Annotated in this window: 38 protein-coding genes (1 of these 38 running past the window's edge); 28 read left to right on the forward strand and 10 right to left on the reverse strand. The window is 60.5% G+C overall.

Annotated elements, in window-relative coordinates; translation table 11 throughout:
• From ACQ4V8_RS02030 to ACQ4V8_RS02040, 3 genes are all read right to left on the reverse strand, one after another.
• Nucleotides 1-102 carry the 5' end (the start) of a TorF family putative porin gene (locus ACQ4V8_RS02030; protein ID WP_043462389.1) on the reverse strand. 699 nt of this gene lie to the left of the window's left edge, so 102 of the gene's 801 nt are visible here — the first part of the coding sequence; its start codon is at nucleotides 100-102; the stop codon falls past the left edge of the window.
• A 240-nt stretch (nucleotides 103-342) separates the two neighbouring features.
• The gene (locus ACQ4V8_RS02035) at nucleotides 343-756 is read right to left on the reverse strand and encodes a hypothetical protein (RefSeq protein WP_010399931.1); all 414 of its coding nucleotides are present in this window, start codon (nucleotides 754-756) and stop codon (nucleotides 343-345) included.
• Nucleotides 757-1,166: 410 nt separating this feature from the next.
• Nucleotides 1,167-1,400, reverse strand: coding sequence for a DUF3563 family protein (locus ACQ4V8_RS02040; protein WP_010399930.1), 234 nt, complete (start codon nucleotides 1,398-1,400; stop codon nucleotides 1,167-1,169).
• 447 nt (nucleotides 1,401-1,847) lie between these two features.
• Between ACQ4V8_RS02040 and fucP the strand changes: the two genes are divergently transcribed.
• Entirely contained in the window at nucleotides 1,848-3,152 is a 1,305-nt protein-coding gene (gene fucP / locus ACQ4V8_RS02045) for an L-fucose:H+ symporter permease (protein ID WP_010399929.1), read from the forward strand.
• Nucleotides 3,153-3,198: 46 nt separating this feature from the next.
• On the opposite strand, the gene ACQ4V8_RS02050 is transcribed toward fucP, so the two are convergent.
• Nucleotides 3,199-4,092, reverse strand: coding sequence for a LysR substrate-binding domain-containing protein (locus ACQ4V8_RS02050; protein WP_010399928.1), 894 nt, complete (start codon nucleotides 4,090-4,092; stop codon nucleotides 3,199-3,201).
• 159 nt (nucleotides 4,093-4,251) lie between these two features.
• Between ACQ4V8_RS02050 and scpC the strand changes: the two genes are divergently transcribed.
• Nucleotides 4,252-5,748, forward strand: coding sequence for a succinyl-CoA:acetate CoA-transferase ScpC (scpC, locus tag ACQ4V8_RS02055; RefSeq protein ID WP_010399926.1), 1,497 nt, complete (start codon nucleotides 4,252-4,254; stop codon nucleotides 5,746-5,748).
• Nucleotides 5,749-5,842: 94 nt separating this feature from the next.
• Here scpC and ACQ4V8_RS02060 read toward each other — a convergent pair whose 3' ends face one another.
• Nucleotides 5,843-6,505 carry a TetR/AcrR family transcriptional regulator gene (locus ACQ4V8_RS02060; RefSeq protein ID WP_010399924.1) on the reverse strand — a complete coding sequence of 221 codons (663 nt, stop codon included), beginning with the start codon at nucleotides 6,503-6,505 and terminating at the stop codon, nucleotides 5,843-5,845.
• A gap of 312 nt (nucleotides 6,506-6,817) precedes the next feature.
• Here ACQ4V8_RS02060 and ACQ4V8_RS02065 point away from each other — a divergent pair, with 312 nt between their 5' ends.
• Complete coding sequence (locus ACQ4V8_RS02065; protein WP_010399923.1) at nucleotides 6,818-7,939, forward strand: M14 family metallopeptidase; 1,122 nt, start codon at nucleotides 6,818-6,820, stop codon at nucleotides 7,937-7,939.
• A 12-nt stretch (nucleotides 7,940-7,951) separates the two neighbouring features.
• Nucleotides 7,952-8,416, forward strand: coding sequence for a CYTH domain-containing protein (locus ACQ4V8_RS02070; RefSeq protein ID WP_010399922.1), 465 nt, complete (start codon nucleotides 7,952-7,954; stop codon nucleotides 8,414-8,416).
• A gap of 176 nt (nucleotides 8,417-8,592) precedes the next feature.
• Here ACQ4V8_RS02070 and ACQ4V8_RS02075 read toward each other — a convergent pair whose 3' ends face one another.
• The 5 genes from ACQ4V8_RS02075 to ACQ4V8_RS02095 all read right to left on the reverse strand — a co-directional run bounded on the left by ACQ4V8_RS02075 (nucleotide 8,593) and on the right by ACQ4V8_RS02095 (nucleotide 15,535).
• Entirely contained in the window at nucleotides 8,593-9,846 is a 1,254-nt protein-coding gene (locus tag ACQ4V8_RS02075; protein WP_010399921.1) for a DUF2863 family protein, read from the reverse strand.
• Between the two features lie 213 nt (nucleotides 9,847-10,059).
• A complete protein-coding gene (acnA, locus tag ACQ4V8_RS02080; protein ID WP_010399920.1) occupies nucleotides 10,060-12,780 on the reverse strand; it encodes an aconitate hydratase AcnA in 2,721 nt (906 codons plus the stop codon).
• An 88-nt stretch (nucleotides 12,781-12,868) separates the two neighbouring features.
• Nucleotides 12,869-13,420, reverse strand: coding sequence for a hypothetical protein (locus ACQ4V8_RS02085; protein ID WP_010399919.1), 552 nt, complete (start codon nucleotides 13,418-13,420; stop codon nucleotides 12,869-12,871).
• A gap of 13 nt (nucleotides 13,421-13,433) precedes the next feature.
• A complete protein-coding gene (locus ACQ4V8_RS02090; RefSeq protein ID WP_196855890.1) occupies nucleotides 13,434-14,432 on the reverse strand; it encodes an HpcH/HpaI aldolase/citrate lyase family protein in 999 nt (332 codons plus the stop codon).
• A gap of 113 nt (nucleotides 14,433-14,545) precedes the next feature.
• The gene (locus tag ACQ4V8_RS02095; protein WP_010399917.1) at nucleotides 14,546-15,535 is read right to left on the reverse strand and encodes a malate dehydrogenase; all 990 of its coding nucleotides are present in this window, start codon (nucleotides 15,533-15,535) and stop codon (nucleotides 14,546-14,548) included.
• A gap of 305 nt (nucleotides 15,536-15,840) precedes the next feature.
• Here ACQ4V8_RS02095 and ACQ4V8_RS02100 point away from each other — a divergent pair, with 305 nt between their 5' ends.
• From ACQ4V8_RS02100 to ACQ4V8_RS02215, 24 genes are all read left to right on the forward strand, one after another.
• Complete coding sequence (locus ACQ4V8_RS02100; protein ID WP_436570810.1) at nucleotides 15,841-16,734, forward strand: UTRA domain-containing protein; 894 nt, start codon at nucleotides 15,841-15,843, stop codon at nucleotides 16,732-16,734.
• Between the two features lie 306 nt (nucleotides 16,735-17,040).
• A complete protein-coding gene (sdhC, locus tag ACQ4V8_RS02105; RefSeq protein WP_436570811.1) occupies nucleotides 17,041-17,463 on the forward strand; it encodes a succinate dehydrogenase, cytochrome b556 subunit in 423 nt (140 codons plus the stop codon).
• A 2-nt stretch (nucleotides 17,464-17,465) separates the two neighbouring features.
• Nucleotides 17,466-17,831 (forward strand): succinate dehydrogenase, hydrophobic membrane anchor protein, encoded by a 366-nt coding sequence (sdhD, locus tag ACQ4V8_RS02110; RefSeq protein WP_010399913.1) that lies wholly within the window; start codon nucleotides 17,466-17,468, stop codon nucleotides 17,829-17,831.
• A 2-nt stretch (nucleotides 17,832-17,833) separates the two neighbouring features.
• Nucleotides 17,834-19,615 (forward strand): succinate dehydrogenase flavoprotein subunit, encoded by a 1,782-nt coding sequence (sdhA, locus tag ACQ4V8_RS02115; RefSeq protein ID WP_010399912.1) that lies wholly within the window; start codon nucleotides 17,834-17,836, stop codon nucleotides 19,613-19,615.
• 9 nt (nucleotides 19,616-19,624) lie between these two features.
• Nucleotides 19,625-20,335: a succinate dehydrogenase iron-sulfur subunit gene (locus tag ACQ4V8_RS02120; protein ID WP_010399911.1), complete on the forward strand. Its 711-nt coding sequence runs from the start codon at nucleotides 19,625-19,627 to the stop codon at nucleotides 20,333-20,335.
• 117 nt (nucleotides 20,336-20,452) lie between these two features.
• A complete protein-coding gene (locus ACQ4V8_RS02125) occupies nucleotides 20,453-20,734 on the forward strand; it encodes an FAD assembly factor SdhE (RefSeq protein WP_070346490.1) in 282 nt (93 codons plus the stop codon).
• Nucleotides 20,735-20,856: 122 nt separating this feature from the next.
• On the forward strand, nucleotides 20,857-22,161 hold the full coding sequence (gene gltA, locus ACQ4V8_RS02130) for a citrate synthase (protein WP_010399909.1): 1,305 nt from the start codon (nucleotides 20,857-20,859) through the stop codon (nucleotides 22,159-22,161).
• Between the two features lie 375 nt (nucleotides 22,162-22,536).
• On the forward strand, nucleotides 22,537-23,511 hold the full coding sequence (locus tag ACQ4V8_RS02135; RefSeq protein WP_070346491.1) for a LysR family transcriptional regulator: 975 nt from the start codon (nucleotides 22,537-22,539) through the stop codon (nucleotides 23,509-23,511).
• A gap of 254 nt (nucleotides 23,512-23,765) precedes the next feature.
• On the forward strand, nucleotides 23,766-26,621 hold the full coding sequence (locus tag ACQ4V8_RS02140; protein ID WP_043462383.1) for a 2-oxoglutarate dehydrogenase E1 component: 2,856 nt from the start codon (nucleotides 23,766-23,768) through the stop codon (nucleotides 26,619-26,621).
• Between the two features lie 118 nt (nucleotides 26,622-26,739).
• The gene (gene odhB / locus ACQ4V8_RS02145; RefSeq protein ID WP_010399905.1) at nucleotides 26,740-27,996 is read left to right on the forward strand and encodes a 2-oxoglutarate dehydrogenase complex dihydrolipoyllysine-residue succinyltransferase; all 1,257 of its coding nucleotides are present in this window, start codon (nucleotides 26,740-26,742) and stop codon (nucleotides 27,994-27,996) included.
• A gap of 94 nt (nucleotides 27,997-28,090) precedes the next feature.
• Nucleotides 28,091-28,474 (forward strand): PspC domain-containing protein, encoded by a 384-nt coding sequence (locus tag ACQ4V8_RS02150; RefSeq protein WP_010399903.1) that lies wholly within the window; start codon nucleotides 28,091-28,093, stop codon nucleotides 28,472-28,474.
• On the forward strand, nucleotides 28,464-29,894 hold the full coding sequence (lpdA, locus tag ACQ4V8_RS02155) for a dihydrolipoyl dehydrogenase (RefSeq protein WP_010399900.1): 1,431 nt from the start codon (nucleotides 28,464-28,466) through the stop codon (nucleotides 29,892-29,894). The genes ACQ4V8_RS02150 and lpdA overlap by 11 nt, the downstream gene beginning before the upstream one ends.
• Before the next feature lie 92 nt (nucleotides 29,895-29,986).
• Nucleotides 29,987-31,084 carry a cell division protein ZapE gene (gene zapE, locus ACQ4V8_RS02160; protein WP_010399899.1) on the forward strand — a complete coding sequence of 366 codons (1,098 nt, stop codon included), beginning with the start codon at nucleotides 29,987-29,989 and terminating at the stop codon, nucleotides 31,082-31,084.
• A 16-nt stretch (nucleotides 31,085-31,100) separates the two neighbouring features.
• Nucleotides 31,101-31,817, forward strand: coding sequence for a hypothetical protein (locus ACQ4V8_RS02165; protein ID WP_070346642.1), 717 nt, complete (start codon nucleotides 31,101-31,103; stop codon nucleotides 31,815-31,817).
• A 144-nt stretch (nucleotides 31,818-31,961) separates the two neighbouring features.
• Nucleotides 31,962-32,162: a YdcH family protein gene (locus tag ACQ4V8_RS02170; RefSeq protein WP_010399897.1), complete on the forward strand. Its 201-nt coding sequence runs from the start codon at nucleotides 31,962-31,964 to the stop codon at nucleotides 32,160-32,162.
• Nucleotides 32,163-32,223: 61 nt separating this feature from the next.
• A complete protein-coding gene (yoaA, locus tag ACQ4V8_RS02175; protein ID WP_334686011.1) occupies nucleotides 32,224-34,248 on the forward strand; it encodes a DNA repair helicase YoaA in 2,025 nt (674 codons plus the stop codon).
• Nucleotides 34,249-34,517: 269 nt separating this feature from the next.
• Nucleotides 34,518-35,123 (forward strand): toll/interleukin-1 receptor domain-containing protein, encoded by a 606-nt coding sequence (locus ACQ4V8_RS02180; protein ID WP_010399895.1) that lies wholly within the window; start codon nucleotides 34,518-34,520, stop codon nucleotides 35,121-35,123.
• Nucleotides 35,124-35,142: 19 nt separating this feature from the next.
• On the forward strand, nucleotides 35,143-37,188 hold the full coding sequence (locus ACQ4V8_RS02185; RefSeq protein ID WP_070346492.1) for a KGGVGR-motif variant AAA ATPase: 2,046 nt from the start codon (nucleotides 35,143-35,145) through the stop codon (nucleotides 37,186-37,188).
• A gap of 93 nt (nucleotides 37,189-37,281) precedes the next feature.
• Entirely contained in the window at nucleotides 37,282-38,019 is a 738-nt protein-coding gene (surE, locus tag ACQ4V8_RS02190) for a 5'/3'-nucleotidase SurE (protein WP_010399892.1), read from the forward strand.
• A gap of 9 nt (nucleotides 38,020-38,028) precedes the next feature.
• Nucleotides 38,029-38,919, forward strand: a complete 891-nt coding sequence (locus tag ACQ4V8_RS02195) for a protein-L-isoaspartate(D-aspartate) O-methyltransferase (protein WP_010399891.1) — start codon at nucleotides 38,029-38,031, stop codon at nucleotides 38,917-38,919.
• A gap of 42 nt (nucleotides 38,920-38,961) precedes the next feature.
• The gene (locus ACQ4V8_RS02200; protein WP_070346494.1) at nucleotides 38,962-39,864 is read left to right on the forward strand and encodes a peptidoglycan DD-metalloendopeptidase family protein; all 903 of its coding nucleotides are present in this window, start codon (nucleotides 38,962-38,964) and stop codon (nucleotides 39,862-39,864) included.
• 8 nt (nucleotides 39,865-39,872) lie between these two features.
• On the forward strand, nucleotides 39,873-40,889 hold the full coding sequence (rpoS, locus tag ACQ4V8_RS02205; RefSeq protein ID WP_010399888.1) for an RNA polymerase sigma factor RpoS: 1,017 nt from the start codon (nucleotides 39,873-39,875) through the stop codon (nucleotides 40,887-40,889).
• Between the two features lie 237 nt (nucleotides 40,890-41,126).
• Nucleotides 41,127-42,470 carry a 23S rRNA (uracil(1939)-C(5))-methyltransferase RlmD gene (gene rlmD, locus ACQ4V8_RS02210; protein ID WP_010399887.1) on the forward strand — a complete coding sequence of 448 codons (1,344 nt, stop codon included), beginning with the start codon at nucleotides 41,127-41,129 and terminating at the stop codon, nucleotides 42,468-42,470.
• Between the two features lie 602 nt (nucleotides 42,471-43,072).
• On the forward strand, nucleotides 43,073-43,483 hold a 411-nt coding region (locus ACQ4V8_RS02215; protein ID WP_436570812.1), incomplete at its 3' end, for a carbohydrate-binding protein.

The following is a 43,483-nucleotide window of genomic DNA, read 5'->3' on the forward strand; positions in this document are numbered from 1 at the left end:
GGTGTTCGTGCTGTCCGTGCTCTGCGCCTGTACGGGCAGAGCGGCAAGCAGCAGGGCATAGCCGAGCAAGGATGTTACGCGAAGGTTGCGGTACGATCTCATGGCACTTAGCTCCGTATCTTCTGGCAGCGGCCGTCCAGGCGCGTTGCCCTGATGGTTGCAATATACAAATGCGGAAAGGACTCTGCGCGAGTAAGACTACACCGTCTGCACATCCGTAGCAATATGCATACATTCTCACCAAACGTAACGAAAGGATAGGGGCTAGGGTGAGTGGAAGTCAACAAAGTTGCAATTTGGAAATTGCGAGTTGTTGTTTCCTGTCACTTTTTCATGTGCCTGTCATACTGCTGGCGTGCCGCGGCTGGCGGCCTGTTGCAAGCTCGCTAGCAGGCCGGGCAGGGCAGCATGCAGGGCGGGCAGGTCGCCAGCCTGCAACTCGGCCTGCGCTTCCACCTGGCCCGATGGCTGGCCCCAGACGATCTTTGCGCCCAGTCGGGCGCCGGTGTCGAGCCCGGTGACGCTGACCAGCAGGGCGACTTCTTCCGGCGCATCCTCGGGCACCTCTTCGAGCAGGCAGGAAATACCAAAATGATAGTTTTGGAAAGTGCTGTTCGTGCCACTGGAAAAAGCGAACACCGAGGCGAGCACCTGCGGCGCAGCGGCCGCGAGTGGCGCCAGGGCGGCGCGGAACAGGGGCAGCAAATCGTTTTCCAGCTGGAGCACGAGCGGATGAGTATGGCTGAGGACGGTCATGTGGGGCTGGAAGAAGTGGCGGCGCGCGATGTTAGCAGTTTTCAGCGCCGCCGTGGCCCGGCGTCAGGCGGCGTAGCTGCTGCTACGCGGCGCGGCGTGAGGGCGAAGATGGTCTCGCCTCACGCGATCGCCGTCGCTTGCGCGGCCGTTAGAAGTACGTAGTAAAACTAGCGTGGTAAAACTGCATGAGCTGCTAGTGCAAGGTGTAGATGGGCGCGAAAACGGCCTGCTGCACTGCATCATGATGAGCTTGGTCCGGCGCCATGCCGGGTTCGCGACGATGGCATTTGCAGCGCGCCTGTGTAGGCCATCCTGTGCTCAAGCGCAAGGCGAGCAGGATGGCGCTACCGATGTTGCAACAGCCTGTGATGCTGCTGGGCTGCGGTCAGTGCTTGGCGACTGCGTCACAATTAACGGCTCAGGCCGCTCATCCAGCTTGGCTGCGGGTTGGCACGGGCCAGTTCGCGCATGCGGTATTCCAGATCGTAACGATCGGTCGATTCGGCCAGGTAGGCTTCTTCGACAGCACGCTCGCGGCGCTCGCTGCGTTGCTTCAGCCAGGTGCCCAGGCGTTTGGCGGTAAGGACCAGAGTGGCGACGATATTGTTGTGTTGTGTGGTGTGATAGCTAAATGCGGTAGACATGGCAGACTCCTAGTGTGTCGTGCTGCGATATGCTGCACTGCACTATAATTATACCGATTCCAAGATATAAGGCTACTTTCGATTTCAAATGTCAGCTATTCAATTTTGAAATAACGGGTGGGAAAGCTGCGCAATAAAGGGCTTTAAGGCATAATGCCGGCGCAGTATCGTAGTTTTACTACAAGACTGTTTTGCGCTGGATGTTGTTTTAAGACGCAGCCAGTCGGTGTGCCGCGCCTAGCAAGCAGCGTTCTGACGAGAAACGGTCAGTCGTGCGCCTGCCGCGCGCAAGCGTCGCCCTGCCTGTCCCCTGCCTGCCCCCTAAGCGCTGATGGCAGTCATGGTCCACGCTGATATCTGCGCGCTGCTTGCGTGTCTTGGTGCTGCCCGGGTGGAAACGCTTCCACGGCTGGCAAGATCAACTTGGAATTGAAAAATGGAGAAGGTATGGAATACGTAAAGCAAGGCCAGGGCGTACCGTCCGCACAGGCTGGCACGCAAAACAATACAGGCGCCCTGATCATTGTCACGCTGCTGTTTTTCATGTGGGGACTGCTGACATCGCTCAATGATGTACTGATTCCCCATCTGCGCTCGATCTATACCTTGACCTATGTCCAGGCGATGTTGGTGCAGTTCTGCTTCTTTGGCGCTTACGCCATCGTCTCGCTGCCGGCCGGCATGCTGATCAAGAAAATTGGCTATCAGCGCGGCGTCGTCGCAGGTTTACTGATCGCCGCCGCCGGCTGCGCCATGTTCTACCCGGCGTCCACTGGCAGCTATGCGCTGTTCCTGCTGTCGTTCTTCATCCTGGCGGCCGGCATCACCGTGCTGCAGGTGGCGGCCAATCCCTATGTGACGGAGCTGGGCGACCCGCAGACGGCGTCGAGCCGCCTGACCCTGACGCAAGCGTTCAATGCGCTGGGCACCACCGTGGCGCCGGCGCTGGGCGGCATGCTCATTTTGTCAGGTACCGTGCTGACGGTGCAGCAGTTCGACCTGCTGCCGGCGGCCGAGCAACTGGCCTACCGCGCCAAGGAAGCGGCCTCCGTGCAAGGCCCTTACCTGGTGCTGGCCGCGACCCTGGTGTTGCTGGCCGTGCTGTTTGCGCTGGCAAAATTGCCGAAAATTTCGCACGCGGACGAGGCGGCGGCGCTGGCGCATGCTGGCGACAAGGTCTCGATCTGGTCGCACCGTCACCTGGTGCTGGGCGCGCTGGCCATCTTCCTCTACGTCGGTGGTGAAGTCAGCATTGGCAGCTTCCTGATCAATTTCTTGGGCGAGCGCCATATCGCGGGCCTCAGCCACGCCGACGCCGCCTATTTTGTCAGCTATTACTGGGGTGGCGCCATGCTGGGCCGCTTCGTCGGCTTTGCCGTGATGCGTTACGTCAGCCCGGGCAAGACCCTGGCCTTCAATGCCGCCGTGGTGATCGCGCTGATCCTCGTTGCCGTGTTCTCCAGCGGCCATACGGCCATGTGGGCATTGATTGCCGTCGGCCTGTTCAACTCCATCATGTTCCCGACCATTTTCAGCATGGCCCTGAACAAGCTCGGTGCGCAAACGGGTCAAGGTTCCGGCATCCTGTGCATGGCCATCGTCGGCGGCGCCATCGTGCCGTTCATCCAGGGCTTTCTGGCCGACCACATCAACCTGCAGTTGTCCTTCCTGGTACCGGCCCTGTGCTACACCTTCATCTTGTACTTCGGCTGGAAATACGCCAGCATGTACAACGACGCCGCGGCCAAATAAGCTGCGCTGTCGCGATCAATCAAAAGGGTGGCCTCGGCCACCGGCGTCAGTGCGTGAACTGTGTGCCCAGCACGTCCTGGCATACTTCGAGCCAGGCGCGCGCCGCGTGCGACAGATAACGCCCGCTCCACACGTGCGCCACCTGCCAGGCCACTTCAGGTTCGACGAGGCGTACCGCTTCCAGGGGGACGCCGGCCAGGCGGTGGATGAACGGCTCCGGCAGCAGCGCCACGCCCAGGCCTGCCGACGCCATTGCCACCAGCCAGTCCCACTGGCCGCTCTGCGCCGCAATGTTCGGCGTGAAGCCCGCTTGCGCGAAATGCTGGCGCAGGCTGCGCGTGAGGGCGAAATCATCTTTTAGCAGCACCAGCGGCAGCCCGGCCAGGGCCTTGAAGGGCAGTGTCGTGCGTTTTTTTTGGAACGTGCCCGCTTCGGCCAGGGCCCAGATCGGGTAGCTGGCGATGCTGACGGCGACGAGATCCAGTTCCGGGTCGGCCGGCAGCACCGTCATGCCGATTTCGAGTTCCCCGGCCGCCACCTTGCGCTCTATTTGCTGGCCCGTATCTTCCTGCAGGGTCAGGCTGATGTTCGGGTGGCGCGCGCGAAATGCCTTCAATACGGGCGTGAACAGCACATTGATCATGGGCGGGATGCCAACCGTCAGGCTGCCGCGCTGCAAGGCCTGGGTATCGCGCACTTCCAGGGTCAGCTGGCGCATATTGGCCAGCATTTCCTGGCCGTGCTGGTAGACGATGCGGCCCGTGTCGGTGAGCGTCAACTTGCGCCCGTCGCGCACCAGCAGCTGCGCGCCGACTTCATCTTCCAGCTGGCGCACCATCTTGCTGATGGTCGATTGTGTCAGGTGCAGCGATTCTGCCGCCTGCGTAAAGCTCGACAGGCGTACGGTTTCGACAAAATAGCGCAGGGAACGGATATCCAAGATGGGGCTCGCCTCGGCGCGGCATGAAAATATCGACTGGATTTTACGAAATTAATTCATGCCATGCATGTAAGCACGATTTTATACTGAATCGACTTATGGGGCTGGCGTATGACAGCCATCGAGTTTGAGAATATAAAGAATATCAGGAGCATCACGATGTACGAGGACCGTATTCGCCACCCAGGCTTGCTCAGCAAAATCATGAGCGCCGATGAGGCAGCAAAATTATTCCATAACGGCATGCGTGTCGGCATGAGCGGCTTCACCCGCGCCGGCGACGCCAAGGCCCTGCCGCGCGCACTCGCCGAGCGCGCCCTGAGAGATCCATTGAGCCTGACGTTGATCACGGGCGCTTCGCTGGGTAATGGCAGCGATGGCCTGATGGCCGAGGCGGGCGTGCTGGCACGCCGCATGCCGTTCCAGGTCGACCCGGTCTTGCGCGGCAAGATCAACAACGGCGAAGTCATGTTTATCGACCAGCATCTGTCGGAAACGGCCGAGCAACTGCGCTCGGGCAACCTGGCCGCCATCGATATCGCCGTCATCGAAGCGACGGCCATCACGGCCGCCGGCGCCATCATCCCGACCATGTCGGTGGGCAACTCCGCCGCCTTCGCCCAGCAGGCAACGCAGCTCATCATCGAAATCAACCTGTCCACGCCGCTGGCGCTGGAAGGCTTGCACGACATCTATATTCCGCAAACTTTGCCGGGCCGCGCACCGATCCCGCTCACGCGCGTCGACCAGCGCCTGGGCAGCACGGCCATCGCCATCGATCCGGCGCGCATCGCCGCCATCGTCATCACGGATAGCCCGGACAGCCCGTCGAACGCCTTGCCGCCGGACGCTGAGACGCAGGCGATTGCCAGCCACGTGATCGCCTTCCTGCAGGGCGAAGTGGCGGCCGGGCGCATGGGACCCGAATTGCTGCCCTTGCAGGCGGGCATCGGCACCATCGCCAACGCCGTGCTGCATGGCCTGATCGGTTCGCCCTTCCAGAACATGACGATGTATTCGGAAGTGCTGCAAGACAGCGCGATCGAGTTGCTCGATTCGGGCCAGTTGGCGTTTGCCTCGGCCTCGTCGATTACCCTGTCGGCCGAGGTGCATCAAAAGCTGATGGACAATATCGACCATTACCGCTCGAAGATCGTGCTACGCCCGCAAGAGATCAGCAACCATCCCGAGATTGTGCGTCGCCTGGGCATCATCGCCCTCAATACGGCGCTCGAATTCGACATCTACGGCAACGTCAATTCCACGCACGTGTGCGGCACGCACATGATGAACGGCATCGGCGGCTCGGGCGACTTTGCGCGCAACGGGCAAGTATCGATGTTCGTGTCGAAATCGGCAGCCAAGGGCGGACGCATTTCCAGCGTCGTGCCGATGGTCTCGCATGTCGACCATACGGAGCATGACGTCGATGTGCTGGTGACGGAGTGGGGCTATGCGGACTTGCGTGGCTTGGCGCCGCGCGAACGGGCGCCGTTGATCATCGAACGTTGCACGCATCCCGATTATCGCGCGCAATTGCGTGCGTACTACGACGCGGCATGCCAGCGTGGCGGCCACACGCCGCACCTTCTGGAACAGGCGCTGTCGTGGCATACGCGCTACCAGGAAACGCAGAGCATGCTGGCAGCGCAGTGAGCTTCGCTGAAAGAATGAAATAAAGACAGGGCTGGCCCGCGCATGGCCGCGCCTGCGCATTTGTTGCCTGGCGCAGCTTGCGTCAGATGAAGGATCAGAGCGCCGGCGCAAAGCGCAGGCCGATGCCTGTCGTCACGACTGCCAGCAAGTCGTCGATATGCGCGTTCATCTCCGGGTGCGGCGTCCATGGGTCGCCCGCATCCATGACGATGCGCAGCGAAACGAGGCCGTGCAGTGCTTGCCAAAAGATTTGCGTCATCGCGTGCAGCGTCGGCGCGTCCTGGCGCACCTTGCCTGCCTGTGCCAGTTCGCCGAACAGGTGCAGCGCATAGGCGTAGGGATCTTGCTCGATATTGCCGTGTTCCACGTCGACGGCGTCGATGTGCGCATGTGGACGCCTTTCCATAAAGATTAGCGCATACTCGTCGGGATGCTGGAAGCCGTACGTGATGTAGGCGCGGCCGACCAGGCTGATGCGCTCCCACGGGTCTGTGCTGTTGGTGCAGGCGGCACGCATGGCGCGCACCAGTTCCAGCAAGTCCTTGTCCATGGCCTGGGCGATCAAGGTGGCCTTGTCGCGGAACAGGGCGTAGACGACGGTGGTGGAAAAGCCGGCCGCCTCGGCCACCTTGCGGATGGAGACGGCGCGCGCGCCCCCCTGCTTGATGAGATCTTTGACGACCTCGATGATGTGCTCGCGCCGGGTATGGGCCTCGCGTAATTTTCTTTCCTGAATATTGGTCAACTTCTTGTCCACGACTCTTTCCTGGCAACGCGATGAAAGCAAGAATTATAGGGTGACGATGGGCCGTCAGTGTGTCTGGCATTGTTACAATCGAGTTTTTTGTCCGGTGGACGCGACAGGGCACCGATTTTTGTCCTTTTGCCCGGCGCTTTTCCACCGATGCCATTGATTGCTGCATAAATCGCCGGTCCAGGCTTTGCGAACGGCGCCAAAGGGCGGAAAATAGCGCGATAGCTTACACTGCGTTTTCAGCGCAACGGCGCCAGCCCACGAGGCGGGGCCCGAATACTTAGCCGGAATACTTACTTAGGACGGGATCATTATATGACCATTAAAATCAGCCAGAACTTCGACTCGGGTGCCATCGAGGTGGTGAGCGCCACTAGCTTTGCTGCCATCGAGCTGAACTTGCGCAAGGATAGCCACGCCGATATCCATCAGTGGTTCCACTTCCGCCTGCAAGGCGCGCGCGGCCAGGCATGCACGCTGCGCATCCTCAATGCAGGCCAGGCCACGTATCCGGCCGGCTATGAAGGCTACCAGGCCGTGGCCAGCTACGACAGCGAAAACTGGTTCCGTGTGCCGACCTCGTTCGACGGCCAGGTCATGACCATTTCGCACACGCCGGAACTCGACAGCGTGTACTACGCCTACTTCGAACCGTATTCGTGGGAACGCCATTTGCGCCTGCTGGGCGAAGTGGCCGAGCATCCGCTGGCGCGCGTTTCCGATTTGGGCAGCACGGTCGACGGCCGCGACATGAATTTGGTCACCATCGGCAATCCGCAGGCGGAAAAGAAAATCTGGATCATCGCGCGCCAGCATCCGGGCGAATCGATGGCCGAATGGTTTGTCGAAGGCCTCATCGATTCCCTGTTGGACGATGCCAATCCGATCGCGCGCAAGCTTTTGCAGCGCGCCGTGTTCCACATCGTGCCGAACATGAACCCGGACGGCTCCATCCGCGGCAACTTGCGCACGAATGCCGCTGGTGCCAACCTGAACCGTGAATGGATGACGCCATCGCTGGAATCGAGCCCGGAAGTGCTGTGTGTGAAAAACGAGATCCACGCAACGGGCGTCGACATGTTCTTCGACATCCACGGCGATGAAGCGCTGCCATACAACTTTGTGGCCGGCAACGAAATGCTGGAAAACTTCACGCCCGAGCAAGCAGCGCAACAAAAGGCTTTCATCGAGCGCTACAAGCAGGCCAGCCCCGATTTCCAGGACAAGTTCGGCTATGCTGCCAGCAAGTACAAGTCGGACATGTTGACGCTGGCATCGAAATACATCGGTCACCATTTCGGCTGCCTGGCGCTGACCCTGGAAATGCCGTTCAAGGAAAACGCCGACTTGCCCGATCCGGCCGTAGGCTGGAATGGCGCGCGCAGCGCGGCCCTGGGCGCGGCCATGCTGCAGCCTATCTTGCTGTCGCTCGATTGAACGGCGTTGATCATGGGCGTCGAGATCGAACGTAAATTCTTGTTGCAAGGCGACGCCTGGCGTGGCCTGGGGCAGGCCGTCTTGCTGCGTCAGGGGTATTTGTCGTCCGCGCGCGAGCGCGTGGTGCGCGTGCGCATCGAGGGGCAGCAGGCGATGCTGACCATCAAGGGTGCGAACGTGGGCGCAACGCGCGGCGAGTGGGAGTATCCGATTGCGCTGGCCGATGCCGTTGAACTACTCGACGGCCTGTGCGAACAGCCGCTGATCGAAAAGGTCCGCCACCGCATCGAACACGCAGGCATGGTGTGGGAAGTCGATGAGTTCCTGGGGGCTAACGCGGGCCTGGTGGTGGCCGAGATCGAACTGGCCTCGGAAGACCAGCCCTTCGAGAAACCCGATTGGGTTGGCGCGGAAGTGTCGGGCGATGCGCGCTACTACAACGCGAACCTGATCCGGCAACCGTTTTCGCAGTGGTGATGGGGCGATAAACGCGGCTTGAAATGCAAAAAGGCGGAACCGGGGTTCCGCCTTTTTTTGCATGCGCTGGTGGTGTTGTCTGATTACGCGCTGCGCGCTAATCCGACCTACAGCCCGTACCGGCATCGTAGGTCGGATTAGCCGGTACGGCGTAATCCGACAACACCGTTACGGCATCAGTGGAAATGCTCTGTACCCTGTGGCGTATCCTCGGGCATTTCCGCGTGCGCCAGCTCACCGACAGAATCGGCAAACAGGGGCGCGCCGCAATCGTCGCAGTATTCACCGACGTAACGTTCCGCGTGGCGCTTGATCTGTGTCACGCCGGCGGCGTTCAGGTGCTCGATGATTTCATCGACAGGCGTCTTTTGCTTGTCCAGCGCGGCGATGCCGACCTGGATCAAGCCTTCGATCGGCGTGCCATCCTCGTCTTCCTGGCCATACAGGGGCCAGACGATGCCGTAGATGACGTCCGGTGCCTGGCGCAGGGTGAAGGCGATGCGGTACTCATCGACCTGGCCATCGGCCGCTTCTTCGCCGAAGCCGGCGATGACGGCGCGCAGTTCCGACGCTTCGATGGCCAAGGTGTGCGTCAGGAAGTGCACGGCGGCGCGCACCGAGACGGGGCGTATCAGCTTGTCCGCTTCGCGGCAAGCCACGTAGTACGCCTCTGGCAGCAGCAACTCCAGGCCGCAGCCGGGCAGCAGGCGGGCGATGGTCGGCGTCGCCTGCGTGCGCCATTGTTCCAGGGCGGCGCTGCGCTCGGCGATGAAGTCGAGCTGGCTGGCCGGCGTCTGCCAGCGGAACAGCGGTGCGCCGCTTGGCGCCACCACGGCTACCAGCAGGTAGCGCGTGTCGGCCAGGAAGGGGGCCGTTTCCGCTTCTTTGGACAAGGGCTTGACGGCTGTGCCTTTCAGGGCGGCGAGTGCCAGTTTCTGCGTCTTGGTATACGTTTCGACGTGGCTGCGCGGCAATTGGTCGATCGAATACAAAGTTGGCGCCATGGCCATCTTCGTGCCATCGGCCAGCAGGTGGGCGGCGAAATGCGCCGACAGCACGCCGTGCGCGTCGCCGGCCATGGTGCCGGAGGCGATGGAAAAGCGCGTCCAGGCGAGGATGGGCACGGCCACCAGCAGGGCATCGTAGCGCACGTCTTCATGTGTGATGACGGTCGATTCGCTGATGGCTTCAACGCAGTCCATCAGTACGTCGTAGGCGTTCAAGTCTTCCTTGAACAGGCTGCCCAGGGTGTTGTCGATGGTGTCCTGGTGGCCGGTTTTGAGTAATTTCTGGAGCTGCGTATCCAGGCTGTGTTCCCAGGACCGCTCTTCGAGACGGCTGGCTGCCTGTACGATCGCCTGGGCAAAGGTGACCAGGCGCTGGCTGTCGGCAGTCAGTTTATGGGATGAATCTTTGGAAGGACGACGCATAGCGGGGTAAGAGTCTCGGAAAGTGGAAAAAATAGATCAGGCTAACAAGGATAAACCCTGATGACCGTATTGTAGAGGATTCGGCCGCACGCAATACAGAAGCTCCTTGCAGATCATGCCAATAGTCGAAATTTCAAGGAAAAACAGGCTGCAGGGACGAAAAAAAGCGCCGGTCGAAACCGGCGCTCTTGTCTTGCTACACAGCTGGGCAGATTACTCGGCCAGCAACTGACGCAGCACGAATGGCAGGATACCGCCATGCTTGTAGTAATCGACTTCGATCGGCGTATCGATGCGCAGCAGCACTTTCACGTCGACGCTGGTGCCGTCGGCGCGGTGGATCACCAGGGTGGCCAGTTGCTGTGGCTTGATTTCGCCTTCGAGGCCTTTCAGGTCGAACGTTTCATTGCCGGTGATGCCCAGCGTTTGCACGCTGTCGTCGCCGATGAATTGCAGTGGCAGCACGCCCATGCCCACCAGGTTCGAGCGGTGGATGCGCTCGAACGAACGGGTGATCACGGCTTTCACGCCCAGCAACTGGGTGCCCTTGGCTGCCCAGTCGCGCGACGAGCCCGTACCGTACTCTTCGCCGCCGAAGACCATGGTTGGCGTGCCTTCAGCAACATACTTCATCGCCGCGTCGTAGATCGACATCTGTTCGCCGGAAGGCTGGTGAACCGTGATGCCGCCTTCGACTGCCGAGCCGTCTGCCTTGGCAGGGATCATGCGGTTTTTGATACGCACGTTGGCAAACGTGCCGCGCATCATGATTTCATGGTTGCCGCGACGCGAGCCGTAGGAGTTGAAGTCCGCTTTCAGGACGCCGTTTTCCTTCAGCCATTTGCCTGCAGGACCGTTTTCCTGGATCGAGCCGGCTGGAGAGATGTGGTCGGTGGTGATGGAATCGCCGAACACGCCCAGTGCGCGCGCGCCTTCGATGCCGGTGGCCACTGCTGCTGGCGTCATCGAGAAGTTGTCGAAGAACGGTGGTTCCGCGATGTAGGTCGATTTCGGCCAGTTGTAGACTTGACCCGACACGGTGGTTACTTTTTCCCACAGCTTGCCTGGTGCGCCCTTGACGTCGGCGTAGTTGTCCTTGAACACCTTGGCGTTCATGGCGAACTTCATCATGGCCGACACTTCAGCCGAGGTCGGCCAGATGTCGCCCAGGTAGACGTCCTTGCCGCCCTTGCCCTTGCCCACAGGCTCGGTCATCAGGTCGCGCGTCATGTTGCCGGCGATGGCGTAGGCGACGACCAGCGGTGGCGAAGCGAGGAAGTTCGAGCGGATGTTCGGGTGAATACGCGCTTCGAAGTTGCGGTTGCCTGACAGCACGGCCGAGGCGACGATGTCATGCGTGGCAATCGCAGCATTGAGCTCAGGCGTCAGGTCGCCCGCATTGCCGATACAGGTGGTGCAGCCGTAGGCGGTCACGCCAAAGCCCAGTTTTTCCAGGTAGGGCAGCAGGCCGGCAGCGGTCAGGTACTCGGTCACGACGCGCGAGCCGGGAGCCAGCGAGGTCTTGATGTGTGGCGCCACTTTCAGGCCGGCTTCGACGGCTTTCTTGGCCAGCAGGCCGGCAGCGAGCATCACGCTCGGGTTCGAGGTGTTGGTGCACGAGGTGATCGCGGCGATCAGCACGTCGCCGTTCGATACTTTCACCTTATTCGTCGTTTCGTACACGACGTTCAGGTCGTCTGGATTCTTGTTGAAGCCGTTTTCCGTGGTTGGCTTGGAGAACAGTTCGGCGAAGTTCGCCTTGACGTTGCCAATTTCGATACGGTCTTGCGGGCGTTTCGGACCGGCCAGCGAAGGAGCGACCGTCGCCAGGTCCAGTTCCACCACGCGGGTGTAGTCGATGTCGCCAGCTTTTGGCACGCCGAACAGGTTTTGCGCCTTGAAGTAGCCTTCGAACGCGGCGATTTCAGCCTTGCTGCGGCCGGTGCCCTTGAAGTAATCGATGGTCGCTTCGTCGACTGGGAAGAAGCCCATGGTCGCGCCGTATTCCGGTGCCATGTTGGCGATCGTCGCGCGGTCGGTCAGGGTCAGCGATTCGGTGCCGTCGCCGAAGAATTCGACGAACTTGCCGACGACTTTCTCTTTGCGCAGCAGTTCGGTGATGGTCAGTACCAGATCGGTGGCGGTGCAGCCTTCGCGCAGCGCGCCCGACAGGTTCACGCCGATCACGTCTGGCGTCAGGAAGTAGACCGGTTGGCCCAGCATACCCGCTTCCGCCTCGATGCCGCCCACGCCCCAGCCGACTACGCCGATGCCGTTGATCATGGTGGTGTGCGAGTCGGTGCCGACCAGGGTGTCAGGGTAGTACACGTCGCCGGCTTTCTTGCCTGCGTAGTGCACGCCGCGCGCCAGGTATTCCAGATTGACCTGGTGGACGATGCCGAAGCCTGGTGGCACGACGCCGAAGGTGTCGAAGGCTTGCATGCCCCATTTCATGAACTGGTAACGCTCGTTGTTACGCGAGAATTCCAGTTTCATGTTCAGGTCCAGCGCTTTCTTTTCGCGGTAGTGATCGATGGTGACCGAGTGGTCGACCACCAGGTCGACCGGCACCAGCGGTTCGATTTTCTTGGCGTCGATGCCCATCTTGGCGGCCACGTTGCGCATCGCTGCCAGGTCGGCCAGCAGCGGAACACCGGTGAAGTCTTGCAGTACGACGCGCGCCACTACGAACGGGATCTCGTCGGTGCGCTCGGCGGTCGGGCCCCAGCTCGCCAATTGCTTGACGTGTTCTTCGGTGACTTTTTTGCCGTCGCAATTGCGCAATACCGATTCGAGTACGATGCGAATCGACACTGGCAGGCGGGAGACATTGATGCCCAGGCTTTTTTCCAGAGCAGGCAGGGAGTACAGCTTGCCCTTCTTGCTAGCCGAAATATTAAAGTCCTTGAGCGTGTTCAGAGTGTTGCGGGACATGACCTCTCCTTGTTGGGTATCGTCTATTTATTGATGATTCAAATTACAAAACATGACTGAGCCCCCGAAGAGGCCCTTGCTACGCACATCAGCCGCCGGCGACTGGCAAGACGCCCAGCGAGGCCGGAGCTTCCACCAAGGCTGCCGGTTTGGCTTGCTGCGCATCCTTGCATTCATTGGCCAACTGGCGGCCCTGCTTGGAATCGAGCAGCATGCCTTTGGCCGGGATGCCGATCCAGACCAGGCCATACATGCGGTTTTCGAAGCGGTTGGCGCCGGTGGTGGTGCCGACGCGGCTCAGGCGGTGCAGGCGCTTCTTCCAGCGCAGGGCGATGTGTTTGTCGTCACTGGCATTGGTGTAGATGGTAATTTTATTACCAAGTTCACAGTTGAAATCGGTGGAGGCCGAGCCCAGCGTATCGGGTTCGTCGGCTTCTTCCTTGTCGAGCACCGACATGGCCAGCGGATGCGCTTCCTTGGTATCGGTGGTCTTGCTGGCCTTGGCTTTCGGCTTGGCCTTGGCTGCCTTGGCTTTTGCCGGCTCCTTGGTATCCGTAGCGGCGAAGCTGACTGGCGCCAGCGTGAGGCTCATGGCGCTCAGCGCAACGCTGCAGGCTATGGCTAATTTGGAGATGGACATCGTGTAATTCCTGTCAGTTTTCAGTAGTGCTGGAAGAGGGGGCGTTAAGTAATGCTGCGGCCGCCTCGGGCAGGCCCAGGCCTGCCAGTTTGGCGCGTTGCAAAACGGTCCAATAATATCGGTAGCTGGCGCGGTCGTGCAAGCGGCCATTTTGCGCAATCGGTCCCCAGTCGGCGCGCTGCGCCTCGGTCAGGATGTTGCTGGCCTCGTTGACTTCGGACAGGCGCGGCGTGAAGGCCTTGATGATGGGCTTGATATGGTCCGGATGGATGCTCCACATGCGCGTGTAGCCGAACTCGGCCGTTGCACGCTGGGCGTCATTCGCCACCACGGCCGAATCGCGCACGTCCGTCGTCACATTGTGCGATGGCACCTTGCCATGCGCGTGGCAGGCGGCTGCCACTTCCAGTTTGGCGCGCACCACCAGCGGGTGCGTAAATTGGCCCGGCGTGCGCATGGCGGCGGCGGGAATGGCGCCATAATGGGCCGAGACGAAATCCATGATGCCGAAGGACAGGCATTCGACCTGGGGCAGGGCGGCGATCGCGTAGGCGTCGCGCAGCGCGCCGTGCGTTTCAATCAGTATATGTACGGGCAAGTTGTCGCGGCCCGCGCGGCGCGCGTGGTGGTTGATCAGGTCGATCGCCAGCATGGCGTCTTGCACGCCGCCCACCTTGGGCACGGCGATATAGGCCAGGCGGGCTGCAGCGGCGCAGATGATTTCCACGTCGCGCGCAAAAAATGGGCTGTCGACGTCGTGCACGCGCACGCCGATGCGGTTGAACTGGTTTTCGTCGCTGAGCAGCAGGCCAGCGATCATCTGGGCGTGGCTTTCTTCACTGCCGGCGCTGGCGCCGTCTTCGCAGTCGAAGGTGATGTCAAACAGGGGGCCAAGCTCTTGTTGCAAAGCAATCGATTTACGCATCAGCTTTTCAGAGCCGGCGTAGTGGTCGCAAGCGGCGAGCAATAGCGGCTGGCGTTTGCCTTGGAATAAAACCTCGGAAGGGTGCATGCTTAAGGCATTTCTGCAGGTAAAGAGTACTTGATAAAACAGCCGCGCCGCGACATGCGCGGTGCGGCCTTCTTGGCGGGCGGCGGGTCTGCGCCGCGTCGCCAGAACTGGACTTAGGCCAGCAGGTGTTTCACGCCTTCGCGCTCTTCGGTCAATTCTTTCAGGGTCAGGTTGATGCGCTCTTGCGAGAAGGCATCGATTTCCAGACCTTGAACGATGGTGTACTCACCGTTGTCGGTGGTGACCGGGAAGCCGAAGACGGTGCCTTCAGGGATGCCATACGAACCATCGGAAGGCACGCCCATGGTGGTCCACTTGCCGTTGGTGCCCAGCATCCAGTCATGGATGTGGTCGATGGCGGCGTTCGCTGCCGATGCTGCCGACGACAGGCCGCGCGCTTCGATAATGGCTGCACCGCGCTTGCCGACGGTTGGCAGGAAGGTGTTGGCGTTCCATTCCTGGTCGTTGATCAGGTCCTTGACGGCCTTGCCGTTGACGCTAGCAAAACGGTAGTCGGCGTACATGGTTGGCGAGTGGTTGCCCCAGACGGTCAGCTTCTCGATGTCCTTGACGGCGGTGCCAGTCTTGGCAGCGACTTGCGACAGCGCGCGGTTGTGGTCCAGGCGCAGCATGGCGGTGAAGTTTTTCGCTGGCAGCGATGGCGCCGATTTCATGGCGATGTAAGCGTTGGTGTTGGCAGGGTTGCCGACGACCAGAACTTTGACATTGCGCGAAGCGACGGCGTCGAGCGCCTTGCCTTGCACCGTGAAGATCTGCGCGTTCGCTTCCAGCAGGTCCTTGCGTTCCATGCCTGGACCGCGTGGACGCGCGCCGACCAGAACGGCCACGTCGACATCTTTGAATGCCGTCAGCGGATCGGCGTGGGCGGTCATCTCGGCCAGCAGCGGGAAGGCGCAGTCGTCGATTTCCATCATCACGCCCTTGAGCGCTTTCTGGGCTTTTTCGTCCGGAATTTCAAGCAGTTGCAAGATGACAGGCTGGTCTTTGCCGAGCATGTCGCCATTGGCGATGCGGAACAACAGAGCGTAGCCGATCTGGCCGGCGGCGCCGGTTACTGCAACACGCATTGGGGTTTTAGCCATGATGAATCTCCAAAAATGGGAAAGAAAACGGGCTTGAAGCTGGGCTTACGCTTATCCGGAAAAGCTACAATGATACCAAAACCGGCACGCGCCACCGAATTGCTGGCGTACGCGGCCGTCAAGCTCGTGCTGCACAAGGCCAGAGTGGCTGGCCGACAACATAAAATGGTGGTTCACGAGTTTTATCGAGGGCAGTTTAGGCCTCTGATCTGTATCTGTCAATCATATCTTATGTCTTATATAAGACAGATAACTGCGAGTGTTTTACTGGACGCGGGCGGTGATTTGTGTTGAAATGGCGGACTATGAATTCCGCCTCGTCCAACCTGACCAACAATGCCACTGCCGCAAGCGGGGCGGTCAGTCCGACCGCGAGCTCCCCGGCTACGCCCGGTGCCGCTGTCGGCGGTACGCCAGGCGCCGTCGTTGTTGGCAGCAATACCACTGCTGCGATGCCCGTCGCCACGCCGGCCGTCACTGCCTCGCCCACCTTCAGTCCCCTGTATCAGCAGATCAAGGCCCTCATCACGCAAAGCTTGCAAACGGGTGAGTGGAAGCCGGGCGAGCTGATCCCCAGCGAAGTTGAGCTGGCAGGGCGCTTCAAGGTCAGCCAGGGCACGGTGCGCAAAGCCATCGATGAACTGTCCGCCGAGAACCTCGTCATGCGCCGCCAGGGCAAGGGCACGTTTGTGTCCACCCACCATGAGGCGCGCGCGCATTTCCGCTTCCTGCGCCTGGTGCCGGACGAAGGCGTGCCGCATTATCCTGAAAGCAAGTTTATTGAAGTCAAGCGCGTGCGCGCGCCCGCCGACGTGGCGCGCCTGATGGAGCTGAAGTCCGGCGACGCCGTCATCTTCATCAAACGCGTGCAGTATTTCGACGGCGTGCCGACCGTCCTTGAGGAGCTGTGGCTGCCCGGCCTGATCTTCAAGGGTTTGACGGCCGAGCGCCTGGTGGAATACAAGGGCCCGATGTATGGCCTGTTTGAAACGGAATTTGGCACGCGCATGATCCGTGCGTCCGAGCAGATCCGCGCCGTGTGCGCCGACGCTGGCGCCGCGCAGCTCTTGAATATCGATCTCGGCACGCCCCTGCTCAGTTCCGAGCGCGTGTCGTTTACCTACGGCGACAAGCCGGTCGAATTGCGCCGCGGCTTGTATCTGACAAGTCGCCATCATTATCAGAATGAACTCAGCTGAAGCAGCGGGGCAGCTGTGCTTGCCCAGGCAAGCGGCAAGGCTGAGGCGCGTCGCTTGCAAGACGCCTGCCGCAAGGCGGGCAACGGAGACAGCAGAATACGCAGCTAAAGTATGGTCCGCTCCGGCGGGTCATGCGGTGCCGGCGATTCTGTAATTAAATTACGTGAACTACGGAAAGTAGCGCGGTATTTTGTAGTAAAACGCCATTTTGGTTATATGTAACAATAGGTACTGTTAAGGGTTGCGAAAATCAACGAAAATCGCGGCTTCAATATTTAGTTGAAATTCAAAGGGGAGGTTTTTGTTATGTCTGAAGCCGTAAGAGAAGTACCAAAAAAAGAACGGCCGCAATTCCGTAACATTCATGTTACCGAATTGTCAAACTACCGCATGGCTGTCGGCGCCATCGTCTCGATCCTGCATCGCATCAGTGGTTTCATCATGTTCGCCCTGCTGCCGTGCATCTTGTACATGCTGGAACTGAGCCTGCGTTCCGAGATGTCCTATGCCTACTTCCAGGGCATCGCCTCGCACTGGTTGGTCAAGCTGATCACCCTGGGTCTGGTGTGGGCCTTCTTGCACCACTTCTGTGCCGGTATCCGTCACCTGTTCATGGATGTGCACGTTGCCATCGAAAAAGATTCGGCACGCAAGACCGCTTCTTCCGTGCTGGTCGTGAGCCTGCTGCTGACGGCACTGGTCGCTTTGAAACTGTTTGGAGTATTTTAAACATGGCAGACAATAATATCGGACCGAAACGCATCGTTGTCGGTGCCCATTACGGCTTACGCGATTGGCTGGCGCAACGCGTCACCGCCATCGTCATGGTGGCTTATGTGGCCATCCTGCTTATTTCTTTCCTGACTGGCAGCAACTTCAGCTATGAAGGCTGGGCTGGTCTGTTCGCACAGCAGTGGTTTAAATTGTTCAGCCTGGTGACCTTCCTGGCGCTGTTCTTTCATGCATGGGTAGGCGTCCGCGACATCTGGATGGATTACGTGAAAAGCGCAGGCCTGCGTCTTACCCTGCAAATTGCCACCATGCTGTGGTTGATCGCTTGTGCCGCTTGGACGGTACAGATACTCTGGAGTGTGTAATCGTGGCAGCATATAAATCTGCAATTCCTACCCGCCGCTTTGATGCGGTGATCGTTGGTGCCGGCGGTTCCGGCATGCGCGCGTCGTTGCAACTGGCTGAAGCCGGCTTGAACGTCGCTGTCCTGTCGAAAGTTTTCCCGACCCGCTCGCACACTGTTGCGGCGCAGGGCGGTATCGGCGCATCGCTCGGCAACATGGCCGAAGACAACTGGTTCTGGCACATGTTCGACACCGTCAAGGGTGGCGACTATCTGGGCGACCAGGATGCCATCGAATTCATGTGCCGTGAAGCACCGAAGGTCGTGTATGAACTGGAACACTTCGGCATGCCATTCGACCGCAATCCTGACGGCACGATTTACCAGCGTCCGTTCGGCGGCCACACTGCCCACTTCGGCGAAAAGCCGGTGCAGCGCGCTTGCGCGGCAGCGGACCGTACCGGTCACGCCCTGTTGCACACGCTGTATCAGCGCAACGTGCGTGCACGCACGCACTTCTTCGTCGAATGGATGGCAATCGACCTGATCCGTGACGCCGAAGGCGACGTGATTGGTGTTGTCGCGCTGGAAATGGAAACCGGCGAATGCATGATCCTGGAAGCAAAAACGACGGTGCTGGCAACGGGCGGCGCAGGCCGTATCTTCGCCGCCTCGACGAATGCCTTCATCAATACCGGTGACGGCATGGGTATGGCGGCGCGTGCCGGCCTGCCGCTGCAGGACATGGAATTCTGGCAGTTCCACCCGACCGGCGTGGCTGGCGCGGGCGTCCTGATCACCGAAGGCGTGCGCGGCGAAGGCGGTATCCTGATCAATAGCGAAGGCGAACGCTTCATGGAGCGCTATGCGCCGACCCTGAAGGATCTGGCGCCGCGCGACTTCGTGTCGCGTTCGATGGACCAGGAAATCAAGGAAGGTCGCGGCTGCGGTCCAAACAAGGACTATGTGTTGCTCGACCTGCGCCATATCGGTGCCGACACCATCGCCAAGCGCCTGCCGTCGATTCTGGAAATCGGTCACAAGTTCGCCAACGTCGACGCCACCAAGGAACCAATTCCTGTCGTGCCGACGATTCACTATCAGATGGGCGGCATTCCAACGAACATCCATGGCCAGGTTGTCACCCCGACCGGCCCCGATAATTCGGCCAAGGTCGTCAACGGCCTGTACGCGATCGGCGAATGCGCCTGCGTCTCGGTGCACGGCGCTAACCGTCTGGGCACGAACTCCCTGCTCGATCTGGTGGTCTTTGGCCGCGCGGCCGGCAACCACATCGTGGGCAGCGGTCTGAAAGCCAGGGAAAACAAGCCTTTGCCAGCCGATGCTGCCGACTTCGCCATGGGCCGCCTGGCGCGCCTGGAAAACTCGACCGGCACGGAAACCGTGCAGGGCGTGGCGAACGACATCCGCGCCACGATGCAGAAGTACTGCGGCGTGTTCCGTACCGACGAAATGCTGAACAAGGGCGTCGAAGAAATCATGAAGCTTGACGAGCGTCGCAAGCACGTCTCCTTCAAAGATAAGTCGATGGTCTTCAACACGGCCCGCGTGGAAGCGCTGGAGCTCGATAACCTGATCGAAACGGCGAAAGCGACCATCGTTTCGGCAGCGGCCCGCAAGGAATCGCGCGGCGCGCACGCCCAGGATAACTATCCGCTGCGTGACGACGACAACTGGATGAAGCACACCTTGTGGTATTCGGAAGGCAACCGACTGGAATACAAGCCAGTCGTGACCAAGCCGCTGACGGTTGACACCTTCAAACCGAAACCACGTACTTTCTAAGGCTATATCATGGCACGCACTCTTAAATTCAAAATCTACCGCTACGATCCTGACCAGGATGCCAAGCCGTACATGCAAGACCTGACGGTCGAACTGAAAGACACCGACAAGATGCTGCTCGATGCACTGCAGCGCATCAAGGCGGACGTCGATGACTCGCTGGCCCTGCGCCGCTCGTGCCGCGAAGGCGTGTGCGGTTCGGACGCGATGAACATCAACGGCAAGAACGGTTTGGCATGCACCACCAACCTGAACGAGCTGTCCGAGCCTATCGTGCTGCGTCCATTGCCAGGTCTGCCAGTTATCCGCGACCTGATCGTCGACATGACGCAATTTTTCAAGCAATACGATTCGATCAAGCCTTTCCTGATCAACGATTCGATCCCGCCTGAAAAAGAGCGCCTGCAGTCGCCGGAACAGCGCGAAGAACTCGATGGCCTGTACGAGTGCATCCTGTGCGCTTGCTGCTCCACGTCGTGCCCGTCGTTCTGGTGGAATCCGGATAAATTCGTCGGCCCGGCCGGCTTGCTGCAAGCTTACCGCTTCATCGCCGATTCGCGCGACGAAGCAACCGCTGCGCGTCTGGACAACCTGGAAGACCCGTACCGCTTGTTCCGCTGCCACTCGATCATGAACTGCGTCGATGTCTGTCCGAAAGGCTTGAACCCGAACAAGGCGATCGGCAAGATTAAGGAATTGATGGTACGCCGCGCGATCTGATACGTCTGATTGCATCCGCTGGGCGCCGTTTGCCGGTAGAGGATATTTTCTCTTGCCTGCAGGCGGCGCCTGCAAAGTAACACCGTGCCGCAAGGCACATGTAAGGTGGTAAACCAAATGACAGAATCAATTTTGTCCTCGCATCAGGCCGACCCGGCCAACCGCGCCCGCCTGCGCTGGCGTTCACGTCGTGGCTTGGTCGAAAACGACATCATCCTGACCCGTTTTCTCGATGCGTATGAAACTGAATTGACCGATGATGAAGTTGACGCGCTGACGCGTTTGCTGGACTTGTCGGACAATGCATTAATGGATCTGGTACTGGCCCGTAAAGAGCCGGAAGGCGAAGTCGATCTGCCGCATGTGTGCGCACTGCTGCAACGACTGCGCATTGCCTAGACGCCTGGGCGATACATTGCAAACGGTGCGAGTGGCGCGCTGTAGCACTGCCGAATTGCGGTGCGAATTGCAGCCAGAATTTTTGATTTTAATTTCGACTCACTCCCGAGAAGGAAGAGCCCATGAATATCTCTGACACAAAAGCTACCCTGTCGTTCTCCGATGGCAGCCCATCGCTTGAATTTCCAATCTACAAAGGCACGGTTGGCCCGGATGTCATCGACATCCGCAAACTGTACGCCGGTAGCGGCAAATTCACCTACGACCCAGGCTTTATGTCGACGGCCGCCTGCAACTCGTCGATCACCTATATCGACGGCGACAAGGGCGAACTGCTGTACCGTGGTTACCCGATCGAACAGTTGGCCGTCAACGCCGACTTCATGGAATCGTGCTACCTGCTGCTGAACGGCGAATTGCCAAACGCGGAGCAAAAAGCCAAGTTCGTCGACACTGTCACCAAGCACACGATGGTGCACGAACAGATGCAATTTTTCTTCCGTGGCTTCCGCCGCGATGCGCATCCGATGTCGGTCCTGGTGGGCACCGTTGGCGCGCTGGCATCGTTCTACCATGACTCGCTCGATATTAACGACCCGCATCACCGCGAAGTGTCGGCCATCCGCCTGATCGCCAAGATGCCAACCCTGGTCGCGATGACCTACAAGTACTCGGTCGGCCAGCCTTTCGTGTACCCACGCAACGACCTGTCGTACAGCGCCAACTTCATGCACATGATGTTCGCCAACCCGTGCGAAGAGTACAAGGTCAACGACGTGCTGGTGCGCGCCCTGGACCGTATCTTGATCCTGCACGCGGACCACGAGCAAAATGCATCGACCTCGACCGTCCGTCTGGCCGGTTCGTCGGGCGCCAACCCGTTCGCCTGTATCGCTGCCGGTATCGCCTGCCTGTGGGGCCCTGCCCACGGCGGCGCCAACGAAGCGGCACTGAACATGCTCAAGGAAATCGGCACCGTCGAGAACATTCCTGCCTTCATCGAGCAAGTCAAGGACAAGAACTCCGGCGTCAAGCTGATGGGCTTTGGCCACCGCGTGTACAAGAACTTCGATCCACGCGCCAAGCTGATGCGTGAAACTTGCTACGAAGTGCTGCAAGAGCTGGGCCTGCAAGACGACCCGCTGTTCAAGCTGGCGATGGAACTGGAAAAGATTGCACTGAGCGACGATTACTTCGTTTCGCGCAAACTCTACCCGAACGTCGACTTCTACTCGGGCATCGTGCAATCGGCGCTGGGCATCCCTGTGTCGCTGTTCACCGGTATCTTCGCCATGGCTCGCACCATCGGCTGGATCGCCCAGTGGAACGAAATGATCGCCGATCCTGAGCAAAAAATCGGCCGTCCACGTCAGCTGTTCGTCGGTTCGACGACCCGCGAAGTGCTGCCACTGGACAAGCGCGCCTAAGTTACGGCGCCGTGTTCCTGCCAGGCCTTGCAGCCCGGCGCAAAAAAAGCGAGCCGACCAGCTCGCTTTTTTTATGGTGCGCCCTGCCTGCAAGCGTATGTGCCTTACCTTGCCTTGCCCGATCACATGGAGTGGCAGGGCAGGGCAGGACTGTGCTGGCGCAGTGCCGTGCCGCTACCCGCTGATGCAGTTCGACGCGCCGTCCTTCGCTTGGCAGGCTCGGTCTTTCATCGGGCTGGCGCAGGATGCTGCCGCTGCGCATGGTGCTTGAGGATGCCACCGCGATGGCATATGATCGTGACGCGAATAGGTGTGAAGTAGGGTCGATTGCCATGCTGCATTGCCTGAGTCAGACTAATTAATGAAGGCGTACCAATGGACCGCATAACTGCCGCACAGGTGTTTGTCGCCATCGCCGAGCGCGGTAGCATGGTCGCTGCCAGCGAGTCGCTCGATATGTCGCGCGCCATGGTGACGCGTTACCTGGCCGCGATGGAGCAGTGGGCGGGGGCGCGTCTGCTGCATCGCACCACGCGCCGCCTGAGCTTGACGGATGCGGGCGAGGCGACTCTGGCGCGCTGCCGGCAAATGCTTGAAGTGGCCGGCGCCATGCTCGTGGCTGCACCCGGGGGTAGCCATACGCCGCACGGCTTGCTGCGCATTAGCTGTTCGCAATCACTTGCCCAGACCGCGCTCGCTGGCGCAGTGACTGCTTACTTGGAGCGCTACCCGCAGACCGCCGTCGACCTGCAGATGGAGAACCGCGCCGTCAACCTGGTGGACCAGCGCATCGACCTGGCGATCCGCATCACGAATGCGCTCGAACCGAACCTGATCGCGCGCCAACTGGCTAGTTGCGCGTCGGTGGTGTGCGCTGCACCATCGTATCTGGCAGCGCACGGCACGCCGCGTCGGGCGCAAGATCTGGCCTTGCATAACTGCCTGACCTATACCTACTTCGGCAAAAGCCTGTGGCAGTTCACGCACGATGGGGAAGCGCTCACTGTGCCTGTCAGTGGCCGCTTGTCGGCAAATGAATCGCAGGTCTTGCTAGTGGCGACGGTGGCGGGGGCGGGCATCGCGCTGCAACCGCGCTATTCGGCCGCGCCGCTGATCGCCAGCGGACAATTGGTGGAACTGCTGCCCGCGTATCAGCCGCAGGACATGGGCATCTACGGCATCTATACGTCGCGCCAGCACATGTCGCCCTTGCTGCGCACGATGCTCGACTTTCTGGTGGACTGGTTTGCCGGCGACCCCGAGTGGCTGGCAGCCATCGCGCTATCGCCGTTGTCTGGCAGGCAAGTCGGGCGCGCGCGGCACGCCAGCGTGGCCAAGGAAGTGCCGTAAGCGCAACAGTCACTGGCCGGCAAGGCGCGCAAATGCAACGGCCCGGCTTACATTTGCTTGCCAAATAAAATTCAACTAGTGGTTGTTGCGTTACAATACCGCGTGCTATTCTAAATGACGGTATGCAGAATGCTGGCGCAATAAAAAATCCCTTCCCCCACAACTTGATGTGCAATCCGCTAACCGGTCAGGCCGTGTCGCGGAAGGTTAGATTAACCCGCTAATCTCGCGAAGCGCGAAGAAAGGTGAGCAATATGATGCAACAATTAACGTCCAACTCCTACCTGTTCGGTGGGAATGCTCCGTACGTCGAAGATCTGTACGAAGCGTATCTCAATAACCCAGGTTCGGTACCGGACAACTGGCGCGCTTATTTCGACGCCATGCAGCATGTGCCTGCAGTCGACGGCAGCAACAAGCCTGACGTGGCGCATGCCTCCGTCGTCGCCTCGTTCGCCGAGCGCGCAAAAGCAGGCCCGATCCGCACTGTGACCGCTTCCTTCGATGCTGAAATGGGTCGTAAGCGCGTCGCTGCTACGCAACTGATCGCCGCTTATCGCTACCTCGGTTCGCACTGGGCCAATCTGGATCCGCTGCAACGTCAGGAACGTCCGATGATTCCTGAGCTCGAGCTGAGCTTCTATGGTTTCACCGACGCGGACATGGACACCGTGTTCAACATCAGCAACACCTATTTTGGCCCCGAGACCGCCACCTTGCGCGATCTGCAAAACTATCTGCGCGATACCTACACGCGTTCGATCGGTGCCGAATTCATGTACATCTCCGATCCGGCCGAAAAGCGCTGGTTGCAAGAGAAACTGGAATCGATCCGCTCCACCCCGAATTTCACCGCAGAGAAAAAAATCCACATCCTCGACCGCCTGACCGCGGCGGAAGGGCTGGAACGCTATCTGCACACCCGTTACGTGGGCCAGAAGCGCTTCTCCCTGGAAGGCGGCGAGACCTTCATCGCCTCGATGGATGAAACCATCCAGCGCGCCGGCGAAAAAGGCGTGCAGGAAATCGTTATCGGCATGGCCCACCGCGGCCGCTTGAACGTACTGGTCAACACCCTGGGCAAGGCGCCACAGGAACTGTTCGAAGAATTTGAAGGCAAGCATGGCGACGACCTGCCTGCCGGCGACGTGAAGTACCATCAAGGCTTCTCGTCGGACATTTCCACCGCAGGCGGCCCGGTCCACCTGTCGCTGGCATTCAACCCGTCGCACCTGGAAATCGTCAACCCCGTGGTCGAAGGTTCCGTCAAGGCCCGCATGGATCGCCGCGGCGACGCGCAGGGCGCACAAGTGCTGCCGATTCTGGTGCACGGCGATGCAGCTTTCGCCGGCCAGGGCGTGGTCATGGAAACGCTCAATCTGGCGCAAACCCGTGGCTACCATACAGGCGGCACGGTGCATATCGTGATCAACAACCAGATCGGTTTCACCACCTCTGACCCGCGCGATGCACGCTCGACCCTGTACTGCTCGGACGTCGTCAAGATGATCGAAGCGCCGGTCCTGCACATCAATGCCGATGATCCGGAAGCGGTGGTACTGGCGACGCAGATCGCGCTCGATTACCGCATGGAATTCAAGAAGGACATCGTCCTCGACATCATCTGCTACCGCAAGCTTGGCCACAACGAGCAAGATACGCCGGCACTGACGCAGCCACTGATGTACAAGAAGATTGGCCAGCATCCAGGCACCCGCAAGCTGTACGCGGACAAGCTGGCAGCGCAAGGCGTGATTCCTGCCGATGGCGGCGACAAGATGGTGGCCGCTTTCCGCGACGCCATGGACGCCGGCAAGCATACCGTCGATCCAGTCATTTCGAACTTCAAGAACAAGTACGCGGTCGACTGGCTGCCGTTCCTGAACAAGAAATGGACCGATTCGGCCGACACCGCCGTGCCGATGACGGAACTGAAACGCCTGGCGACGCGCATCACCAGCGTGCCGGCAGACTTCAAGGTCCATTCGCTGGTTGAAAAAGTGCTGGGCGACCGTGGCACCATGGGCCGCGGCGAAATGAACCTGGACTGGGGCATGGGCGAACACCTGGCCTACGCATCGCTGGTATCGTCCGGTTACGCCATCCGCCTGACGGGCCAGGATGCAGGCCGTGGCACCTTCGTGCACCGCCACGCCGTGCTGCATGACCAGAACCGCGAGCGTTGGGATGCCGGTACGTACATTCCGCTGCAAAACGTGTCGGACAACCAGGCACCGTTTACCGTCATCGACTCCGTGCTGTCCGAAGAAGCCGTACTGGCCTTCGAATACGGTTACTCGACCGCTGAACCGAATACACTGACGATCTGGGAAGCCCAGTTCGGCGACTTCGCCAACGGCGCGCAAGTCGTGATCGACCAATTCATCAGCTCCGGCGAAGTGAAGTGGGGCCGCGCTTCGGGCCTGGTCATGATGCTGCCGCACGGTTACGAAGGCCAGGGTCCTGAGCACTCGTCGGCGCGTCCTGAACGTTTCTTGCAGCTGTGCGCAGACAACAATATGCAAGTAGTGCAGCCGACGACGGCGTCACAGATCTTCCATTTGCTGCGCCGCCAGATGGTGCGCCAGTTCCGCAAGCCGCTGGTCATCCTGACGCCGAAGTCGCTGTTGCGCAACAAGGATGCCGGTTCGCCGCTGACCGACCTGGCCAAGGGTGGTTTCCAGACCGTTATCGGCGAAGTCGACGACAAAATCGATGCCAAGAAAGTCAAGCGCGTCGTCGCCTGCTCGGGCAAGGTCTATTACGACCTGGTCAACGCACGCAAGACACGCGGTCAGACCGACACGGCCATCGTGCGCCTGGAACAGCTGTATCCGTTCCCGCACAAGTCGTTCGCTGCTGAACTGAAGAAGTTCCCGAACCTGGTTGAAGTGGTATGGGCCCAGGACGAGCCGCAAAACCAGGGCGCCTGGTTCCAGATCCAGCACAACATCTTCGAAGGCCTGGAATCGGGCCAGCGTCTGGCTTACGCCGGTCGTCCTGCTTCGGCGTCGCCTGCTGTCGGTTACTATGACAAGCACTACGCCCAGCAAAAAGATCTGCTGGAAACAGCATTCTCGAAGCTGAAGGGTTTTATCCTGACCAAGTAATTGGCAGGATGGCGGGTGCCATGCCTAGTGCATGGCGCCTGCTCGCATACATCGTGACGGAGCGCCGCCCTTGCTACGCAGGGGCGGCGCCGCAATAACAAAATAAACGGAGTTTTACATGGCACAAATCGAAGTCAAAGTTCCCCAGTTGTCGGAATCGGTTGCAGAAGCGACCCTGCTGGCATGGCACAAGAAAGTCGGCGAGGCAGTGACGCGCGACGAAAACATGATCGATATCGAAACCGATAAAGTGGTGCTGGAACTGCCGGCGCCTGTCGCTGGCGTGATCGTGCAGATCATCAAGGCTGACGGCGCTACCGTCGTCGCCGGCGAAGTCATCGCCATTATCGACACTGACGGCTCGGCCAAGGTCAGCCCGATGGAAGTATCGGCCGTGCCTGCGCCAGCGCTGGCCGCCGCCGCGCAAGACGCCGCTATCGCGTCCGCCCCAGCTGCTGCAAGCAAAGGCGATGTCGCCATGCCTGCCGCTGCCAAGATCCTGTCCGAAAAAGGTCTGTCCGCTGGCGACGTCGCCGGTTCGGGCAAAGATGGCCGCGTGACCAAGGGCGACGCCCTGGCCGCTTCCGCCAAGCCAGCTGTCGCGCCATTGGCGCCAGTTGCTGCCAAGCCAGCGCTGCAGCAAGTTGCCACGCCATCGGCTGCCAGTCTGGGCGACCGTCCGGAAGAGCGCGTGCCGATGAGCCGTCTGCGCGCACGTATCGCCGAGCGCCTGCTGCAATCGCAATCGACGAACGCCATCCTGACCACGTTCAATGAAGTGAACATGCAGCCGGTCATCGACCTGCGCAACAAGTACAAGGACAAGTTCGAGAAAGAGCACGGCGTCAAGCTGGGCTTCATGTCCTTCTTCGTCAAGGCCGCCGTCGCCGCCCTGAAAAAATACCCGATCATCAACGCCTCCGTTGACGGCAACGATATCATCTACCACGGCTACTTCGACATCGGCATCGCCGTCGGTTCGCCACGTGGCCTGGTGGTGCCTATCATCCGCAATGCGGACCAGCTGTCGATCGCCGACATCGAGAAAAAAATCGGTGAATTCGGCGCGAAAGCCAAGGATGGCAAGCTGACTCTGGACGACCTGACGGGCGGCACCTTCTCGATCTCGAACGGCGGCACCTTCGGCTCCATGCTGTCGACCCCGATCATCAACCCGCCACAATCGGCCATCCTGGGCGTGCATGCGACCAAGGACCGCGCTGTCGTCGAAAACGGCCAGATCGTGGTGCGTCCGATGAACTACCTGGCCATGTCCTACGATCACCGCATCATCGACGGCCGCGAAGCAGTCCTCGGCCTGGTGGCGATGAAAGAAGCGCTGGAAGATCCTGCACGCCTGCTGCTGGACCTGTAAGCACTGTAGCACCCCGGCGTCGCCGCCGGGGCAATGTAGCTGATACCCCTTGCCAGAAGACGCAGCTGGCTGATCTCAATGAAAGAGGATTCCCATGAACGTCTCTGAAGAAATCAAGCGTCTGCACGAGTTACACCTGGCGGGCGCCCTGAGCGATGCCGAGTTCGCGCAAGCGAAAGCCAAGCTCCTGAGCAATATCAACTTGGACAAGGCGGACAACACGTCCGACGCCAACGCGCCTGCCGGAGCGTCGAATGACCTGGTGCAGGAATTTAATCGCCTGCGCCGTTCGCGCAACGACCGCTGGCTCGGTGGCGTCTGCGGTGGTCTGGGTCGCGCTTCCGGCATGGAAGCGTGGATCTGGCGCCTCGTCTTCGTCCTGTTTACATTGACCTTCGGCTTCGGCGTGGTGATTTACCTTCTATTGTGGATTTTCGTACCAGACGAAGAGATTGGAATAACAAAACATGAGTACTAAACAATTTGACGTAGTTGTCATCGGTGCGGGCCCTGGCGGCTATATCGCCGCCATCCGCGCAGCGCAGCTGGGCTTTTCCGTCGCCTGCGTCGACGAGTGGTCGAACGCCAAGGGCGGTGCCGCTCCTGGTGGCACTTGCACCAACGTCGGCTGCATCCCGTCGAAAGCGCTGCTGCAATCGTCCGAGCATTTCGAGCACGCCGGCCACAGCTTCGCCGAGCACGGCATCGATGTCGCCGGTCTGAAGCTGAACCTGGGCCAGATGCTCAAGCGCAAAGATACCGTCGTCAAGCAAAACAACGACGGCATCCTGTACCTGTTCAAGAAGAACAAGATTGCCTTCTTCCATGGCCGCGCCGCTTTCGCCGCTGCCGCCGCTGGCACGTATGAAATCAGCGTGACGGGCGAAGCCAACGAAACATTGAGCGCCAAGCACGTGGTCATCGCCACGGGCTCGAACGCACGCGAACTGGCGGGCGCACCATTTGACGAGAAATTGATCTTGTCGAACACGGGCGCACTGGCCATCGACGCCGTTCCAGCCAAGCTGGGCGTCATCGGTGCCGGCGTCATCGGCCTGGAAATGGGCAGCGTCTGGCGCCGCCTGGGTTCCGATGTCACCGTGCTGGAAGGCCTGCCGGTCTTCCTCGGCGCCGTGGACGAGCAGATTGCCAAGGAAGCGTTGAAGCTGTTCACCAAGCAAGGATTGAAGATCAACCTCGGTTGCAAGATCGGTGCGATCACGCCAGGCAAGAAAGACGTCAGCGTGCAATTCGTGGACGCCAAGGGCGAAGCGCAAACAGCCGTGTTCGACAAACTGATCATCTCGATCGGCCGTACGCCGAACACGAATGGTCTGGGTGCAGATAAAGTCGGCCTGCAGCTCGACGAGCGCGGCTTCATCGCCGTCGATGGCGACTGCAAGACCAACTTGCCGAACGTGTGGGCGGTGGGCGATGTCGTGCGTGGCCCGATGCTGGCGCACAAGGCGGAAGAAGAAGGCGTTGCCGTGGCCGAACGTATCGCCGGCCAGCACGGCCACACCAACTTCAACACGATTCCTTGGGTGATCTACACCTCGCCGGAAATCGCGTGGGTCGGCAAGACCGAGCAAACCCTGAAGGCCGAAGGCATCGCCTACAAGGCTGGTACCTTCCCGTTCATGGCCAACGGCCGTGCGCGCGCGCTGGGCGATACTTCGGGCATGGTGAAATTCCTGGCCGATGCGACCACCGATGAAATTCTCGGCGTGCACATCGTCGGCCCGATGGCCTCTGAACTGATTTCCGAAGCCGTCGTGGCGATGGAGTTCAAGGCCTCGGCTGAAGACATCGCGCGTATCTGCCACGCACACCCATCCTTGTCGGAAGCGACCAAGGAAGCGGCCCTGGCCGTCGACAAGCGTACGCTGAACTTCTAAGCGTCACCTTACTTCGCAGCGGGCCGGCAAAGCAGTTTCTGCCTTGCCGGCCCGTTTTCGCTATGTCAAGAATCTCTGTTGAATCGAATCCCATGAACGTTGAAGAGTTTTACCAGCACGCGTTGCAGAAGCGTGATTTCAAGGCCGATGCCGCCCAGCGGCGCGCGGTCGACCGCCTGCAACTGTGCTATGACGAGTGGGTGGCTTACAAGGGTCAGCGCTCGAGTACCTTCAAGCGTCTGTTGAACCGTCCTGCCGTGCCAAAGGGCGTGTACATGTGGGGCGGGGTAGGGCGCGGTAAATCGTTCCTGATGGACAGTTTTTACTCGGTCGTGCCGCTGCTGCGCAAGACGCGCTTGCACTTCCACGAATTCATGCGCGGCGTGCACCAGCAACTCGACGAATTGAAAGGCGTGGCCGACCCGTTAGATGAGGTGGCCAAACGCATCGCCAAGAAATACCGCTTGATCTGCTTCGATGAATTCCACGTTTCCGACATCGCCGACGCGATGATCCTGTACAACCTGCTGTCGGCCCTGAGTGCCAATGGCGTGTCTTTCATCATGACCTCGAATTACGCTCCGGACTTGCTGTATCCGGACGGCCTGCACCGCGACCGCATGCTGCCGACCATCGCGCTGCTGAAGGACAAGCTCGATGTGATAAACGTCGATGCCGGTGTCGATTACCGCAGCCGGGCGCTGGAGCAGGTGGAAAGTTACTATACGCCATTGGGCGCTGCGACCGACGAGGCCCTGCGCGACGCCTACACGCGCATCGCCGAGACCGCCGACGAAGACGCGCGCATCCGCATCGAGAGCCGCGAAATCCATTGCCTGCGCCGCGCTGGCGGCATCATCTGGTTCGATTTCGCCACTTTGTGCGGCGGTCCCCGGTCGCAAAATGATTACCTGGAAATCGCCAGCCGCTTCCATACGGTGATATTGTCCGGCATACCGGCCATGTCGGCGTCGCAGTCGTCAGAGGCGCGCCGTTTTACCTGGCTGATCGATGTATTCTATGATCAAAAAGTTAAGCTTGTCATGTCGGCCGAAGTGGTGCCGGAGCAGCTGTACACGAACGGCATGCTGGCCAACGAGTTTCACCGTACCGTGTCGCGTATCGTCGAAATGCAATCGCGCGAATACATGGAAAAAGAACAGCGCGGCGCGGCCGACGCGATCGTTTGAGGCAGGGATGATGAACATGAAGGCAAATACACTCTACAAGCTGGGGGCGGCGCTGAGCTTGGTCCTGGCCTTGTCGGCCTGCGCACACCAGCGGGGCGCGGCATCTGATGAGGTCGGTGCACCGCAAGTGCCCGCCACCTTGTCCGTCGCCGAGGCGGACGCCAAGCTGAAACAGGTGCTCAGCGAGCGCGAGGCCGCTGAAAATGCGTTCGCGGCGCGCGAACTGGAGTGCTACGACAAGTTTTTCGTCAATAGCTGTGTTGACAATGCCAAGGAAAAGCGTCGTCTGATCCTGCTGCGCCTGCGCGCAGTCGAAGCCGAGGCCAACTACTTCAAGCGGGCCGAGTCCGTGCGCTTGCGCGATATCGACCTGGCCAGGACGCAGGAAGATGCACGCCTCGACGCCGAGCAGCGCTCGGCGGCCATGCCCAAGCCGGTGAAGGTGGTCGCGCCCGAGCCAGCACCGCTCAAGCCGGAAGGCAAGAGGGTTGCCGCGCGCGAGGCTGAGCAAGCGGCGAAGGTGGCGAAACAGGCTGCCGTCGATGCCGCCGAGGCGCCGCGCCGCGCGGCCCGCGAGGCAGACTATGCGCGCAGGCAGGCTGACGCCGTGGCGCGTCAGAAACGCGTCGCGCAACGCCTGGCCGAGCGCCAGGCAGAAGCGCAGGCCAAGGCTGCCAAGGCGGCAGCGGCCAGCAAGCCGGCCGTAGCTGTACCTGTGCCGCCTGCTAATTAAGACCGTCGTGTTAGGGCATGCCGGAAATGGCGTGCCCTAACACGCGCGGCAGGTTAAACTACACACTTGCCGGCGATGCCGGCGTCAATGGCTGCGTGCGTACGCTGCGCGCGCCTATTACCAACACTGCCTGGAACGCGACACATGAGCGATGCACAGCATATAGAGCGGCGCCTGATTGAACTTAACGTGGAGCACCGTGACCTCGATGCCGTCATCGAGTTGCTGATACTCGATGGTCATCATGACGAACTGCAGCTGCGCCGCCTGAAAAAGCGTAAATTACAATTGAAGGATCACATCACCTTGCTGAAAATGCAGTTGGTGCCCGATGTTCCCGCCTGAGGGGCGCCAGTAGCGTCCAGTCCCGCCTTCACCTAAGTATATTTTGACCGATCACAATTTATTGCCCGCAAGCCCAGATGGCCAGCCTGCCGATCTGCCAGCCGAACTCCAGGCCGTGCCCGGCAAGCACGATGCCGACATCGAGCGCCTGTTTGGCGCCGGTGGCCCGCTCGGTCCCGCCGTGGGCAGCTACAAGCCGCGCCGTTCGCAAACGGAAATGGCCAAGGCCATCGCCCACGCCATCGATAGCCAGACGACGCTGATCGCCGAGGCGGGCACGGGTACCGGCAAAACCTTTGCCTACCTGGTACCGGCCCTGATGTGGGGCGGCAAGACCATTGTTTCTACCGGTACGAAAAACTTGCAGGACCAGCTCTTCCTGCGCGATATCCCCACCGTGCGTGCCGCATTGCAGGCGCCCGTCTCGGTAGCCTTGCTCAAGGGCCGTTCGAACTACGTCTGCCACTATCACTTGGAACGCACCTTGCAGAACGGTCGCATGACCTCGCGCGACGACGTGGGGCATTTGCGTGAAATTTCTCGCTTCATCAAGATGACCAGCTCCGGCGACAAGGCCGAGCTGGCCAAGGTGCCGGAAAACGCCATGATCTGGAACCTGGTGACATCGACGCGCGATACCTGCATGGGCGCCGAGTGCCAGTATTATCAGGATTGTTTCGTCATGAAAGCGCGCAAGGAAGCGCAGCAGGCCGACGTGGTGGTGGTCAATCATCATCTGTTCTTTGCCGACGTAGCGCTGAAGGACACGGGCGTGGCCGAATTACTGCCTTCGGCCAACACCATCATCTTCGATGAGGCGCATCAGCTGCCCGATACGGCTACTTTATTCTTTGGCAACACGGTCTCCACCTCGCAAGTGCTGGAACTGTGCCGCGATGTGCTGGCCGAGGGCTTGGCGCATGCGCGTGGCATCGACTGGGCAAAAACCGTCACGGTGGTGGAGAAGGCGGCGCGCGATCTGCGTTTGACCTTCCCTCAGGATATCGTGCGCCTGTCGCTGCCGCAGATCGCCGCGTCGAGCGACTTTTTCCCCGCCCTCGAGACTCTCAAAGATGAGCTTGACGGCATGGTGGCCGTGCTGGAAACCCAGGCCGAAAGGGCTGAAACGCTGGAGCAGTGCCGCGTGCGCGGCGTCGAACTGGCGCAGCAATTGAGTGGCTGGAAGTTCGATCCGAAGGCGAAAGTGGCGGTCGGCGAAGAAGCGGTGTTCTGGGTGGAAGCATTTTCCAGTTCGCTGCAATTGCATAAAACGCCATTGTCGATCGCACCGATTTTCAACAACCAGCGCGAAGGTACGCCGCGCAGCTGGATTTTCACGTCCGCCACCCTGGCCGTGAAGAACGACTTCAAGCATTTTTCGGAACAGATGGGCTTGACGGGCGAACCGTCGCACACCTGGCCGAGCCCGTTCGACTATGGCCAGCAGGGCTTGCTGTTCGTGCCGCAAAACCTGCCGCAACCCAATTCGCTGGGCTACACGGATGCCGTCATCGATTGCGCCTTGCCCATCATCGAGGCGGCGGGCGGGCGTACCTTCTTCCTGTGCACCACCTTGCGCGCCGTCAAGCGCGCCGCCGAACGCCTGGCCGACGAATTCAAGCAGCGCGGCCTGAACTTCCCCCTGTTCGTGCAGGGCGAAAAGGGCCGCACGGAATTGCTGGACCAGTTCCGCGCCGCCGGCAACGGCGTGCTGATCGGCAGCCAAAGCTTTTGGGAAGGTGTCGACGTGCGCGGCGATGCGCTCTCTCTGGTGATTATCGACAAGCTGCCGTTCGCGCCACCCGATGACCCGGTGCTGGCCGCGCGCATCGAAGTGATGGAAAAGCAGGGCAAGAACGGTTTCATGCACCACTCGTTGCCGGAAGCGATCATCAACCTGAAGCAGGGTGCGGGCCGCTTGATCCGCGATGAGGGTGACCGGGGCGTGCTGATGCTCTGCGATCCGCGCCTCATTTCCAAACCGTATGGCAAGCGCATCTGGCAAAGCTTGCCACCGTTCAAGCGCACACGCGATAGCGCCGAAGTGGTGGAGTTCTTCCGCAACCTGCCCGCCAAGGGCGTCTAGCCCGAATTGCCGGCGCCCTCCGCGCGCCGGCATATTTCCTTTTATTATCAAGCCACTAGCGCTTCTTGCGCCCGTCTGCGTGCGTGCCTGCTATGCCAGAAATGGGCGTGATCGCGCCAGTTTCTGGCTTTTTCTTGCCCCTTCAGGACGCCAAACACATCTTTGCGCCAGCGCAAACTGAGCTGTTGCCGGGCGGTCTACAGTGAACTCATGCCTTGCAGGATCAAGGCGCGGCGCTGGCAGGGCCGCAGGGGGAACGGGGGGATGTCATGGAGATCCGCTACGGCTGTTTCTTGAGCTATGCACACGGCCAATATGCGTTCATGAACAAGTTCAAGCATGATCTCATCGAAGCGCTGGCTTGCTATCTGGAGCCGCACCTTGACCGCGAGGAAGTGCTGTTCATCGACAGTGAACAACTGGGCGGCGGCGATGACATCGACCTGCGCGTGGCGCGCGCCATGTGTCAGAGCGTTTGCATGATCGTGCTGTACACGCCCAAATATGAAGCGCACGGCTACACGCGACGCGAATTTGCTGCCATGCAACTAATCGAGCAGGAGCGGCGCGCCTGGTATGAGCTGCCCAGCCATCTGATCATCCCCATCATCATGACGCGCCATCCTGACGGCTTGCCGCTGCAAATAACGGACTCGGGACTGTACGTCGATTTTTCCGGCTACACGCTGGCCAGCGGCGACTTGAAGTCGAATCCGCAATACCTGCCCGACATCGATCGCATCGTGCAGCGCATTGCCACGCATTACCACTTGCTCAAGCGCTCGACACCGCCCGGCCACGATTGCAGTCGTTTCGTGTTACCCGCCATCCCGCCGGAATGGCGTGCCATTCCGCCCCCCCACTTTCCACGTTAATCACGTAAAAGGTCTCGTCATGGAATGCCAACGCCTGTCCCTGCCACCTTTGAGCGCCACTGGCGAAGTCGTTACTTTCTATTCCTACAAGGGTGGTACCGGCCGCAGCATGGCCTTGTCGAACATCGCCGTCTTGCTGGCACGGCGCGAAAATGCCAGCGTACCCGTACTGATGCTGGACTGGGACATGGAAGCGCCGGGTCTGCACCATTATTTTGAACAGCACGAGGAGCGCCCGGGCGTGCTGGAGTTTTTCGAGGCGTGCCGCCAGCAGATCGAGCGCATCTGCCTGGAAACGGCGGGCATGCGCGCCGGCGGGCGCGATGCGCAGAGTGCGGATGCAGCGCTGGCGCAGCGCGTGCTCGACGCCATCGACTGGCAGCAGTACGTGGTGCGCGTCGACCAGGGCAGCGCGCTATATCTGATGCGCGCGGGACGCTTCGACGCCAGCTACAGCGAGCGCCTGGCGCAGATGCACTGGGACCAGTTGTTCGATGCCTGTCCGGCCCTGTTTCGCTGCTTCGCCGATACCCTGGCCCGGCATTTCCGCTATGTACTGGTCGATTCGCGTACGGGCCGCACCGACAGTGCCGGTATCTGCACTACCTTGTTGCCGAAAAAGCTGGTGGTGGTCTTCACGCCGAACCGGCAAAGCCTGGAAGGGGTCGATGCGCTCGTCAAGCGGGCCATCGACTACCGCTGCAGCCATGAGGACGAACAGCGCCCGCTGCTGGTGTACCCCTTGCCTTCGCGCATAGAAATGGGCGACTGCGCGCAGCGCGCCGAGTGGCGCCGCGGCGATGCGCACAAGGGTATCGCCGGCTTCCAGCCCTTGTTCGAGCGCTTGTTGCGCACGTCCTACGGTTTGTCGCAAATTTCCCTCGACAGCTATTTCGACGAAGTCCAGCTGCAGCAGACGAAAACGTTTGCTTATGGCGAGCAGCTGGCCGTGCGCATCGATCAGGGCGGCGACCGCTTTTCCCTCACGCGCACCTTCGAAGCCTTTTTGCAGTGGTTGACGGGCGGCTACTTCCCATGGCAGTCGAGCCGTGAAATCGCCTTGCTGGGCGCTATCGGCGAAGCGCGCCAGGCCTTGCTGCTTGAGCCGGGCCGCGCCGTGGCTTTGCCGCTGGCGCGCGACCTGGCCGGCCTGGGCGAGTTGTATCGCAAGGACGGGCGCAGCGCGCAAGCGCTCGATGCCTTCCGCCAGAGCGTCGAGATTCGCGTACGCCTGCTGGGCGAGGAACATCCCGACAGCCTGGCGTGCAAGAGCGGCATGGCGCGCCTGTTGCGCCAGTTGGGCAAGCTCGACGAAGCGCGCTTCCTGGAAGAGGACGTGCTCGATGTGCGCCAGCGCGTACTCGGCAGCGAGCATCCCGATACCCTGGCTGCGCGGGCCTGCCTGGCGCGCACCGTCTTGCAGCAGGGGGAACTGGCGGCGGCGCTGCTGCTGCAAGATAGCGTGTTGGCAAGCTACGCGTGCCAACTGGGCGGCGAGCACCCGCTGACCCTGGAGGCGATGGATGGCCGCGCCGCCACGCTGCTGCGCATGGGACGGCTGACGCAGGCGCAGCAAGTGCTGGGCACGGTGGTGGCGACGCGCGAGCGCCTGTTTGGTGCCGAGCATGGCGATACCTTGCGCAGCAAGCGGCTCCTGGCGCAGGCGCTGGGACGCGAAGGCGACCTGGAAGGCGCGCGGCGCCTGCTCGCTGCCGTGCTGCAGGCGCAGCAGCGGCGCCTGGGCAGCGAGCATGCGGCTACCCAGGCCACGCGCCACTTGCTGGCCGATGTCGTGGCCGAGCCTGACATCCTGGCCAGCATGGTCTCGATGTTGCAGGGCATGATAGAGCGCGAACAGTATCCGCAGGCGGGTGAACTGGCCGAACAGTTGAAGTCTTGCCTGCTGCGTCCCGGTGTGTCTGGCAAGCTGCGCCGGCGCGCCATGGTGCAACTTAAAAGGCTGTACAAATTGCAAGGCAATCTGAATGCCTTGCTGGCCTTGCAAGAGACCGAAGTGCAGGCGCTGGAAGGGGGCTGGTGCGAGACGCGCACCGCACAGCGCTGATGCAGTGCGCCACGCCAGGGCGGCGGCATAAATAATGCTGCCATTTGGCGTGGGCACGCGCAGTGTTGGCATTGCTTCAGGTAAAATCCGCTTATGAGAATTCTTATTAGTAACGACGACGGCTACCTGGCGCCAGGCCTCGCGGCCCTGGCCGACGCACTCGCACCCATTGCGGAAATCGTCGTGGTGGCGCCCGACAGCAACCGCTCGGGCGCATCCAATTCGCTATCCCTGGACCGGCCCCTGTCCGTGCACAAGGCTGCCAACGGCTTCTATTTTGTCAATGGCACGCCGACTGATTGTGTACACGTGGCGCTGACGGGCATGCTCATCGAGCGCCCCGACCTGGTGGTTTCCGGCATCAACAATGGCCCCAACATGGGTGATGACACCCTGTATTCGGGCACTGTGGCGGCCGCCACGGAAGGCTATCTGTTCGGCATTCCCGCCATCGCTTTTTCGCAGGCGCAGTTTGGCTGGGCTAACCTGGACGCGGCCGCCCGCGTAGCCAGAGAAATCGTTGAGCGCCAGTTTGACGCCTTGCAGAAGCCGTATTTGTTGAATGTGAACATACCGGCCATCCCTTACGAGCAATTGCAAGGCATGGTTGCCACGCGCCTAGGCAAGCGCCATTCGTCCGAACCGGTGATCCGCGCCCTCGATCCGCGTGGCCGTGAAATCTTTTGGATCGGCCCCGCCGGCGCCGCCAAGGAAGGCGGTCCGGGCACCGATTTCCATGCCGTTGAACATCGACAAGTGTCGATCACGCCGCTGCAGATTGATCTGACACACACCACGCAACTCGATGCACTGGCAAAAGGCCTGGCATGAGCGCTCACTATGACTGACAAGCCGCGTACCTTCCCCCTTACCCTCGATTCGCTGGCCGGCAAGCCTGCCAGACAGGGCGGGGGGCAGTCGCTGGCGCAGTCCAGGATCGCCACGCCGCAGACGGCGACGCAGAATGCGGCGCAAAATGCGGCCAGGGCAGGCGCCTCATACCACCCGGCCACGCTGCCCATTGCGCCGTCGCGCGCTCAGGCTATCGCCAATGAGCGGGCGCAGCCGGCCGTGATGTCGCCACCACGGCAAAACCCGCTGGTATCGGACGCCGTGCGCCGGGCCATGGTGGCGCGTATCGCGAAGCAGGGCGTCAAGGATCAGGTGGTGCTCGACGCCATGCAAGCTGTGCCGCGCCATCTGTTCATGGACGAGGCGCTGGCATCGCAGGCATATATCGACGCCTCCTTGCCTATCGGCCACCACCAGACCATTTCGCAGCCGTACATCGTGGCGCGCATGATCGAAGTGATGCGCCAGGGTAGGAACTTGCAGCGCGTGCTGGAAATCGGCACCGGCTGCGGTTACCAAGCGACGGTGCTGTCGCTGGTGGCCAAAGAGGTGTATTCGATCGAGCGCATCCGCCCCCTGCACGAGTTGGCGAAGGCCAATCTGCGCCCGCTGCGCGTGTCAAATCTGCGTTTGCAGTACGGAGATGGTATGCTTGGCCTGCCGCAGGCGGCCCCGTTCGACGGGATCATCCTTGCCGCAGCCGGCCTGGAAGTCCCGCAAGCCTTGCTGGAACAGCTGGCGCCCGGCGGGCGTCTGGTCGCCCCTGTGGGGGCTAAATTGCAACACTTGCAACTCATTACCCGGGTGGGGAAAATGGAATGGACCAGCCAGGCCCTGGAAAACTGCCATTTCGTGCCTTTGCGCCCGGGCACCATATGATCCCCGGATCAGCTAGCAAGCAGAACCTACATAGACATACGAATGATTAAGAACAGTAAATTACTCCTTTGCAGCATCGCGCTCGCTGCCCTGCTGAGCGGTTGCGGCACCACGGGTGTCCAGGCGCCCATCGTTGAGCGCCATCCATCGAGCAGCGCCGCCGCCAGCGATCCGCGCGACCGCGATCCGGCCTATTACACCGTCAAGCGCGGCGACACGCTGCTGCGCATCGCCCTGGAACACGGCCAGAATTACCGCGATCTGGTGGTCTGGAATGACTTGAGCAACCCGAACGACATCAAGGTTGACCAGGTATTGCGCGTGCTGCCGCCCAATGGCGGCACGGGCGGCGCGCAGACCTCGGCCATCGTCATGCCGCCGGTCACGGAAATCAAAGCGGCGGCGCCTGTCGTGCCGAAGAAAACGGGGCCGCGCGGCGAGAAGCGCGCGTATTCCGATGCCACGCTGGCCGAATTGCGCGCCGACGGCGGCGCCACGGACGCCAAGCCTGCCCCGGCCGTTGCTGCCGCGCCGGCAGGCGCTGTGGCAACACCTGCCGCGCAAGCGGCTGGCGACGACAAGATCAGCTGGATGTGGCCTTCCGAAGGCAAGGTCATCGGTACTTTTGACGAAGGCAAGAACAAGGGCGTCGATATCGCCGGCAAGGTGGGACAGCAAGTGGTGGCGGCCGGTACGGGAAAAGTCATGTATGCCGGGAGCGGAATCCGTGGTTATGGTAATCTCGTTATCGTAAAGCACAGCAACAGCCTGTTGTCGGCGTATGCGCATAACCGCAGCATCCTGGTGAAGGAGGGGCAGAACGTCAACAAAGGCCAGGCCATCGCCGAAATGGGCGATTCCGATGCCGACAGGGTGAAGCTGCACTTTGAAATTCGCCAACAGGGTAAGCCTGTCGATCCTTCGAAATTTCTGCCTAACCGTTAGGTAAAGCAATGACACACGCGCCGCACGATCAGCTCGATGATGAGCAGGAATTGCCCGAAGACGCGGCCGACGACGTCGGCGAGCTCGACGCCATTGATGCCGTCGACGCGGCCGAGCGCGGCGAGGTGGCCGGCGTGAGCGTGCTGGTCGAAAGTGTGGAGGAACTGAAGAAGGTGCTGGCGGCCGAGCTGTCGACCGACACCACGCAGCACTATTTGAACCAAATTGGCACGCGACCGCTGCTGACTGCGCTGCAAGAGGTCCATTACGCCACCCTCGCCAAGCAGGGCACGTTCGAAGCGCGGCAAATCATGATCGAGCACAACCTGCGCCTGGTTGTGTCGATCGCCAAGCATTACATCAACCGCGGCGTGGTCTTGCTCGACATGATCGAGGAGGGCAATATCGGCCTGATGCGGGCCATCGACAAGTTCGAGCCCGAGCGCGGTTTTCGCTTTTCCACCTACGCCACCTGGTGGATACGCCAGAGCATCGAGCGCGCCATCATGAACCAGGCACGCACGGTGCGCCTGCCCGTGCACATGGTGCGCGAACTGAATCAAATTTTGCGCGCCAAATACCATCTGGAAGCCCAGCACCACGATGGCAAGGATGCCAGCGCGGAAGACATTGCGCACCTGGTGGGGCGTCCCGTCGAAGAAGTGCAGGATATCCTGGCCCTGTCCGAACATGCCACCTCGCTCGACGCGCCGCTCGATAACGATCCGCAGTCTTCCCTGATGGACATGTTGCCCGGCGCCAGCGAAGACTGCCCCGATGCGCGCGCGGAACACCATGAAATGACGCTGCTGGTGCGTGACTGGCTGACCAAGCTGCCCGACAAGCAGCGTGTGGTCATCATGCGCCGTTTCGGCCTCGACAACGACGATCCGGCGACGCTGGAAACGCTGGCCGAGGAAATGGGCGTGACGCGCGAGCGCGTACGCCAAATCCAGCAGGAAGCCTTGATCAAGCTTAAACGGGCCATGGCGGCACGCGGCGTGGTGCGCGATTCCTTACTGTAGCAAGTCTGATAAAACGCATCGGCGGCGTTGCATGGCCTCGCCGTACTGGCGTACTGTCTTCGGCCACGCGCCTTGCCCTGCGCATTTTCTCAGGCTTGCTGCCCGGTGCGGGCTTGAGCGGCTTTTGCCTGTCGCGATCTGCTATCATACGCCCCGCTCGCGGCGCCTGACCTTTCCCTATTGTTTCAAGTTCCAGCGCGGCCCTGCGTCCTGGCCCACTCTTACCTATTGATCGCTATGCAAGAAAATATCATCGAAATCAAATCGCTCGACATGGACGCCCGTGGCGTTGGCCATATTGAGAACGAAGACGGCTCGCCGGGCAAGGTCGTGTTTGTCGAAGGCGCATTGCCGGGAGAGCGCGTCAGCTTTGTGACGTTCAAGAAAAAGAAGAACTGGGAGATGGCCCGCATGACGGCGCTGCACCGCGAATCAGCGATGCGCGTGACGCCAAAATGCAAGCATTTCGACAACTGCGGTGGCTGCTCCATGCAGCATCTGGAGCCATCGGCGCAGGTGGCGATCAAGCAGCGCGTGCTGGAAGATAACTTGTGGCATATCGGCAAGGTGCGTCCGCAAAATATCATGCGCCCCATGTACGGCCCGACCTGGGGCTACCGCTACCGCGCGCGCCTGTCCGTGCGTCATGTCAAGAAGAAAGACGCCGTGCTGGTGGGCTTCCATGAAAAGAAATCGGCTTTCGTCGCCGATATGGATAGCTGCGAAATCTTGCCGCCGCACATCTCTGCCATGCTGCTGCCGCTGCGCGCGCTGATCGGTTCGCTGTCCATCTTCGAGCAGATGCCGCAGATCGAGCTGGCCGTGGGCGAAGACGTCACGGCCATGGTCTTGCGCATCATGGCGCCATTGACGGCGGACGACGAAACGACATTGAAGGCCTTTGCCGACGCTTACGGCGTGCAATGGTGGCTGCAAGTCAAAGGCCCGGAAACTGCCGTGCCCTTCTATCCGCTGGATAAGCAATTGCACTATCTGCTGCCTGAATTCGGCGTCAAGATGCCGTTCAAGCCCGTCGATTTTACGCAAGTAAACCACCACATCAATCGCGTGCTGGTGTCGAAAGCGCTGCGTTTGCTGGAAGTGCAGCCGACCGACCGCGTGGCCGACCTGTTTTGCGGCCTCGGTAATTTCACCTTGCCGCTGGCCACGCAGGGCCGCGAGGTGGTGGGTATCGAAGGCAGCACCACGCTCACTGAGAGGGCGCTGGAAAACGCCCTGGCCAATGGCTTGGCGGAAAAAACCTCGTTCTCGACGCGCAATTTGTTTGAGGTGACAACAGACGACCTGATTGCGCTGGGCAAGTTCGACCGCATCCTCGTCGACCCGCCGCGCGATGGTGCCATGGCGCTGTGCCAGGCTTTGGTGGGCTTGTCGCAAGTGCGTCCGGACATGCTGCCGAAGCGCATCGTCTATGTGTCCTGCAGCCCATCGACCCTGGCGCGCGACGCCGGCATCCTGGCGCTGGAAGCGGGCTATGTGCTGAGCAAGGCGGGCGTGGTCAATATGTTCCCGCACACCTCGCACGTGGAGTCGATGGCAGTGTTTGATCTGGCGCAATAAGCATGAAAACACGGCGGGTGGCCAGGCAGGCACCCGCCGTTGCCGTATTTGGCGGTGCAGCAAGCTGACGCAATACCACTTGCAGCGTGTTATAAAACTGGTCTGGCTTTTCCTGATGCAGCGTCTTTTTTCATTCTCCCCCTGTCGTTTTTTCATTGTCCAGTAGGACAACACGCCGTCGGCATGCGCCGCTGCGCTTTTCGCGCGAAGTGGTATTGCTCACTTTGATGCCACTTTAAAACCACTTGACCGCCTATTTTTTCAGCACCATGCTGTGCTCGCAACTGAAAAAAACAGATCAAGGGTTAATGCCGTTCAGTTAAGGGTTTTGGCGTGATTGATGAGCGCCAGTAAATTCGCTAACCCCAGAGGCAAAGAGCTGGGGTCGGTCACTTCGTGATCGGAATGTGCTCCATTGAAGCACATTCCCCCTCGGGGTCCGACCCCTGTCCTAGTTCTTGGGCTAAAAATAGCATCACTAACACACTAACTGAACGGCATTACAGATCAAGGGTAGCTATTGACGAAGCAGAGTGGTATTTCCGCAAACCTGAACAGGAGACAGCGTGGAAAATTTACTAATCAAAAAAACAATCAGGAATATGATGGTATGTCTGGCCAGCGGTGGCGTGCTGGCGGCATGTGGCGGCGGTGGTGATGCCAGCGCGCCCGCAGGCTCGCAATTGCTGGCGGCCAGTGCGGTGCTCGCGTGCGTGCCGTGGCAAGAGGGCGGCACCTACAACGCCGGTGCGGTGGTCACTTACCTGGGTGCTAACTACACGGCCTTGGTGACGCAAACCGACCATGTGGGTTCTGGTTGGAATCCCGTGTCCTCGCCTAGCCTGTGGAGCGCCGGCGGCAGCTGCGACGGCGGCACCACGCCGACGCCCACACCAACACCAACACCAACACCAACACCAACACCAACACCAACACCAACACCAACACCAACACCAACACCAACACCAACACCAACACCAACACCAACACCAACACCAACACCAACACCAACA

This window comes from Janthinobacterium paucivorans, from assembly GCF_051380805.1.
Classification (GTDB): domain Bacteria; phylum Pseudomonadota; class Gammaproteobacteria; order Burkholderiales; family Burkholderiaceae_D; genus Janthinobacterium; species Janthinobacterium lividum_D.

Coding starts and splice junctions, on each gene's coding strand:
- ACQ4V8_RS02165 (WP_070346642.1), top strand. CDS start 31,101: ATGAAGGCAAATACACTCTACAAGCTGGGGGCGGCGCTGAGCTTGGTC.
- ACQ4V8_RS02085 (WP_010399919.1), bottom strand. CDS start 13,420: ATGTCCATCTCCAAATTAGCCATAGCCTGCAGCGTTGCGCTGAGCGCC.
- ACQ4V8_RS02120 (WP_010399911.1), top strand. CDS start 19,625: ATGGCACGCACTCTTAAATTCAAAATCTACCGCTACGATCCTGACCAG.
- ACQ4V8_RS02100 (WP_436570810.1), top strand. CDS start 15,841: ATGAATTCCGCCTCGTCCAACCTGACCAACAATGCCACTGCCGCAAGC.
- surE (WP_010399892.1), top strand. CDS start 37,282: ATGAGAATTCTTATTAGTAACGACGACGGCTACCTGGCGCCAGGCCTC.
- ACQ4V8_RS02075 (WP_010399921.1), bottom strand. CDS start 9,846: ATGCGTCGTCCTTCCAAAGATTCATCCCATAAACTGACTGCCGACAGC.
- ACQ4V8_RS02150 (WP_010399903.1), top strand. CDS start 28,091: ATGAACGTCTCTGAAGAAATCAAGCGTCTGCACGAGTTACACCTGGCG.
- rlmD (WP_010399887.1), top strand. CDS start 41,127: ATGCAAGAAAATATCATCGAAATCAAATCGCTCGACATGGACGCCCGT.
- sdhC (WP_436570811.1), top strand. CDS start 17,041: ATGTCTGAAGCCGTAAGAGAAGTACCAAAAAAAGAACGGCCGCAATTC.
- ACQ4V8_RS02035 (WP_010399931.1), bottom strand. CDS start 756: ATGACCGTCCTCAGCCATACTCATCCGCTCGTGCTCCAGCTGGAAAAC.
- ACQ4V8_RS02065 (WP_010399923.1), top strand. CDS start 6,818: ATGACCATTAAAATCAGCCAGAACTTCGACTCGGGTGCCATCGAGGTG.
- ACQ4V8_RS02200 (WP_070346494.1), top strand. CDS start 38,962: ATGATTAAGAACAGTAAATTACTCCTTTGCAGCATCGCGCTCGCTGCC.
- fucP (WP_010399929.1), top strand. CDS start 1,848: ATGGAATACGTAAAGCAAGGCCAGGGCGTACCGTCCGCACAGGCTGGC.
- ACQ4V8_RS02040 (WP_010399930.1), bottom strand. CDS start 1,400: ATGTCTACCGCATTTAGCTATCACACCACACAACACAACAATATCGTC.
- ACQ4V8_RS02090 (WP_196855890.1), bottom strand. CDS start 14,432: ATGCACCCTTCCGAGGTTTTATTCCAAGGCAAACGCCAGCCGCTATTG.
- ACQ4V8_RS02185 (WP_070346492.1), top strand. CDS start 35,143: ATGGAATGCCAACGCCTGTCCCTGCCACCTTTGAGCGCCACTGGCGAA.
- zapE (WP_010399899.1), top strand. CDS start 29,987: ATGAACGTTGAAGAGTTTTACCAGCACGCGTTGCAGAAGCGTGATTTC.
- odhB (WP_010399905.1), top strand. CDS start 26,740: ATGGCACAAATCGAAGTCAAAGTTCCCCAGTTGTCGGAATCGGTTGCA.
- scpC (WP_010399926.1), top strand. CDS start 4,252: ATGTACGAGGACCGTATTCGCCACCCAGGCTTGCTCAGCAAAATCATG.
- ACQ4V8_RS02095 (WP_010399917.1), bottom strand. CDS start 15,535: ATGGCTAAAACCCCAATGCGTGTTGCAGTAACCGGCGCCGCCGGCCAG.
- ACQ4V8_RS02070 (WP_010399922.1), top strand. CDS start 7,952: ATGGGCGTCGAGATCGAACGTAAATTCTTGTTGCAAGGCGACGCCTGG.
- gltA (WP_010399909.1), top strand. CDS start 20,857: ATGAATATCTCTGACACAAAAGCTACCCTGTCGTTCTCCGATGGCAGC.
- rpoS (WP_010399888.1), top strand. CDS start 39,873: ATGACACACGCGCCGCACGATCAGCTCGATGATGAGCAGGAATTGCCC.
- ACQ4V8_RS02140 (WP_043462383.1), top strand. CDS start 23,766: ATGATGCAACAATTAACGTCCAACTCCTACCTGTTCGGTGGGAATGCT.
- lpdA (WP_010399900.1), top strand. CDS start 28,464: ATGAGTACTAAACAATTTGACGTAGTTGTCATCGGTGCGGGCCCTGGC.
- ACQ4V8_RS02180 (WP_010399895.1), top strand. CDS start 34,518: ATGGAGATCCGCTACGGCTGTTTCTTGAGCTATGCACACGGCCAATAT.
- ACQ4V8_RS02135 (WP_070346491.1), top strand. CDS start 22,537: ATGGACCGCATAACTGCCGCACAGGTGTTTGTCGCCATCGCCGAGCGC.
- ACQ4V8_RS02170 (WP_010399897.1), top strand. CDS start 31,962: ATGAGCGATGCACAGCATATAGAGCGGCGCCTGATTGAACTTAACGTG.
- ACQ4V8_RS02125 (WP_070346490.1), top strand. CDS start 20,453: ATGACAGAATCAATTTTGTCCTCGCATCAGGCCGACCCGGCCAACCGC.
- acnA (WP_010399920.1), bottom strand. CDS start 12,780: ATGTCCCGCAACACTCTGAACACGCTCAAGGACTTTAATATTTCGGCT.
- ACQ4V8_RS02195 (WP_010399891.1), top strand. CDS start 38,029: ATGACTGACAAGCCGCGTACCTTCCCCCTTACCCTCGATTCGCTGGCC.
- sdhD (WP_010399913.1), top strand. CDS start 17,466: ATGGCAGACAATAATATCGGACCGAAACGCATCGTTGTCGGTGCCCAT.